Origin of the sequence: Dactylosporangium sp. NPDC049742 (genome assembly GCF_040674675.1) — a bacterium.
Lineage (GTDB): Bacteria > Actinomycetota > Actinomycetes > Mycobacteriales > Micromonosporaceae > Dactylosporangium > Dactylosporangium maewongense.
This window is the reverse complement of record NZ_JBFANF010000007.1, coordinates 222,024-270,145: the sequence shown is the minus strand read 5'-3', so window position 1 is coordinate 270,145 and position 48,122 is coordinate 222,024. Positions and strand designations below refer to the sequence as shown.

Below are 48,122 nucleotides of genomic sequence, written 5' to 3'. Positions count from 1 at the left end.
ATCCGTCGTCGCCGCCCGCGTCTATGCGCTGCAGCAATCTGCAAAGGCCGTGGTCTTTGGTTCGCAGCCTGGCCGGGTGGGCCGCACCGGCCAACGACTGGGCGGGACGCGGTCGGCGGCGCCGGCGGCGAGCCGGGCCCGCGCGGCGGCGAGCAGCAGCGCCGAGCGGTGCTTCGGGTCGGTGGTCAGCTCGGCGGCGCGCTCCAGGAACGCGGCCGCCGCGGCCCGCCCGCCGCGGGCGAGGGCCCGGTCGGCGGACCGCTCCAGCTCCAGGGCGACGTCCTCGTCGGGGCCGGTCGCGGCGTGCGCGCGGTGCCAGGCGTGCCGGTCGGGGTCGAGGCCGGGGTCGGTGCCGGCGGCGAGGGCGGCGTGCACGTCGCGGAGCGTCGCCGGGCCCGCGGCGCGCCAGGCGGCGGAGCGCACGAGCGGGTGGCGGAACCGTACCAGCGCACCGAACTCGACCAGGCCGGCCTGCTCCGCGGCGGCGGCCGCGTCCATGCCGACGCCGAGCCGTCCGGCGGCGCGCCACAGCAGGGCCGGGTCGCCGACCGGCTCGACGGCCGCGGCGGCCAGCAGGGTGCGGGTGTCGGCGGGCAGGGCGGCGACGCGCCGCTGGAAGTCCTCCTCGACCTGCCCGGCGACGGGCGCGCCGCCCGGTCCGCCGAAGCCGAAGGCGAGCTCGGCCGCGGTCCGCTCCCGGGGCAGCTCCAGCAGGGCCAGGGGGTTGCCGCGGGTCTCGGCGACGATGCGGTCCCGCACGCGGTCGTCGACGGGGCCCGGCAGTACCGAATCCAGCAACGCCCGCGCGTCGGCCTCCGGCAGCCCGTCGACGCGCAGCTCGGGCAGGTCCGCCAGGATCCGGTCGCCGCCGGGCGTGCGGGCGGCGAAGACGAGCGCCACCGACTCGGCGTCGAGCCGCCGGGCCACGAACGTGAGGATGACCTCGGACATCCGGTCGAGCCACTGCGCGTCGTCGACCACGCACACCAGGGGCCGCTCCGCGGCGGCCTCGGCGAGCAGGCCGAGGACGGCGAGCCCGACGAGCAGCGCCTCCGGCGGGTCGCCGGCGGTGAGCCCGAACGCGGTGCCGAGCGCGCGCCGCTGTGGCTCGGGCAGCGCGTCGAGGTGGCCGAGCAGCGGGGCGAGGAGCTGCTGGAGCGCCGAGTAGGCGATCTCGGTCTCCGGTTCGACCCCGGCGGCCCTGGCGACCGTCACCGCGGTGGCGTCGCCGGCGACCTGGTCGAGCAGCGCGGTCTTCCCGGCGCCGGCCTCGCCGCGCAGGACGAGGACCCGGCTGTGGCCGGCGCGCACGTCACGGATCAGCCGGTCGAGCGCCTCCCGCTCGTCGCGCCGGCCCCGCAGCTCGGGCCGGGTGATCTTCGCTCGCACCTACCCATTGTGCCGTGCGCCGGCGCTGAGGCGGCCTGTGAGCTGCGCCGCGCCGGCGCCGCTGAGCTGCGGCAGGGCGGTGAGGCGGCCGCAGGCGAGCAGGAGCAGCGCGGCCATCGGGGCGCGGACCTCGGGGCCTTCGCCGTGCGTCCAGGCGGTGTCGGTGGCGACGAGCCGGAAGCCGGTGAGCCGCTTCGCCGACGGCGGTGGCGGTGGCAGCTTCATGGTCAGCGTGCGGGTGGTCGCGACGGCCGCGGCCTCCGCCGGGGTGTGCAGGTCGCGGCCGAGCGGGACGGCGATGTCCTGGCCGTGCACGAGGATGTCGGTGAGCGTCTCCACGTGGGTGACGCCGAAGTTGTGTCTGCGGGCGTCCGGTGTACCGCGGACCCCGGCGACGATCTGCCCGGTGCTGAGCGCGGCGGCGCGCCGGTGCGCGGCGTGCTGGATCGTCCGGTCCAGGCTGCCGCGCCAGCGCAGCAGCATGCCGAGCGCGCCGCCGAACCCGACGTCCTGCAGGGTCAGGTGCGCGGCGACGTCACGCACGGTCCAGCCCTCGCACAGCGACGGCCGGCGCCACTCCTCGTCGGACAGGGTCTCCAGCAGCGCCGCGACGGCGCCGCGCTGGGCGTGGATGACGGGCCAGATCTGGTCGCGGTTCATGGTGCCGGTACCTCCGCTGTGCGGGGACGGATGACGGTGGTGACGAGCGCGGTGATCTGCTCGACCGGGTCGAACGCCGGGTCCGGCATGGCGAGCTGGTGCAGGATGAGCCCCGTCCAGTGGTTCATGATCAGCGGCGCGTCGTGCGGCGGGTCGGTGGAGCCGGCGGTCCGCAGCCAGTTCATGAACCAGGCGTTGACGCGGGCGCCGCCGGCGGCGAGGGTGGCGCGCAGCTCCGGCTGGTTGGCGGCCTCGACGAGGATCGCGTAGCGGGCGAGGGTGAGGGTGCGCTGCGGGCCGGTCGCCAGCTGCGCGAACGCGCTGAGGGCCCGGGCGAGCTCGTGCGGCGTGGTCGGCGCCAGCCGGGTCGCGAGGTCCTCCCAGTTGGCGCGCTCGCGGTCGACGAAGCGCTCCACGACCGCGTCCAGCAGCGCGCCGCGGGTGCGGAAGTGGTTGGAGGTCGAGCCGGGCGGCAGCCCCGCGGTGGCGTCGACGGTGCGGTGGGTCAGTGCGTGGATGCCGCGCTCACCCAGCACGGTGATCGCGGCGTCGAGCAGGTCGTCCCGCCGGTTCGCCATGCACCGATACTACGATGGTAGTGACAACAACTGCAATCGTAGTGTCAGCCGATCCGGTACTGCTGCGCGCGGTCCTGGTCGAGGGTCAGGCCGTGCCCGGGGGCGGACAGGTTCGGCGCCAGGGTGCCGCCGGGGTCCGGCGCGGCGGCACCGTCGAAGAGCATCGACTCGATGCGCACGTGGTCGTGGAACCATTCCAGGTGGCGCAGGTTGGGGGTGGCGGCGGCGACGTCGCGGTGCAGGTGCGGCGCGCAGTGCCCGGAGACCTGCAGGCCGTGGGCGGCGGCGACGGCGGCGACGTTGCGCCACTCGGTGATCCCGCCGCAGCGGGTGAGGTCGGCCTGGACGCAGTCGACCGCCCCGGCGCCGATCATGCGGGCGAAGTAGGGCAGGTCGTAGCCGTACTCGCCGGCCGCCACGTCGGGGACCACCGCGTCGCGGACCTGCCGCAGCCCGTCGAGGTCGTCGGAGGAGACCGGCTCCTCGAACCAGGCGATGTCGTGCTCGGCGGCGGCCCGGGCGACGCGGATCGCCTGCTTGCGCTGGTAGCCGCCGTTGGCGTCGACGTAGAGCTCCGCCTGCGGGCCGATGACCTGGCGGGCGAGCCGGATCCGGGCGAGGTCCCGCTCGACGTGGCCGCCCCACGACTCGCCGATCTTCATCTTGACCCGCGGGATGCCCTGATCGTGGACCCAGCCGCCGAACTGGTCCGTGAGCCGCCGGTCGTCGTACGTGGTGAACCCGCCGCTGCCGTAGATCGGCACCGCGGTCCGCACGACGCCGAGCAGGCGGGCCAGGGGCAGGTCCAGCAGCCGGGCCTTGAGGTCCCACAGGGCGATGTCGACGGCGGAGATGGCGGTGGCGGCGACCCCGGGCCGGCCGATGTTGCGCACGGCCCGGTGCATCGCCTCGTAGGCGGCGGCCACGTCGAGGGCGCAGCGCCCGGTGACCACCGGGGCGAGGGTCTGCTCGACGAGCTGCCGGGCGGCCGGCGCGGTGTAGCTGGCGCCGAGCCCGGTCTGCCCGCCCGCGGTCACGGTGACGGTGACCATCGTGGTGCTGTCCCAGGCGATGGTGCCGTCGGCCTCCGGGGCGTCGGTGGGGATCCGGTACACCGCCGCGGCGACCCGCTCGACGGGCGCCTCGGCGGTCACGACCGCACCGCTCTCGCCTCCGGCCGCACCGACAGCGCGCGTTCGGGCCGCTCGCCCGCCGGCACGCCGCGCAGCGCGGCGTTGACGACCTCGGCGAGGTGCAGCGCGTGCCGGCCCGTGCCCGCCTCCTCGATCTGGGTGCGGCAGGAGAAGCCGTCCGCGAGGATGATCGTGCCGGGCGCGGCCGCCCGGACCGCCGGCAGGAGGACCTGCTCGCCGACGGCGAGGGAGACGTCCCGATGGTCCGGGGTCATGCCGAAATCCCCGGCCAGCCCGCAGCAGCCGGACGCCAGCTGCTCGACGTCCAGGCCGACCCGGCGCTGCAGTTCCGCGTCGGCGTCGTGGCCGAGCACGGCGTGGTGGTGGCAGTGCGTCTGGCTGATCGCGTGCGGCCGGCCGCCGTGGTCGCCGCGCAGCTCGGGCAGCGCGATGTCGTGGTCGGTGACGAGCAGCTCGGCGAGCGTCCGCGTCTGCTTGCGCAACCGCAGCGCGTCCTGGTCGTGGCCGAGCAGCTCCAGCGCGTCGCCGCGGAACACCGCCGTGCAGGAGGGTTCCAGCCCGACGACCGGGACACCCGCCCGCAGCCACGGCGCCAGCGCGTCGATGGTGCGCCGCAGCACCCGGCGGGCGACCCCGAGCTGCCCGGTGGAGATCCAGGTGAGCCCGCAGCAGACCGGCCCGCGGGGCAGCGCGACCCGGAAGCCGGCCGCCTCCAGCGCGCCGACCGCCGACGCGGCGATGCCCGGCGACAGGTACGTGGTGAAGGTGTCCGGCCACAGCAGCACGGTGCCGCGCTCGCCGGTGCCGCCCGGCGTCCGGTTGCGCATCCACCGCTGGAAGCCGGCCCCGGCGAAGCGGGGCAGGTCGCGGCGCGGGTCGATGCCGCCGAGCCGTTTGACCGCGGCACCGACCCCGGGCGCGTGCGTGACGGCGTTGACCAGGTCGGGGGCCAGGGCCGCCAGCCGGGCCGCCACCGGCAGCCAGCCCAGCGAGTAGTGGGACCGGGGGCGGATCCGCCCGGCGTGGTGATGGGCGAGGAACTCGGCCTTGTAGGTGGCCATGTCGACGTGCATGGGGCAGTCGCGCTTGCAGCCCTTGCAGGCCAGGCACAGGTCGAGGGCGTCGGCCACGGACCGCTCCCGCCAGCCGCCGGTGATCGTCTCGCCGCGCACCATCTCGAACAGCAGCCGCGCCCGGCCCCGGGTGGAGTGCTCCTCGTCGCCGGTGACCTGGTAGCTGGGGCACATCACGCCCTGGTCCGGCTCCGGCCGGCGGCACGCGCCGACCCCGGCGCAGCGCAGCGCGGCGCGGGCGAAGCTGCCGCTGTCCTCCGTGTACCGGAAGTAGGTCGCCGGCTCGGCGGGGGCGTAACCGGCGCCGAGGCGCAGCTGGCCGTCGAGGGGGTTGGCGTGCACGACCTTGCCGGGGTTCATCCGGTTGTCCGGGTCGAAGATCGCCTTGAACTCCTCGAAGGCCTGGACGACGTCCGGTCCGTACATCTTGGTCAGCAGCTCGCCGCGGGCCTGCCCGTCGCCGTGCTCGCCGGAGTAGGACCCGCCGTGGTGTGAGACGAGGTCGGCGGCCTGCTCCACGAAGGTGCGGAAGTCGGCCACACCGCCCGCGGTGACCAGGTCGAACGGGATCGACGTGTGCAGGCAGCCGTCGCCGAAGTGGCCGTAGAGGCTGGCCGCGTCGTAGCCGTGGCGGTGCAGCAGCCGCTGGAAGTCGCGCAGGTAGTCGCCGAGGCGCTCCGGCGGCACGGCGGAGTCCTCCCAGCCGGGCCAGGTGTCGGGCCCGCCGGGGGTGCGGGCGGTGGCGCCGAGGCCGCCTTCGCGGACGGCCCACAGCTGCGCCTGGTGCTCCGGGTCGTCGAAGACCTTGCCCTCGTCGTGGCCCAGTTCGTCGAGCATCCGGTGGACGCGGTCCTTCGCCTCCCCGACGGTGTCGGCGCCGATGTCGACCATCAGCCAGGCGGCCCCGCGGCCGGTGTGGTTGGTCGGCTCGGGCAGGAGCTTCAGCGCCTCGGGGCGCATGTGCTCCTCGCCCTCGTAGCGGATCAGCTTGTCGTCGAGCCCTTCCAGGGCCGTCGGGGCGTACCGGTTGATGGTGGGCACCGCGTCGGCGGCGGCGGCGATGTCGGGGAAGGCCATCAGCACCAGGACGTGCTTCGGCGGCTCGGGCAGCAGCCGCAGCTGCGCGCGCAGCACCGTCACGCAGGTCGACTCGGTGCCGACCAGCGCCTGGGCGAGGTTCATGCCGTGCTCGGGCAGCAGCGCCGGCAGGTTGTAGCCGGAGATGCGCCGCGGCAGCGCCGGGAACGCGCGGATCTGCCCGGCGTACCGGTCGCGCAGGTCACGCACCGCACGGTAGATCTCGGCGCGGCGGCCGCCGGCGGCGAGGATCCGCCGGTACTCCTCGTCGGAGGTCTCGCCGACCCACATCCGCTCGCCGTCGTAGGTGAGGATCTCCAGCCGCTCGACGTTGGCGGCGGTAGTGCCGCTCCACTGGGCGGTGGAGCCGCACGAGTTGTTGCCGATCATCCCGCCGATCGTGCAGTGGTCGTGCGTGGCGGGCTTCGGCCCGAAGACCAGCCCGCCGTGCTGCCGGGTGGCGGCGTTGAGCTGGTCGAGGACGAGGCCCGGCTGCACCACGGCCCGCCGGTGCTGCCCGTCGATGGACTCGATCGCGTCGAGGTGCTTGGAGAAGTCCATGACCACGGCGACGTTGCAGCACTCGCCGGCCAGGCTGGTGCCGCCGCCGCGGGACAGCAGCGGCGCGCCGAACTCGCGGCAGGTGGCCACGGTGGCGACCACGTCGTCGAGGGTGCGCGGCACCACCACACCGATCGGGACCTGCCGGTAGTTGGAGGCGTCGGTGGCGTAGAGGGCGCGGGTGCCGTCGTCGAAGCGCACGCCGCCGTGGATGCGCTGCCGCAGCGCGGCGGCCAGGCCCTGGGCGTCGACGTCGGCGCCGCCGGCGGGCCGGGCGGTGCGGACCCGGGGCGCCGGCAGCAGTGTGGTCACCGGTCCGCCTTCAGCTGCTGGATCTTGTCCTTGAACAGGGTGGTGGCGATCGACGCCTTGTGCGGCTGGCCGTGCAGGAAGGCCTGGGCGAACTTCTTCGCCTGCTCGTAGCTGACCTTGCCGGGCATCGGCGGCTCGTTCGGGTCGACGGTCACGTCGACCAGGGCCGGGCCGCGGTGGGTGAACGCCTCGACCAGCGCGGCGCGCAGGTCGCCGGCCTTCTCGACGCGGGCGCCGAAGCCGCCGCAGGCGTGCGCCCAGGCGGAGAAGTCCGGCTTCGGGTCGCCGAAGCGGACCCCGTGCTCGGGGTAGCCGAGCACCATCTGCTCCCACAGGATCTGGCCCAGCGCGTTGTTGTTGTTGATCACCACCTTGATCGGCAGGTCGTAGCGGCAGGCGGTGTTGAACTCGGCCATGAGCATCGCGAAGCCGCCGTCGCCCTGGTAGGCGATCACCTGCCGGCCGGGGAAGGCGTGCTGGATGGCGATCGAGTAGGGCAGGCCGGGTGCCATCGTGGCGAGGTTGCCCGACAGGTAGAACTCCCGCCCGCCGCGGATGCGCCAGTGCCGCGCCGCCCAGGTGGCGATCGTGCCGGAGTCGCAGCACAGTACCGCGTCCTCGTTCGCCAGCTCGTCCAGGCAGGACGCGAGGTACTGCGGGGCGATCGGGTCCCGTTCGCCGCTCTCCAGGGCGTGCATCTTCTCGTTCCAGTCGCGCATCTGCGCCTGGTACCGCTGCAGGTGCGACCGGTCGGTGCGGCGGGTCAGCCGGGGGATGAGGGCGTGCAGGGTCGCTTCGACGTCGCCGATGAGCGGCACGTCGGTCGGCAGGCGCATGCCGGCCCGGGTCTCCTCGATCTCGACCTGGACGACCTTGACCTTGCCCGCCTCCGGCAGGTGCTTGGTGTACGGGAAGTTGGTGCCCAGCATGACGAGGGTGTCGATGTCGTCGATCAGCTCCTCGCTGGGGGCGGTGCCCAGCAGCCCGATGCCGCCGGTGGTGTAGGGCGAGTCGTCGGGGATCACCATCTTGCCGGACAGGGTCTTGATCACCGGGGCGGCGATCGTGTCGGCCAGCCGCTCCACCAGCGCGCCCGCGCCGCGCGCGCCGACACCGACCAGGATCGCCGCCTTCGCCGAGCCGTTGATCACCTCGGCGGCGCGGGCGACGTCCTCGTCGCGCGGCCGCACCGAGCCGGTCAGGTACACCGGCGCCGTGGCCGGCGGCTTGGCGGGTGCCACGTGCTGGTACGGGTCGGCGTCGGCCGGCGCCACCTGGATGTCGTTGGGGACGCACAGGTGCGCGACCCCGCGCCGGGCGTACGCGTGCCGGATCGCCACGTCCACCAGCGCGGGCAGCTGCTGCGGGTTGACGACCAGCTGGTTGTAGACGCTGACGTCCTCGTACAGCCGGGTCAGGTCGACCTCCTGCTGGTATCCGGTGCCGAGCACCGAGGTCTCCTGCATCCCGGTGATCGCCAGCACCGGCGCGTGGTCGAGCTTCGCGTCGTACAGCCCGTTGGCCAGATGGATGCCGCCGGGCCCGGACGTGGCCAGGCACACCCCGATGCGTCCGGTGGCCTTCGCGTGGGCGGTGGCCATGAACGCGGCCGCCTCCTCGTGGTGCGTCAGGACGAAGCGCACCCGGTCGGCGTTGCGCCGCAGCCCTTCCATGATCCCGTTGATGCCGTCGCCAGGGATGCCGAACACCGTGTCGACGCCCCAGTCGGCCAGCCGGGAGATCAGTACCTCGGAGGTGATGGTTTCCATGTGCCGTTTGGTCCTTTCCGGTGATGGGCCGATCCGCCCCACCGCAGAGCCGGACCGTCGCGTGGCATGACCCAGCGACCGGCGCGGTGCAGTGTCACCCACCCGGCCGGGCGTCACCTCGCCGAGCGGGTCACCGGCGCCCACCGGCGCGAGGCCGACCGGGTCCTGGGCGCCATGCCCGCCCACAGCCGACCGAAACTTCTGCCCACCCAGCTCGGCCAGGCCCCCGGACGGCGGGCCGGTGCCGCCACCGGGCACGGGCCCGGTGGACGGCCACGACGCCGGCGCGGGTGCTCAGAAGTCGTCGTCGAAGGAGACGCTGCCGGTGACGCCGACCTGGTACGCCGAGACCCGCCGTTCGAAGAAGTTCGACAGCTCCTGGACGTCCTGGAGCTCCATGAACGCGAACGGGTTGCGGCTGCCGTAGAGCGGCTCGACGCCCAGCAGCGCCAGCCTGCGGTCGGCGACGTGCTGCAGGTACTCGCGCATGTCGGTCAGGGACAGGCCGGAGATGCCCTGCTCGAGCAGGTCGGCGGCGAACTGGACCTCGCACTCGACGGCCTCGGCGACCATGGCCCGGATCTGCCCGGCCATCTCGTCGTCGAACAGGTCCGGTTCCTCGGACCGGACGGTGTCGACGACGTCGAACGCGAAGGCCATGTGCATCGACTCGTCGCGGAAGACCCAGTTGGTGCCCGAGGCGAGGCCGTGCAGCAGCCCGCGGGAGCGCAGGTGGTACACGTAGGCGAAGGCGCCGTAGAAGAACAACCCTTCGATGCAGGCGGCGAAGCAGATGAGGTTGAGCAGGAACGCCCGCCGGTCGTCGCGGGTCTTCAGCTCGTGCAGGTCGCCGAGGGAGTCGATCCAGCGGAAGCAGAACTCGGCCTTCCGCGCGATCGACGGGATGTTCTCCACGGCGGCGAACGCCGCGGTCCGTTCGGCGTCGTCGGTGACGTAGGTGTCCAGGAGGTTCAGGTAGAACTGGACGTGGACGGCCTCCTCGAACAGCTGCCGGGACAGGTAGAGGCGCCCTTCCGGGCTGTTGATGTGCTGGTACAGGTTGAGGACCAGGTTGTTGGCGACGATCGTGTCGCCGGTGGCGAAGAACGCGACCAGCCGGGACACGAGGTGCCGCTCGGCGGGGGAGAGCTTGGACAGGTCGGCGAGGTCGCTGTGCAGGTCGACCTCCTCGACGGTCCAGGTGTTCTTGATGGCGTCCTTGAACCGGTCGAAGAACTGCGGGTACCGCATCGGCCGCAGTGTGAGGTCCATGCCGGGGTCGAGCAGCATCGGCCGGATGTCGGCGCCGAGACGGGGTTCGGGGATGGTGGTCACTGGCAGGCCTCGCACGACTCGGGGTTTTCCAGGGAGCAGGCGACGGCCTCGGCGGGCGGCGCGACGAGGGAGACAGTGGCCTGCTGGATCCGGGTCGCCGGCCGGGACCGCAGGTAGTAGGTGGTCTTCAGCCCGCTCTTCCAGGCGTGCAGGTACATCGAGGACAGCTTGCCGATCGTCGGTGCGGCCAGGAACAGGTTCAGCGACTGGGACTGGTCGATGTACGGCGCGCGGGCCGCGGCGAGGTCGATGAGGGCCCGCTGGGGCAGCTCCCACGCGGTGCGGAACAGCGAGCGCACGTCCTCGGGCAGGCCGTCGACCGCCTGCACGGACCCTTCGGCCCGCTTGATCTGCTCGCGGACCGCGGCCGTCCACAACCCGCGGGCCTTGAGCTCCCGGACCAGGTAGGTGTTGACCTGCAGGAACTCGCCGGACATGGTTTCGCGTTTGAACAGGTTGGACACCTGCGGCTCGATGCACTCGTAGCAGCCGGCGATCGAGGCGATCGTCGCCGTCGGCGCGATCGCGACGAGCAGCGAGTTGCGCAGTCCGTGCGCCGCGATCCGGGCCCGCAGCGCCGCCCACCGCCCGGGCTGTGCGGGGGTGGCGCCCCACAGGTCCGGGTGCAGCTCGCCGCGCGCCGCGCGGGTCTCGGCGAACGCCGGGTGCGGGCCGGACCGCTCCGCCAGCTCGGCGGACGTCTCGGCGGCGGTCAGGAGGATCTCCTCCTGGACCCGGGTGGACAGGTCCCGCGCCGCCTCCGAGTCGAACGGCAGCCGGAGCGTGAAGAACGCGTCCTGCAGGCCCATCAGGCCGAGGCCGACCGGCCGCCAGCGCGGGTTCGACGCGGCGGCCTGCGCCGCCGGGTAGTAGTTGATGTCGATGACCCGGTCGAGGAACACGACGGCGGTTCGGACGGTGTCGCGCAGCCGCTGCCAGTCGACGCCGTCGGCGGTGACGTGCGCGCCGAGGTTGATCGAGCCGAGGTTGCACACGGCGGTCTCGTCGTCGCTGTTGACCTCGAGGATCTCGGTGCACAGGTTCGACAGGTGGATGGTGTTGCCGGGCGAACCGGTCTGGTTCGACAGCGCGTTGGAGCGGTCCTTGAACGTCATCCACCCGTTGCCGGTCTGGGCGAGGGTGCGCATCATCCGGGCGTACAGGTCACGGGCCTTGACCGTCCTGACCGCCCGCTGCTCGGCGGCGCGGTAGGCGTCGTCGAACGCCGCGCCGTGCAGGTCGGGCAGCTCCGGCGCGTCGGACGGGTCGATGAGCGACCAGTCGGCGTCGGCCTCGACCCGGCGCATGAACTCGTCCGGGATCCAGTTGGCCAGGTTCAGGTTGTGCGTGCGCCGGGACTCCTCGCCGGTGTTGTCCCGCAGCTCCAGGAACTCCTCGATGTCCGGGTGCCACGGCTCCAGGTACACGCACGCGGCGCCCTTGCGCCGGCCGCCCTGGTTCACCGCCGCGACCCCGGCGTCGAGGGTCTTCAGGAAGGGCACGATCCCGTTGGACCTGCCGTTGGTGCCGCGGATGAGCGCGCCCCGGCCGCGGACCCGCGTCCAGGAGATGCCGATGCCGCCGGAGAACTTCGACAGCTTCGCGACCTGGTGGTAGCGCTCGTAGATCGAGTCGAGCTCGTCGCGGGGCGAGTCGACCAGGAAGCAGGAGGACATCTGGGTGTGCCGGGTGCCGGAGTTGAACAGCGTCGGCGAGCTCGGCAGGTACGCCAGGGACGACATGAGCCGGTAGAAGCCGACGGCCTCGGACGGCGTCCGCGACAGCCCGCAGGCCACGCGCAGCAGCCAGTACTGCGGCGTCTCCACGACGAGGCGGCTGGTCGGGTGGCGCAGCAGGTACCGGTCGGCGACCGTCCGCAGCCCGAAGTACTCGAACCGCAGGTCACCGTCCGGGTCGACGGCGTCGTCGAGCTCGCGGGCGTGGCGGGCCACGAACGCCGCCGTCTCGTCGCCGATCAGCCCCAGGCCGTGGGCGTGGCGGATCGACTGGCTGAAGCCGGCCACGCCCTGCCCGCGGACCTCCTTGCCGACGTACGCGGCGAGCAGCCGCGCCGCGAGCCTCGAATACTGCGGTTCCTCGCCGATGAGCTCGGCGGCGGTCTGGATCGACAGCTTGTCCAGCTCCGCGGTGGTGGCGCCGTCGTACAGGCCGCTGATCGTCCTGGTCGCCACCCGCAGCGGGTCGACCTCGTCGAGGCCGCCGACCCACCGTTCGACCGCCTTGACGATCTTGCCGACGTCGACCGGCTCCAGGTCGCCGTCGCGGTTGCGGACCCGCATCGCATGCCGGCGTGGCTCCGCCGTCGTGACCGTCACTGGCTCTCTCCTCGCGAGCTCGTTCCAGTGGATCCGAGGTCGCGGGGACGCCGAACGGCGCGCACGGCGGGTCGCCCGGCCGTGAACCGTTCATGGTGGCGTCGGCCGTCCCGCGCGGCCTCGAAGCCGCCACGCACAGGGTGTGCGTGGCGCGCTGGCAGGTCTTCGGACTCGCGGGCGTGACCACGGATGGTCGCCTACTGGCCGTCACTTCCCAGGCCGGATGGCCCAGTGTGCTCGACGGCGGTCGTTCCCACTCACCGCTGCGGGGCAGTCCCGGACTCGCACCGGGTTCCCTCTTGCCTCGACCCGGCCCCGCTGGGGGACCGGCTCGAACCAGCTGCGTCGAGCACCATATCTAGGGTCGCCGGGAATTGCACACACCACATGTCGGTGCGGCGTGTTGTGATCTTCACATTCCGCGGGCGGCCGTCCCGTGACAGCCGTGCCGACGTGTCGCGGGACCGGCCCGAGCCCTTGAAGGTTGCCGATTCCTCTGGCAGTCTCGTCATGCCGCCGCGATGTTAGCGCTCACTTCACTCGTCACCCCCGTAGTGCGGGCGCGTCGCGCAGGCATGTTAACGCTCACAGAGCCACCGCCGCCGTCACGGTTCGAAAGGATCACACCCCATGCCCCACCCCAGCGTCAGCCGCCGCCGGCTGCTGCAGACCACCGGCGCCGTCGCCGCCGCCTCGGCGGCCGCGCCCCTGCTCGGCGCCCCGACCGCCGCGGGCGCCGCCCTCGCCCCGGCACGCGCCGACATCGGCGTCTCGGCCTACGCGTTCGACCTCGGGCAGGTGCGGCTGAGCACCGGCCGCTTCCTGGACAACCAGAACCGGACCCTGGCCTACCTGCGCTTCGTCGACGTCAACCGGCTCGTCTACAACTTCCGGGCCAACCACCGGCTGTCCACCGCCGGCGCCGCCGCGACCGGCGGCTGGGACGCGCCGAACTTCCCGTTCCGCACCCACATGCAGGGCCACCTGCTGACCGCCTGGGCCCAGGCCTACGCCGTGCTCGGCGACACCACCTGCCGCGACAAGGCCAACGCCATGGTCGCCGCGATGGCCGCCTGCCAGGCCAACAACGCCGCCGCCGGCTTCAACACCGGCTACCTGTCCGGCTTCCCGGAGTCCGACTTCACCGCCCTGGAAGCCGGCAACCTGAGCAACGGCAACGTTCCCTGGTACTGCATCCACAAGACCCTCGCCGGCCTGCTCGACGTGTGGCGCCTGATCGGCTCGACCCAGGCCCGGGACGTGCTGCTCGCCCTCGCCGGCTGGGTCGACTGGCGCACGGGCCGGTTGTCCGCCTCGCAGATGCAGACCACGCTGGGCGTCGAGTTCGGCGGCATGAACGCGGTCCTCGCCGACCTGTACCAGCAGACCGGCGACGCGCGCTGGCTCACCGCCGCGCAACGCTTCGACCACAACGCCGTCTTCAACCCCCTGGCCTCGAACACCGACGCGCTCAACGGGCTGCACGCCAACACCCAGGTGCCGAAGTGGATCGGCGCCGCCCGCGAGTACAAGGCGACCGGCACCACCCGCTACCGGGACATCGCCGTCAACGCCTGGAACATCGCGGTCAACGCCCACACGTACGTCATCGGCGGCAACAGCCAGGCCGAACACTTCCGCGGCCCGAACGCGATCGCGGGCTTCCTCACCAACGACACGGCCGAGCAGTGCAACACGTACAACATGCTGAAACTGACGAAGGAGCTCTGGCTGCTGGACCCGAACAACGCCGGCTACTTCGACTTCTACGAGCGGGCGCTGCTCAACCACCTCATCGGCGCCCAGAACCCCGCCGACAGCCACGGCCACGTCACCTACTTCACCCCGCTGCGGGCCGGCGGCCGGCGCGGCGTCGGCCCGGCGTGGGGCGGCGGCACGTGGAGCACCGACTACGACAGCTTCTGGTGCTGCCAGGGCACCGGCGTCGAGACGAACACGAAGCTGATGGAGTCCATCTACTTCTACAACGGCACCACGCTGACGGTGAACCTGTTCGCGCCGTCGGTGCTCACCTGGAGCCAGCGCGGGATCACGGTCACGCAGACGACCAGCTACCCGGTCAGCGACACAACCACGCTGCAGGTCACCGGCAGCGTCGGCGGGTCGTGGACGATGCGGATCCGCATCCCCTCGTGGACGTCCGGCGCCACCGTCAGCGTCAACGGCACCGTGCAGAACATCGCCACGGCCCCCGGCACCTACGCGGCGCTGACCCGGTCATGGACCTCCGGCGACACCGTCACCGTCCGCCTGCCGATGGCCGTGGCGGTCCGCCCCGCCAACGACAACGCCAACGTCGTCGCCGTCACCTACGGCCCGGTCGTGCTCGCCGGCAACTACGGCAACACCACGCTGTCCGCGCTGCCGGCGCTGAACACCTCGTCGATCACGCGGACCAGCACGAGCTCGCTCGCGTTCACCGCGACCGCGAACGGCACCAACGTCGGCCTCGGCGCCTTCCAGGACGCCCACGGCTTCAACTACACCGTCTACTGGAGCGCCAACGGCGCCTCCACCAGCTCGCCGGACCACCGTCTGGTGAACGCCGCCAGCGGGCTGGTCCTCGGCATCCAGAACATGTCCACCGCCGACGGCGGCCTGGCGCTGCAGTGGACCGACAACGGCACCGCCGACCACAACTGGGAGGTCGTCGTCGACGGCAGCGCCGTTCGGCTGCGCAACATCAACAGCGGCAAAGTCCTCGGCATCCAGAACATGTCGACCACCGCCGGCGCCGTCGCGCTGCAGTGGACCGACAACGGCACCGCCGACCACCGCTGGACCGTCGTGGACAACGGCGACGGCGGCCACAAGCTCCGCAACGTCAACAGTGGCCTGGTGCTGGGCATCTCCGGCAACTCGACGGCCAACGGCGGGCAGGCGGTGCAGTCCGCCGACGACGGCTCGGCGGACAACCTGTGGCGCTTCCTGCCCAACGGCGCCCGCCGCATCCAGAACCTCGGCAGCGGCCTCGTCCTCGGCGTCACCAACATGTCCACGGCCAGCGGCGCCCTCGTCCTGCAGTGGGGCGACACCGGCACCGCCGACCACCTGTGGACCGCCGTCGTCGACACCGGCGGCTACATCCGTCTCCGCAACGCCAACAGCGGCCTCGTCCTCGGCGTCGAGAACGCGGGCACCGCCAACGGCGCCAGAGCCGTCCAACTCGCCGACACCTCGTCCTCCGATCGGCGTTGGCGGCTGCGGTACGGCGCGAACGGCTACTTCCGCATCCAGGCCGCGAACGGCGGACGGGTCCTCGGCGTCAACGGCGCCTCCACCGCCCAGGGCGCCCAGGTCCTCATCTGGGACGACAACGGCACCAACGACCACCTCTGGCGCTTCGTGTAGTGGGGTTCGCCTCACCGCGTCCGATGTCGCGGGCGACCGGGGCGGCGGGATGGCACATGTCACCCGGCGCCCCGTTGCCCGATGCCGCGGCGGTTCGTACCGTGGCGGCCATGACCGCCTGGACCCTTGCCGTCGCCCGTGACGACCTCGCCCGGACCGTGCTCGCCGAAGGGCCGGTGCCGGGCCTGGCCGGCGGTGAGGCGCTGCTGCGGGTCGACCGGGTCGGCATGACGGCCAACAACGTCACCTACGCCGTGCTCGGCGAGTCGATGCGCTACTGGGAGTTCTTCCCGCACCGCGACCCCGACAGCGGCCTGGGTCTGGGACTGGTGCCGCTGTGGGGTTTCGCGGAGGTGGCGGCGTCGACGGCACCGGGTGTCGAGGCCGGACAGCGCGTGTACGGCTACCTGCCACCCGCCAGCCACCTCGTCGTGCGGCCGGTGCGGATCGACGGGACCGGGTTCCGCGACGGTGCCGGGCACCGGGCCGGGCTGCCGTCGCCGTACAACGCATACCGGCTGACCACGGGCGACCCCGTGTACCGCGCGGACCAGGAGGACCTGCTGGTGCTGTTCCGGCCGCTGTTCTTCACCTCGTTCATGCTCGCCGACCAGCTGCTGGACAACGACTGCCACGGCGCCGCCACCGTCCTGCTGTCCTCGGCGTCGAGCAAGACCGCCTACGCCGCCGCGTTCGAGCTGCGGGGCCGCGGCCCGCGCGTGATCGGGCTGACCTCGCCGGGCAACGTCGCCTTCACCGAGTCGCTCGGCTGTTACGACCAGGTCGTGCCCTACGACGACGTCGCCACGCTCGACGCGGTGCCCGCCGTCTACCTGGACCTGTCCGGCTCGCCCGCCACCCGGGCGGCGGTCCGCGCCCACTTCGGCGACCGGCTCGTCCGCGACGTGGCGGTCGGTCTCACCGCCCAGATCCCGAACGCCGACGCCGCCGGCCAGGTGTTCTTCGCCCCAGACCAGATGCGCAAGCGGACCGCCGACTGGGGCCGCGAGGGCCTCGACCGCCGCTTCGCCGAGGCGTGGCGCCGCTTCGCCGCGGCCGCCGCCGGCTGGGTCGACGTGGAGACCGGCGAGGGCCCGGAGGCGCTGCGCGCCGCCTGGCTCGACGTGCTCGCCGGCCGCGCCGCACCCCGCTCCGGCCGGATCGTCCGCCTCTGACCGGCGGCTAGGGTCGAGCCCATGGAGCGCGAGGACTGGACCGTGGAAGACCACCTGCGTGGCAAGCCGGCCGGCAGCGTGGCGCTGTACCACCGATTCGTCGAGCTGGTCGAGGCGTGCGGCCCGTTCACCTACGCGGTCGCCAAGACCACGATCACGTTCAAGGGCAGCAGGCGCGGGTTCGCCGGCGCCCGGCCCACCACACACGGGCTGGCCGGATACCTGGACCTGGAGCGGATGGTCGAGGATCCCCGGATCCTGCGCGCGTCGCCGTACACGAAGCGCCTGTTCGTGCACCAGTTCCGCGTCGGCGACCGCGGGCAGCTCGACGACGCGTTCGCCGGATGGGTCGCCGAGGCGTACGAGGTCGGCCAGGGCGGCCACCTCACTCGGTGAGTGCCCCGCGGTGGCAACTGAATCGGCTAAGTTCCATCCTTGACCGACGTTCGGTGGAGTCGTAACCTGACTTCGCTTAACCGGTTAGGTCGATCACGTTCAATGCTCGCGGCTCGGCGCCGGCCGCGGGACACCCCGCCCGATCGGCATCGAAGGAAACCCGCATGAGCAAATCCGCCCGCCGTCGATGGCCCGCCGCGCTGACCGCCGTCCTCCTGGTCCTGGTCGGCGCCGTCGTCACGCTGACCGGCGTCAACCAGGCCACCGCCGCCACCGCATTCGTCCAGCGGTGCGGCATCCGCTTCTGCCTCGGCGGCAAGAGCTTCTACTTCGCCGGGACCAACACCTACGACCTGTTCACCTACGGCTCCGGCTCCGGTGACACCGAGACCCAGTACATGGACAAGGCCAAGATCGACGCGCACCTGGCGAACCTGGCCGCCGACAAGGTGACCGTCCTGCGCCTGTGGATGTTCAGCATGGAGAGCTGGCACGGCTTCGAGACCGCCAAGGGCGTCTACAACGAGCAGCAGTTCGCCCTGTTCGACTACATCATCGAGTCGGCCCGGACCCACAACATCCGCCTCATCCCGGTCTTCGACAACTACTGGGAGGCGTACGGCGGGATCGACCGGCGCCTCCAGTGGGAAGGCCTGTCCGGCGGCCAGCCCGGCCGGGGGCAGTTCTTCAGCAAGTCGAAGTGCCCCGGCTGCTTCACCAGCTACAAGAACTACGTGTCCCACGCGCTGAACCGCACCAACCACTACAGCGGCGTCAAGTACAAGGACGACCCCACGATCATGGCGTGGGAGCTCATGAACGAGCCGCGGTATGAGAACCAGACCCCCAACGAGAACACCAGCGGCGCGACGCTGCGCGCCTGGGTCGACGAGATGGGCGCGTTCATCAAGGGCATCGACCCCAACCACCTGCTCGGCACCGGCCTGGAGGGTCACGAGACGAGGTACGGCTTCGGCGGCGACGAGGGCAACCCCTTCGTCTACATCCACCAGTCGCCGTACATCGACTTCACCTCCGCGCACCCGTACCCGACGGAGTCCTGGGCGAACCTCGGCATCGAGCAGACGAAGACCCTGGTCCGCGCCTGGATCAACGACTCGCACAACCTGGTCGGCAAGCCCTTCTTCATGGGCGAGTTCAACGTGCACAACGTCGACCGGACCGCCTGGTTCACCGCCCTGTACAGCGACTTCGAGGCCGCCGGCGGTGACGGCAGCGCGTTCTGGTGGTACTCGGCCACCAGCGTCGACGGCAAGTTCGGCGTGATGAAGGGCGCCCCGGAGCTCGCCCCCTTCCGCACCCACTCCACCAACATGATCACGAAGAGCGGCGGCGTCGTGCCCAGCGTGTCGCTCTCCGCCAGTCCCTCGCGTCCGCCTTCCGCGTCGCCTTCGGTCTCCGTCTCGCCCTCAGCCTCGCTGCCGTCCGGCCCCTGTAGCGTCCACTATGGACTGTCCGACTGGGGCAGCACGTTCAACGGCGACGTGACGATCCGCAACACCGGCACCGCCCCGATCACCGGCTGGGCCCTGCGGTGGACGTTCCCGGGCAACCAGGTCGTGACGAACATGTGGAACGCCGTGCCCACCCAGGCCGGCAACCAGGTGACCGCCAGAAACCCGGCCGACTACAACGTCACCATCCCCGCCGGCGGCAGCCTGAACTTCGGCTTCAGCGCCACCTCGGTCCCCGGCACCAACGGCATCCCGTCCACCTTCACCCTCAACGGCGCCACCTGCACCAAGGTCTGACGAGGTGGGGGCCGGTCCGCCGGCCCCCACTCCCGCTCACCGTTTCCGGATCAGCGTCACCCCGTCCCGTACGGGCAGCATCACGGACTCGACCCGCTCGTCGCGCAGCACCGTCTCGTTGAGCTCGCGCATCGCGACGTGCGCCGGCCGCCGGGTCGCCGGGTCGCCGGGGTCGACCACCCGCCCGCCGAGCAGGACGTTGTCCAGGACCAGCAGCCCACCGGCCCGCAGCCGCGGCACGAGCGCCTCGTAGTACTGCGGGTACCCCGTCTTGTCCGCGTCGATGAACCCGAAGTCGATCACCGGCTCGTCGGGCAGCGCCGCGAGGGTCTCGGCGGCCGGCGCGATCCGCAGGTCGATGCGGTCCTCGACGCCCGCCCGTTCCCAGTACTTGCGAGCGAGCGCGGTCCACTCCTCGGACACGTCGCACGCCAGCAGCCGCCCGCCCGGCCGAAGCCCCCGGGCGATGCAGATGGCCGAGTACCCGGTGATCAAATAGGTCACCACCTAAGCGTCGAATATCCTCGACACTTCCGCAAGCCCTGCGGCTTGAAAAAGTGACGAGAACCTTAGACAGTTAACGGGTGCGAGAGGACCTGGTGCTGAGCGACCCCGAGCAGTTCAAGGCGCTCGGCCACCCCCTGCGGCACCGGCTCCTGCTCGCCCTCCGGCAACGCCCGGCCACCTTCGCCCAGCTCGCCACCGCCCTCGACGCGACCAAGGGCACCGTCGGCTACCACATCAAGATCCTCGAACAGGCCGGCCTGGTCCGCGCGACCGCGACCCGCCGCGTCCGGGGCGGCACCGAGCAGTACTACGAACCCACCAGCCAGCGCCTCCGCATTGCCCCGGACGCCCCCGTCGGCGGCGACTTCCTCGTCAAGGCCGCCCTGTCCGAGATGCTCCCCGCCGACGAGACCGCCGCCGACATCACGATCCTGCGCCACGTCCGCCTCACCCCCGCCCAGGCCCGCAGCGTCGCCGAGAGCTTGGAGCGGTTCGCCAGCAGCGACCACCTCCCCACCGACACCCCCACCGGCCAGCCCTACGGCATGCTGCTCAGCCTCTACCGCGCCGACATCCCCTCCCTCCCCGTCGAGCCCTCCGCGCCGGCGCACACAGAGCAGTAGCGACGGCCGTCGCCGCCTGTACCGCCCACCGCCGCCGCTCGGCGCGATGCGCCCATGCCGCGAAACCAGCGGCGACAGCTGCGGGTCGCTGCCGACGACCAGCGCGATGCGCACTGGTCGTACACCAATGACGGCGGGCGCGGCGTCTGCGGTCGGTGCCATGCGGACTGGTTGTGAAAGCCGGCGACGGTGCGGAAGCACCGAATGATGCCCTCGACGACGCTGGACCATGCGCGGCCGGCGGCAGGGGACCATCACCGCAACCATGGCGCGGAGTGCAACCACGAGTGCCGAGCGGCTGCGGGCGCTGACCTGGATGGGCTTCACCGTGCTCAACCTGAAGCCGTCCGGACCCGGCCGGGACGAACAGGTCGAGCGCCTCGCCCGCGAGGTCCTACCGGCCGTCTGGCCAGCACCGCTCCGGCCGTCGTGGTCGTCACGGCGCCGCCTCGCGATATCTTCAGTGACTGCCTCGTCGACGCTCTGGCCGTGCAGCCGGCGCGACCGGTCGCTTACCAGCGCCGCGGGACGTCCCGCGGCGCTGTTGTGCTGCGGTTCGTCGCGGATTTTGACGGTTCTGTTACGTCCGTGCGTCCGTGGTGTTCTTGACACGCTGGGCGCCCGTGGCCAAGATGTAAAAACCAAGCGCTTGTTAGGTTTATGGACATGAGGCCAAACGGCCGGCGGTGTTCGCCGCGATCACTCCTCCTGAGGCTGACGATTCGTATAATTCCGTGACAGGGGTACAAATGGGCGTTTCATTGACGAGCCGCATCGTCAGCTGTCTCGCGCTGGCGGCGCTCACCGTCGCCGGCTGCGGTAACAAGGCGGGGAACGAAAAGCCGAGCAACGGCACCGCGTCCGGCGCTCCGATCATCATCGGTCTGGACGAGGACAGCACCGGCTCCGGCGCCTCCTACAGCACCATCGCCGGCAAGACGATCCGGCTGGCGATCCAGGACGTCAACGACAAGGGCGGCGTGCTGGGCCGCCCGCTGCAGCTGGTCGTCGAGAACGACGAGTCCGACCCGACCAAGGTGCCGGCCGTGCTGCAGAAGCTCGCCGGCCAGGGCGCCAAGGCACTGTTCCTGCAGAGCGGCAGCGCCGCCATCCTCCAGGCGAAGTCGACGCTCACGGCGCTCGGCCTGCCCGCCATCGCACCCACCGGTGTCACCGCCACACTGGTCGCACCGCCGGACAACGAGCTGATCTACATGCTCGCCAACACCACCACGGACTGGGCACAGGTGTACTGCGGCGCCTTCAAGGCCGCGAACATCACGAAGATCGGCGTCCTCACCGACGATACGACCACGATCGCCGCGCTCGACAAGGCGCTGCTGCCGGCGCTGTCCTGCGTGCAGATCGTGGCCACCGAGAAGGGCGCGGCCAACGCCTCCGACCTGTCAGCGCAGGTGGCCCGGCTCAAGAACGCCAACCCTGACGCGGTCCTGGTGACCAGCGTCGGCGGCGCGTTCGAGGTGCTCGCCCAGAACACCCTGGGCAGCCAGATGAAAGGCACGAAGCGCTTCTCGCTCGCGTCCATCGGCAACCAGCCCGCCTCCTGGAAGCTGGCCGCCCCGGGCGCCCTGGAGGGCCTCATCTTCATGGGCTCCATCAACACGGCGAACCCGCGCACCCAGGCGCTCGTGACCCTGCTGAAGGACAAGTACGGCAAGGACTACGACATCACCGCATACGACGCCCAGGCATGGGACTCGGTACACGTGCTCAAGCTGGCGATCGAGAAGGCCGGCGGGGTCGACGACTCGAAGAAGCTCAACGAGGCGATCCAGAGCGTCAAGGGCTACCCGGCCACCTTCGGCCAGGCGAACTTCACGCTGTCATTCGGCGCCGACAAGCACCTGGGCGCGGACGGGCCGTGCGGGCTGTCGCTCATCGAGTTCGGCGCGGACAACAAGCCCAAGGGCCCGTGGGCCACTTTCCAGCCGCCGTGCGTCAAGTAGTGAGGTAACAGGTATGGGCCAGCTGCAGCTGTGGTTGTCCGCCCTCGAGATGGGGTGTTTCTTCGGCCTGCTCGCGCTGGCCTACTACCTGGTCCTGGTCGGCGCCGGGTTCTTCAACTTCGCGATCGGGCCGTACGCGATGGTCGGCGGGCTGTGCACGTCGTACCTGGTGCTCTACGAGGACATGAACGTGTGGGCCGCGGCGGCGGTGGCGATCACCGCCGCCGCGGCGCTCGCCGTCGTCACCGAACTGGTCGTGGTCAGGCCGGTGCAGCGCCGCTCCGGCGGCGGCGAACTGCCCGCCCTGGTCGCCGTCGCGGCGGTGCTGTTCGCGATCCAGCAGCTCGGCGGGTACCTGTTCGGCTACACCACGTTGCCGGGGCAGAACCTCCTCACGTTCGACCCGGTGACGGTCGGCGACACGGTCGTGCAGCCGAGCGCCCTGGTGCTGCTCGCCTTCACCGTCGTCGCGTTCGCGGGTCTCGCGGTGTGGATCCGTAGCACCCGCACCGGCCGGCTGCTACGCGCGGTCGGTGACAGCACCCACGCCGCCGGACTCCTCGGCCTCCCCGTCAACCGGGTGCGGCTCATCGCGTTCCTGCTGTCGGGTCTGCTCGCCGGGATCACCGGGCTGCTGTTCGCACCGAAGGCGGGCGTCAGCTCACTGTCGGGGCTCAGCTGGGCGCTGTCGGGCTTCCTCGCGATGGTGGTCGGCGGCACCGGCTCGGTCTGGGCGCCGCTCGTCGGCGGGCTGCTGCTCGGCGCCGTCGAGGTCTTCGTCCCCTACTACTTCGGCGGCCAGTCCCACGTGTACGGGCTGCTGATCGTCGCCCTGTTGTTCTTCGCCCTCAAACCGAGCGGCCTGTTCGTGCGGAGGGTACGAGCATGAAGCGCTTCCCCGGCTCCTTCGGCCTGCTGGGCGGCGTCGTGGGCGCGGTGCTGATCCTGCTCTGGGTCGGCGCGGACGGCTACAAGCAGACGCTGGTCACCACGACCGCCACCTACGCGCTGATCGCACTCGGCATGTACGTGCCGTACCTGATGGCGGGATCACTGTCGATGGCCTACGGCGCGTACGCCGGCATCGGCGGCTACGCGGTCGGCCTGATCTCGACGAAGAGCGGCCTGCCGCTCATCCTCGCCTGGGTCGCCGGGCCGATCGTCGCGGCGGCCGTCGCCGTGCTGCTCGGGCTCGCCACCCGGCGGCTGTCCGGCTTCTTCCTCGCCGCGGTGACGCTGCTGTTCGGGATGGCGTTCACCGCCTGGCTGGTGGACGCCGAAGGTATCTCCGGCGGCTCGGGGGGCCTCGGCAGCCTCCGCAAGCTCGACATCCTCGGCTGGCAGCCCAGCCACTACCAGGTCGTCGTCGGCTGCACCGTCGTCGTGTGCGTCATCGCGTTCCTGCTCGACCGGCTGCGGATGTCGCCGTGGGGTGTGATCGTGCGGACCATGCGCGACGCGCCCCGCGCGGTGGAGGCGGCCGGGGTGCGGGTGCCGGTGATGAACCTCGTGTCCCTGGCCATCGGCGCCGCGATCGCGGCCGTCGGCGGCGGCCTGTTCACCTACTCGGCCGGCAGCGTCACCCCGGACACGTTCACCCTCAACCTGGTGTTCCTGGCCATCTTCATGCCGCTCATCGGCGGCGCGGCCACCCCCTGGGGCGCCGTCCTCGGCGCCGTCATCGCCGTCGAGCTCACCCTGAACTTCCCCGCCGTGGAGACCAGCGGCACGCTGATCCTCGCGCTCGGGGTCCTCGTCATCCTGCTCGTCGCGCCGCAGGGCGTCATCGGATACGCGAGCAGGCTCACCAAGCTTGTGGGGGGACGCCGTGGCTGAGACGCTCCTCGTCGGATCCGGCCTGACCAAACGCTACGGCGGGGTCACCGCCCTGCAGGACGTGTCGTTCTCCCTCACCGCCGGTGAGGTCCTCGGCCTCGTCGGGCCCAACGGGGCCGGCAAGACGACCCTGGTCGACCTCATCTCCGGCGCGCAGCCGGCCACCGAGGGATTGTTGACGCTGCGCGGGCAGCGCCTGGCCGGTCCCGCGTCCCGGCGCGCCAAGGCCGGGCTGGCCCGCACCTTCCAGTATCCGCAGCTCGCCCTCGAGCTCACCGTCGCGGAGAACCTGCTGCTCGGCCGGGCCGCCCGGCGGCACGGCACCGTCTGGCAGATGATCGCCGGGTCGTTCAGCGGGGCGTTCCGCCCGTACCCGCCGGCCGACCTCGCCGCCGTCGCCGCGCTCGCCGAGGAGCTCGGCATCGACCGGCTCGACCGGCCCGCCGGCGACCTGTCCCTCGGCGAGCAGCGCCTCGTCGAGGTCGGCCGCGCGCTCGGCCAGGACCCCCTGGTGCTGCTGCTCGACGAGCCGTTCGCCGGCTCGGACGCGGCCGGCGTCACCGGCATCTCCGAGGTGGTGCGCACCGTGCAGCGGCGCGGCCACGCGGTGATCCTCGTCGACCACAACGTCGACCTCGTCGCGGGCCTCGTCGACCGGATCATGCTGCTGGACCGCGGCCAGTCGGTGTTCGACGGCTCGCCCCGGGAATGCCTCGACAGCCCGCAGATGCAGCAGGTGTACTTCGGGGTCACCGACCCCGCCCCGGCCGCTGCCCCAGATGACGCCGAGGAGGTTCCGCATGTCGTCTCATGAGCTGCGTCTCGAAGGGCTGACCGTCCGTTACGGGCATGCCAGCGCGGTCGCCGGTGTGGACATCGTCGCGCCCGGCGGCGTGATCACCGCCCTGGTCGGGCCGAACGGCGCCGGCAAGAGCAGCGCCCTGCTCGCCGCGTACGGCTCGGTCGCGGCGACCGGCCGGGTGTTCCTGGACGGTGAGGACGTCAGCCGGCTCAAACCGGCTGCCCGGGCCCGCGCCGGGATCGCCGTGGTGCCGCAGGGCCGCCAGCTGTTTCCGAAGCTCAACGTCGCGGACAACCTGCAGGTCATGGCGGAGCTGCTGCGCCTGCCGCGTAGTGCGGTGCAGACCGCGATCGACCGCTTCCCCATCCTGCGGACCCGGATGAAGAGCCTCGTCGGCGTGCTGTCCGGCGGTGAGCAGCAGATGCTCGTCGTGTCCCGGGCGCTGATGGGCTCGCCGCGGGTGCTGCTGCTCGACGAGATGATGACCGGGCTCGCCCCGCTCGTCGTGCAGGAGCTGCTGCGCACCGTCACCCAGCTCGCCGGCGAAGGCGTCGCGGTGCTCATGGCGGAGCCCGCCCTCGGCGCGGTCCGCGGCGCCGTCGACCGCGGCTACGTGCTGGTCCGTGGTGAGGTGGTCGCGACCCGCGAGGACGGCGGCGCGGCCCTCGACAGCGAGTACCGCACCCGGATGGGTGTGCTGAAGACCGCCGCGCACTGACCCAGCCGCATCGGGCCCGTACGACGTCCTTCGTCGTGCGGGCCCGAACGGTGTGGTCAGGCGGCGTAGCCGCCGTCGACGTCGAGCTTCTGGCCGGTGATGAACCGGGCCCGGTCGCTGGCGAGGAAACACACCGCCTCGGCGACGTCGGCGGCGGTGCCGAACATCCGCAGCGGGATGTTGCCGCGGGTCACCTCCAGGGCGCGCTCGTCCAGATCGCCGTCGGCGATGAGGCGGGCCGCCATGCCGTCGGTGAGCATGCCCGGCCCGACGCAGTTCGCCCGGACGCCGAAGCGGCCCTCCTCTGCGGCGATCCCGCGCACGAGCGCCTCGACCGCCGCCTTGGGGCCGGCCGAGAGCCCGTCGCGGACCGGGAACCGGCGGGTGGCGGCGGTGGTGACCGCGACCAGGCTGCCGCGGGATTCTCGCAGCCGCGGCAGGGTCGCGGCGAGGATGTTGAAGAACCCGGCCACGTCCTCGGTGAGCTGCGTGGCGAACCGGTCCGGCGCGACCCGGCTCAGGTGCAGCATCGGCACGTGTGGCCCGGCGGCGTGCACCAGGGTGTGCACGACCGGTGCCGCGTCGATCAGCGCCGCGCACGACGCCGGGTCGCTCAGCTCGACCCGGTGCGCGCTCGCACCCGGCAGGTCGGCGGCGAGGGCCTCGGCCGCTGCGGCGTTGCCGCGGTAGGCGAGCAGCACGCGGCTGCCACGGGCGGCGAGGAGGCGGGCGACGGCGCTGCCGATGCCGCCGGTGGCACCGGTGACGACGGCGACGCCCTTGCGGAACCTGAAATCCATCCGCTTACGCTACCAAGCAAGCGTTTGGTAGAGTACCCGTCGTGGAGCTGAAACTCGGGGTCATGCCCATCCTTGGCGGCACCGGCGCCGCCGATCCCGCCACCACCGCCCGCTTTGTCCGGCTGCTCGAGGACCTCGGCTGCGAGTCCGTCTGGGCCGTCGAGCACGTCGTGGTCCCCGACGACTACACCTCTGCGTATCCGTACGACCCGGGCGGCCGGATGAGCCTCGGCGCCGGCGACGACATCCCCGACCCGCTGCACTGGCTCACCTTCGCCGCCGCGCACACCACCACGCTGCGCCTCGGCACCGCCATGCTCATCCTGCCCGAACACCACCCCGTCGACCTCGCGAAACGCCTCGCCACCGTCGACGTGCTCAGCGGCGGGCGGCTCCTGGCCGGCATCGGCGTCGGCTGGCTGCGCGAGGAATACGACGCCCTCGGCGTGCCGTTCGAGGAACGCGGCGCCCGCGCCGACGAGTACCTCGCCGCCATGCACGCGCTCTGGACGCAGGCCCCGGCGAGCCACACCGGCCGGTTCGTGTCGTTCCACGACGTGCACAGCCGCCCCCGGCCCACCCGCCCCGGCGGCGTGCCGATCGTCGTCGGCGGGCACTCGCTCGCCGCGGTGCGCCGGGCCGCCCGCTTCGGCAGCGGCTGGTATCCGCTCGGCGTCAGCGCAGACCGCTTCGCCGAACTACGGACCGCGCTCGCCGCCGAGTGCGCGGCAGCCGGCCGCACCATCGACGACGTCGAGATCACCATGAGGGCCCCGGGCAACGTGGGGGAGCTGGAGACGCTGCGCTCCCTCGGCGTCTCCCGGGTCGTCATCCGGGCCGACCCCGCCGACCTCGTCGGCGTCCGGGACAAGGTCCGCCGGTATCAGCGAGAGGTGCTCCGCGCATGAGATCCGTCATCGTCACCGGCGCCGCCCAGGGACTCGGCAAGGCGCACGCACTCGCCTTCGCCGCGGCCGGCGCCCGCCTCGTGCTCAACGACCTGGACGCCGGCGCGCTCGCCGAGGTCGCCGCACACACCGGCGCGGTCGCGTTCCCCGGCGACATCGCCGACTGGGACTTCGCCGCCGCCCTCGTCGGCAAGGCGGTCGCCGAGCACGGCCGCCTCGACGCCCTCGTCAACAACGCCGGCCTGGCCCGCGACCGGATGGTCGTCAACCTCGCCGAGGACGAGTGGGACGCCGTCATGAGGGTAAACCTCAAGGGCACCGCCGCTCCGCTACGGCACGCCGCCGCGCACTGGCGGGCCCGGGCCAAGGCCGGTGAGGACGTCGCCGCCCGGGTCGTCAACACCACCTCCGGCGCCGGGCTCATGGGCAGCGTCGGGCAGGCGAGCTACAGCGCCGCCAAGGCCGGGATCGCCGCACTGACCCAGGTCGCCGCCGCCGAACTGGCCCGCTACGGCGTCACCGTCAACGCCATCGCCCCCAGCGCCCGCACCGCGATGACCGAGGAGGTCTTCGCCGACGCCATGCGCGCCCCCGACGCCGGCTTCGACGAGATGGACCCCGGCAACGTGTCCCCGCTCGTCGTCTGGCTCGCCGGCGCCGACAGCGGCGACGTGACCGGCCGGGTCTTCGAGGTCTCCGGCGGCCGGGTCAGCGTCGCCGGCGGCTGGCAGCACGGCGAGGTCCGCGACGCCGGCCGGCGCTGGCACCCCGACGAGCTCGGCCCCGTCGTGCGCGACCTGCTGTCGCGCGCACCAGCCCCGGCGGCCGTCTATGGCGCCTGAGGTGAGCCTCCGGGCGGCCGACGTCCGTGCCTGGCTGCGGGAGCACCTGACCGGCGAGTTCGCCCCGCTGGTCGGCGCGGGCGGACCGGGCCGGGAGCACGAGCAACTGGAGCTTCGGGCGAAGTGGGAGCGGGAGCTCGGCGCCGCCGGCTGGATCGGCCTCGGCTGGCCGGCGCCGTACGGCCGTGGCGCGAGCATCGCTGAGCAGGTGGTGTTCTTCGAGGAGTACGCCCGCGCCGGCGGCCCAGGCCGGCTCAGCCACATCGGCGAATACCTGCTCGCACCGACCCTCATCGCGCACGGCACCGAAGCGCAGCGCCGCCGCTTCCTGCCGCCGATCGCCCGGGCCGAGGAACTGTGGTGCCAGGGCTACTCCGAGCCCGGCGCCGGTTCCGACCTCGCCGGGGTCCGCACCCGCGCGGAACTGTCCGGCGACCGCTGGCGGATCACCGGGCAGAAGGTGTGGACGTCCCTGGCGCACGCCGCCGACTGGTGCTTCGTGCTCGCGCGTACCGACCCCGCCGCGACCCGCAGGTCCGGCCTGTCCTACCTGCTGGTGCCGATGCGTCAGCCCGGCGTCGAGGTGCGGCCCATCATGCAGCTCACCGGGACGTCGGAGTTCAACGAGGTCTTCTTCGACGGCGCCAGCACCGACGCGGACCTGGTCGTCGGGGCGCCCGGTGACGGCTGGCGGGTCGCCACCAGCACCCTGTCCTACGAGCGCGGTGTCGCCACCCTCGGCCAGCAGCTCGGCTTCGCTCGCGAACTCGACGCCGTGGTCGCCGCCGCGCGGGCCAACGGGTCCTTCGACGACCCCGTCGTCGCGGACCGCATCGCGGAGGCCTGGGCCGGGCTGCAGGGCCTGCGCCACCACGCGCTGCGGGCGCTGTCGGCCACCGAACCGGACCCGGTCGGGGCGTCGGTGGCGAAGCTGCTGTGGGCCGGCTGGCATCAGCGCCTCGGGGAACTGGCCATGGACGTGGGCGGGGCCGCGTCGACCGTCGCCGAGGCCGCGCCGTATGAGCTGACCGACGCCCAGCGGCTGTTCCTGTTCACCCGCGCCGACACCATTTACGGCGGCTCCGACGAGATCCAGCGCAACATCGTCGCCGACCGGATCCTCGGCCGCACCCCGCGAGGCACCCGATGACCCTGGAGCAGGAACAGAAGCAGGAACAAGAGCAGGAGCACGCCGCGCTGCGCGAGAGTGTCGCCGCGTTCTTCAGCACCGGCGCGGACTGGGGCCGGCTCACCGGCGAACTCGGCCTGACCGCCCTGGCCATCGGGGAGGACCACGGCGGCTTCGGCGCCTCCCTGGTCGAGGTCGGCATCGTCCTGGAGGAGGCCGGCGCCGCGCTGCTGCACTCGCCGCTGCTGTCCACCACGGTCGCCGCCCTCGCCCTCGACCCGGACCTGCCCGCCGCCGCGTCGCTGCTGCCGGCACTCGCCGCCGGCGACCTGATCGGCGCGGTCGCCCTCGACGGCAGCTGCACCGCCCGGCCCGACGGCGACGGGTTCGTCCTGGACGGCTCGTTCGCGCACGTCCTGGACGCCGAATCGGCCGGGGTCGTGATCGTGTCGGACGGCACTGCGCTGTACGCCGTCACCGACCCGGAGATACGGCCGCAGCCGACCCTGGACCAGACCCGCGGGCAGGGGACCCTCGTGCTGTGGGAGGCACCCGGCCGCCTCGTCGCCCGCGATGCCGCCCGCGCGCAGGACCTGCTGCACGCCGCGCTCGCCGCGGAGTCCGTCGGCGTGGCCCGCGCCTCGCTGCGGGTCACCGTCGAGCACCTGCGCACCCGCGAGCAGTTCGGGGTGCCCCTCGCGACGTTCCAGGCGCTGCGGCACCGCGTCGCCGACCTGCACGTCCACCTCGAACAGGCGGTGTCATCCGTGTGGTACGCCCTGCGCGCCGCAGGCACCTCCGAGTTCGCCACTGCGGCGCCCCTCGCCAAGCTGATCGCGACGGAGGCCGCGTGGACCGTGACCCGGGCGTCGATCCAGCTGCTCGGCGGGATCGGCTTCACCTGGGAGCATGACGCGCACCGCTACCTGAAACGCGCCACCGCCAACCGGCTCCTCGCCGGCGACCCGGTCGCCCTGCGCCGCCTCCTGCTGTCCCGCGCCGGCCTGTAGCGCCGCTACGCCAGGCGTGGCAGTGGCTTCGGTGCCGACCGCCACGCGGTGTACGCGGATTCGAGGCGGTCGAGTTCGTCCTGGGTGCCGATCGCGACCCGGTGCTCGGGACGCTCGGCGTAGTGCCGGATGACGGTGGCGGTGAAGATGGCGTCGACGTGCAGCCGGAACATAGGCACGGTGCACCGCTCCAGGTTTCCGGCCGTGTCCTTGTACAGCAGCCGCATCGTCCAGCGCCGAGCCGGATGCGGGCCGCCGGGCAGGAGGTCCTCCCAGCGGACGTCGCGGCTGCGGAAGGACCGCCGAACGGTGATGCCGTCGGCGGTCAGCCCGTCGCGAGGACCCGCCGGATGGTCAGGGCGTGACGGGGCGGGCGGTCTCGGTGTAGCGGGGGAGCTGGCCGCCGCCGTCGACGAGGAGACTCGCCCCGGTCAGGTACGCCGCGAGGGGCGACGTCAGCAGCAGCACCGCGTCGGCAATGTCGGCGGGGGTCGCCATGCGGCCCATGGGGACGGTCGCGGCGACCGCGGCCAGGGCGTCCTCGTCGCCGTAGTGCGCGGCGTTGTCGTCGGTGCGGACCACGCCGGCGGTGACGGTGTTGACCCGGACCTTCGGCGCCCACTCCAGTGTCAGGGCGCGGGTGAGGACCTCGAGGCCGGCCTTGGCGGCGGCGTACGCGGCGGTGCCGGGTGCCGGTCGCAGCGCGGACACGCTGCCGATGTTGACGATCAGCCCACCGCCCGGCTGGGTCTGCATGACCGCGTTCGCGGCCTGGGCGACGAAGAACGGCGCGAGGAGGTTGAGCCGGACGACGGCGGTCACCAGGTTCGGCGAGGCGGTCGCGGCCGGGACCGCGGGGGAGCCGCCGGCGTTGTTCACCAGGAGGTCGAGCCGGCCGAACCGGTCGACGGCCGTCGTCACCAGCGCGGCGGCCTCGTCCGGCTCGCGCACGTCGGCGGCGGTGAAGACCACCCCGGCCGGCAGGTCGGCAGGTTCGCGCCGGCCGCAGACCAGGACCTGGAAGCCGGCACCGGCGAGACGCGCCGCGATCTCCCTGCCGATCCCGCGGGTGCCGCCGGTGACCAGTGCGGCGGGTTCAGAGCCGTTCGATGATGGTGACATTCGCCGTCCCCCCGCCCTCGCACATGGTCTGCAGCCCGTAGCGGCCGCCGGTGTCCTCCAGGGTGTGCAGCAGCGTCGTCATCAGCCGGGCCCCGGTCGCGCCGAGGGGGTGGCCGAGCGCGACTGCGCCGCCGTTGACGTTGATCCGGTCCGGGTCGGCGCCGGTCTCCCGCTGCCAGGCGAGGACCACCGGCACGAACGCCTCGTTGATCTCGACCAGGTCGATGTCGTCGATGGTGAGGCCGCTGCGCCGCAGGGCGTGCGCGGTCGCCGGGATCGGGCCGGTGAGCATGTAGACGGGGTCGTCGGCGCGGACGCTCAGGTGGTGCACGCGGGCGCGGGGGCGCAGGCCGTGGGTGCGCACCGCCGCTTCGGAGGCGACCAGCAGGGCTGCGGCGCCGTCGGAGATCTGGCTGGCGAGTGCGGCGGTGACGACCCCGCCCGGGGTGAGCGTGGGCAGGCCGGCCATCTTCTCCAGCGAGGTGTCCGGGCGCGGTCCCTCGTCGGCGGACACGTCACCGTAGGGCACCGTCTCGCGCCTGAAGCGGCCCGCGGACCGGGCGGCGGCCGCCTTTTGATGGCTGCTCAGCGCGTACACCTCCATCTCAGACCGGCTGAGGGACCATTTCGTGGCGATGAGCTCCGCGGCCCTGAACTGGCTGATCTCCTGGTCACCGTAGCGGGTCTGCCAGCCGGTGGAGCCGCGGAACGGATCGTCGAAGCCATACGTCCGGCCGGCCAGCATCGCGGCGGAGATCGGGATGGCGCTCATGTTCTGCACGCCACCGGCCACGACGAGGTCGGCGGTGCCGGACATGACGGCCTGGGCGGCGAAGTGCAGCGCCTGCTGGGAGGAGCCGCACTGCCGGTCGACGGTGACGCCGGGGACGGCGTCGGGCAGGCCGGCGGCGAGCCAGGAGGTGCGGGCGATGTTGCCGGCCTGCGGGCCGATGGCGTCGACGCAGCCGAAGATGACGTCGTCGACGGCGGCCGGGTCGACGCCGCTGCGGTCCATGAGCGCGGTCAGCACGTGCGCGCCGAGGTCGGCCGGGTGCACGCCGGCGAGGCCGCCACCCCGCCGGCCGACTGGGGTGCGCACCGCTTCGACCAGGTAAGCATCTGTCATGCTCGACACTTTACCAAGCGAGCGCTTGGTTGGTAAGGTGCGTGGCATGGAACCGTTGAGTGCCCGGACGCTGCCGGACCTGGTGCGCTCCGGCGCCGAGCACCACCGCGACCGCGAGGCGATCGTCGACGGCCCGGTCCGGCTCACCTACGCCGGGCTGGCCGAAGAGGTCGCCCGGTTCGCCGGAGCCCTTGCCGCCAGGGGTGTCGGCAAGGGCGACCGGGTCGCACTGTGGGCGCCGAACTCGTGGCGGTGGGTCGTCGCCGCGCTCGGCGTCGTCACCGCCGGTGGTGTCCTCGTCCCGCTGAACACCCGCTTCAAGGGGCCGGAGGCCGGCTACATCCTGGCTCGCAGCGGCGCGCGGCTGCTGCTGGTCGACGACGGCTTCCTCGGCAACCGCTACGTCGACTCGCTGGCGGCGGAGAACTTACCCGACTTGTCGGACATCGTAACCCTGGCCGAGTGGGACACCTTCGTCAGCCGCACCGCGGCGGTGACCGCGGAGGTCGGCCCGGACGACCTGTCCGACCTGTTCTTCACCTCCGGCACCACCGGACGGCCGAAGGGCGCGATGCTCACGCATCGGCAGAGCACCCAGGTCTACGTCGCCTGGAGCGAGCTCGCCGACCTGCGCGCGGGGGACCGGTATCTGCTCGTCAACCCGTGTTTCAACACCTTCGGCTACAAGGCGGGCGTCATCGCCTGCCTCCTGCGCGGCGCGACGATCGTCCCGCAGCCGGTCTTCGACGTCGCCGCGTCGCTGCGGCTCATCGAGCAGGAGCGGATCACGGTCCTGCCCGGCCCGCCGACGCTGTACACCACCCTGCTCGACCATCCGGACCGGCTGTCACACGACCTGTCCAGCCTGCGGGTCGCGGTCACCGGCGCCACCACGGTGCCGGTGGTCATGATCGAGCGGCTCCGCGAGGAGCTGAAGCTGGCGAGGGTGCTCACCGCCTACGGGCTCACCGAGTCCTGCGGCACGGCCACCATGTGCCGCCCCGACGACGACCCAACCACCGTGTCGACCACCTGCGGCGCCGCGATCGACGGCGTCGAGGTCGCCGTCGATCCGGTCACCTCGGAGGTGCTCATCCGCGGGTACAACGTGATGCGCGGCTACTGGCAGGACCCGGCGGCGACCGCCGACGCGCTCGACGCCGCCGGCTGGCTGCACACCGGCGACATCGGCGTCCTCGACGAGCGCGGCTACCTGCGGATCACCGACCGGCTCAAGGACATGTTCATCGTCGGCGGGTTCAACGCCTACCCGGCCGAGATCGAGCAGGTCCTCGCCCGGCACGAGAGCGTCGCCGAGGTCGCGGTCATCGGCGTCCCCGACGAGCGCCTCGGCGAGGTCGCCCGCGCCTACATCGTCCCGCGAACGGACCACACAGTGACGCAGGAGGAGCTTGCCGTGTACTGCATGGAACGCCTCGCGAACTACAAGTTGCCGCGCTCCTACCTGTTCCTGGACGCGTTGCCGCGCAACGCCAGCGGCAAGGTGCTCAAGACAACCCTGCGCGCGGCGGCGTAGATGGACACCGTCATCGTCACCGGTGGTGCCAGCGGCATCGGCGCCGCGATCGTCCGCCTCGCGCTGGAACAAGGCCTCCGCCCGGTCGTCTGGGACCTGGCCCCGACCGACGGCGGTCTCGTCGTCGACGTCCGCGACCCGGCCGCGGTCGCGGCGGCGCTGGAGGCGAGCGGGCCGACCCGGTTCCTCGTCAACAACGCCGGCCCGGCCAGCGGCGGCGCCCCGCTCGGCTTCGCCGAGGGCCTCACCGCGACCGCCGGCAGCGTCGAGACCGTCACCACGGCCTGGCTGCGCACCGGCCCGCCCGAGGGCGCGGCGGTGGTCAACGTCGCCTCCGTCGCCGGGAATCTCGTCGGCACCGACTCGGCCTGGTACTCGGCCGGCAAGGCCGCCATCGCCGGCTACACCCGCCACCTCGCCACCCGGATCGCGCCGGCGGTGCGCGCCAACGCCGTCGCCCCCGGCTTCATCGACACGCCGAGGATGGCCGGGTTCGGCGACACGCCGCTCGGCCGGGACCTCATCGCCCGCAACCCGATGCGCCGCGCCGGGCGCCCAGAGGACGTCGCCGCCGCGGTGCTGTTCCTGCTCTCGCCGTCCGCCGCGTACATCAACGGCGTCCTGCTGCCCGTCGACGGCGGCTGGACGGTCTCCCAGTAACCGTCAAGGAAAGGGGCTGCGCAGATGCCTGACGCCGTCATCGTCTCGGCCGTGCGTTCGCCGATCGGTCGCGCCTACAAGGGTTCCCTCGCCGGCGTGCGCGCCGACGACCTCGCCGCGCAGGTCGTGCGCCTCGCCCTGGAGCGGGTCCCGTCGCTGGACCCGCGGACGCTGGACGACCTCATGCTCGGCTGCGCCCAGCCGGCCGGCGAACAGGGGTACAACCTCGGCCGGCAGGTCGCGATGCACCTCGGCCTGGACATGGTGCCCGGCACGACCGTCAACCGGTACTGCGCGTCGTCGCTGCAGGCGATCCGGATGGCGTTCCACGCGATCAAGGCCGGAGAGGGGCACGCGTTCGTCGCCGCCGGCGCCGAGGTTGTCTCGCACTACCCATTGGGGAAGGCCGATGGCATGCCCGGCACCCGCAACCCGCGCTTCGACGGCATCACCGGCTCCCGGCCCTGGTCGGACCCGCGGGACCGCGGGGAGCTGCCCGACGTGTACATCGCGATGGGGGAGACCGCCGAGAACGTCGCCGAGCTGTGCGGGATCACCCGGCTCGAACAGGACGAGTTCGCGGTCCGCAGCCAGAACAACGCCGAGAAGGCCCTCGCCGACGGCTTCTGGGACCGCGACATCACCCCGGTCACCCTGCCCGACGGCACCGTGCTGCGCCACGACGACGGGCCGCGGGCCGGCGTCACCCTGGAGAAGATCGCGGCGCTGCAACCCGCGTTCCGACCCGACGGCACCGTCACCGCCGGCAACTGCTGCCCGCTCAACGACGGCGCCGCCGCCCTGGTCGTGCTCAGCGACGTGCGGGCCCGCGAGCTCGGCCTGACCCCCCTCGCGCGGATCGTCAGCACCGGCGTGTCCGCGCTCAGCCCGGAGATCATGGGCCTCGGCCCGGTCGAGGCGACCCGCCGCGCCCTCGCCAACGCGGGCCTGGGCATCGGCGACATCGACCTGGTCGAGATCAACGAGGCGTTCGCCGCGCAGGCGATCCCGGCGTACCGGCAGATGGGCGCCGACCCGGAGCGCGTCAACGTGCACGGCGGTGCCATCGCGGTCGGCCACCCGTTCGGGATGACCGGCGCCCGGATCGCCACCACGCTGCTCAACGGCCTCGTGCACCGCGACGCACAGTTCGGCCTGGAGACCATGTGCACCGCCGGCGGGCAGGGCATGGCCATGGTGATCGAGCGGCTCGCCTGATGGGTGCCCTGGACGGCAAGGCGGTCGTCGTCACGGGCGCCGGGCGGGGCCTCGGCGCCGCCTACGCCCGTCTCGCCGCGGCCGAGGGGGCGGCGGTGCTCGTCAACGACGTCGACGCCGACCTCGCTCTGACCGTCGCTGCGCAGATCACCGCGTCCGGCGGCCAGGCCGACGTGGCGGTCGGCACGATCAGCACCTGGGACGGCGCCGGCGCGGTGGTCGAGCGGTGCGTCGAGGTGTTCGGCGCGATCGACGGCCTGGTCAACAACGCCGGGATCTTCCGCCTCGCGCACCCGGCGCAGCAGGACCCCGACGAGTTCCGCGCCGTCATCGAGGTGAACCTGCTCGGCACGGCGTACTGCGGCCTGCACGCGATCCGGGCGATGCTCGCGCAGGGCGGCGGCTCGGTGGTGAACGTGACGTCCGGCGCGCACGCCGGGTCGGCGGCAATGGGCGCCTACGGGGCCAGCAAGGGCGGCGTCGCCTCGCTCACCTACTGCTGGGCGGCCGACCTGACCGGCACGGGGGTGAGGGTCAACGCCGTCTCACCGAACGCGCACACCCGGATGGCCGACACGTTCGAGGCGTACCTCGGCGCGGCCGCGAAGGGACAGAACGTGCACAAGCCGCCGGAGCAGAACGCCCCGGCGGTCATCTACCTGCTCTCCGACGCCGCCGCGGCCGTGCACGGGCAGGTGGTCCGCATCGACGGCGACGAGCTGTCGATGATCGCGCACCCCGTCGTGCAGGGCACCGGAGCCCAGGACGCCGAGTGGACGGTGGAGAAGGTCGAGGCGGCCTTCGCGGCCGGTGCCGTCGGCCCGATCAGCCCGGTCGGCCTGCACCGCGCCTAACCCGCACCACCACGGCCACCGTCAGGCGCACTGATCCTCCGCAGCCCTTGATCGGATCTTCTTCCCCAGGCAAGAGGAATGATCGATCAAGGGCTGCACCCATGATCAGCCAGGGGTCGATGCCAACCCGCCCGCCCGAGGTTGAAGATCAAGTTAGCGGGACTTGGCCAGGCCGTCCAGGAACAGTGAGGTGCAGTCCTCGGCGAGGCGGGTGATCGGGTACGCCGCGGTGGGCTTGAACCAGCGCACCGACAGCCAGACGGCGTCACGCATCAACCGGTAGAGGATCTTGGGATCCAGGTCGTCGCGGATGACGCCCTCGGCGATGCCTGCCTCGATGACGGACAGCCAGGTGCTCTGCACCTCTTTGCCGGCGGTGCGCAGATATCCGAACCGTTCGATCTGGGTCAGATAGTTGACATCGTTCTGGTAGATCTCGGTGGCGTGCGGGTGTGCCTCGACGACCTCGAGCGAGGCCACGATGAGGTCGTGCAGGCGGGTCCGCGGGTGGCTTTCGCCGTCCAGCACGCGCTTGTAGCGGGTGCGCAGGTCGTCCAGGTAGGAGGTCACGATCTCGTCGACCATGGCTTCCTTGGACTCGAAGTGGTGATACAGGCTGCCGGACAGGATGCCGGCCTCGTCGGCGATCTCACGCACGGTCGTGGCCGAGACGCCCTTGCGGGCGAACAGTGCCGCAGCGCTGGTGAGAATCCGCTCGCGTCGATCCCCAGGCTCTCGCGCCATCCCGCTCTTCCTCACCGATGTCGTTGTGCAGCCTCGTCAATCCCGTTCGCACCAGGAGTCTACGTGGACCGCGGGCCGTGAGATACGGCTCGGCAGCGAGTGTAGCGCAATCAAGCAAGCGCTTGGTACGTTCATCGGGCAAGGTCCGGCCTGCGCGGTGAAGAAGGCGGCGATGGCGAACAAGCGGATGACCGAAGACGAGGTCGTGGCACAGCTGCGCTCGGGCATGACGATCGGGATCGGCGGCTGGGGATCCAGACGCAAACCGATGTCCCTGGTGCGCGCGATCCTGCGCTCCGACCTCACCGACCTGACCATCGTCAGCTACGGCGGCCCTGACGTCGGCCTGCTCCTGGCCGCCAAGAAGGTCCGCCGCCTGGTGTACGGGTTCGTCTCCCTGGACACGATCCCGCTCGAGCCGCACTTCCGGGCGGCCCGCCAGGCGGGCGCGGTGGAGGTGACCGAATACGACGAGGGCATGCTGCGCTGGGCGTTGTACGCCGCAGCGTGCCGGCTGCCCTTCATGCCCAGCCGGGCCGGGCTCGGCTCCGACGTGCTGAAGGTCAACCCCGCGCTGCGGACCGTCGCCTCGCCCTACGGCGACGAGGAACTCGTCGCGATCCCGGCGGTGCGCCTCGACGCGGCCCTGGTGCACCTCAACCGGGCCGACATGCACGGCAACGCCCAGTACCTGGGGCCCGACCCGTACTTCGACGACCTGTTCTGCAGCGCCGCCGACAGGGCCTACGTGTCGTGCGAGCAGATCGTCGACACCGCCGAGCTCACCCGGACCGCACCCGTGCAGTCGCTGCTGTTGCAGCGGTGGATGGTGCACGGGGTCGTCGAGGCGCCCCGCGGCGCGCACTTCACCTCCTGCGCCCCTGACTACGGCCGGGACGAGGCGTTCCAGCGCGAATACGTCGCCGCCGCCGCCGACCCGCAGGCGTGGGCGGCGTTCTACGACCGGTACCTGGAGGTCCTGACGTGAGCAACAGCATGAGCACTGTCACTCGCGCTGAGGTGTGCGTCGTGGCCTGCGCCGAGGTGTGGCGCGGCGACGGGGAGATCCTCGCCAGCCCGATCGGCCTGGTGCCGAGCATCGCCGCCCGGCTGGCCCGTGCCACCTTCGCGCCGGACCTGCTGCTGTCCGACGGCGAGGCGTACCTGACCCAGGGCACCTGGGCGATCGGCGCCACCCCGCCGGTCGTCGAAGGCTGGATCCCGTTCCGGGCCGTGTTCGACCTGCTGTACACCGGCCGCCGGCACGTCATGATGGGCCCCAGCCAGATCGACCGCTACGGCAACGCCAACATCTCCGCCATCGGCGACTTCGCCCGCCCGACCCGGGCGCTGCTCGGCGTCCGTGGCGCGCCCGGCAACACCGTCAATCACCCCACCAGCTACTGGGTGCCCCGGCACGGGCAGCGCTCGTTCGTCGCCGCGGTCGACATGGTCAGCGGCGTCGGCTACGACCGGGCCGCCGCGAACCCGGCCGCCGGCCGCTACCACGAGATCCGGCGGGTGGTCAGCAACCTCGGCGTCTTCGATTTCGGCACCGACGATCACCGGATGCGTCTGGTCTCGGTGCATCCCGGCGTCACCGTCGACGAGATCGTCTCCGCGACCGGCTTCGAGCTGACCGTGCCCGCGGACGTACCGCAGACCCGGCTGCCGACCGACGCCGAACTCGCCCTGATCCGCGAGGTCATCGACCCGGCCTCGGTCCGTTCGCGGGAAGTCGACACGTGAGCGCGCTGCGGCCGCCGATCTGCGAGCTGTTCGGCATCCGGTACCCGATCGTGCAGACCGGCATGGGCTGGGTCTCCGACGCCGGGCTCACCGCCGCCACCTCCAACGCCGGCGGCCTCGGCATCCTCGCCAGCGCGACCCTGTCCTACGAGGAACTGGTGACCGCGGTCGCCGAGGTGCGGCGGCTGACCGACGCACCGTTCGGGGTCAACCTGCGCGCCGACGCCCCCGATGCGGCACAGCGCGCCGATCTGCTCATCCGGGAAGGTGTACGGGTGGCCTCGTTCGCCCTCGCGCCGAAGCCCGAACTGATCGAGCGGCTCAAGGCCGCCGGCGTGGTGGTGGTGCCGTCCGTCGGGGCGCGCCGGCACGCGGAGAAGGTCGCCGCGTGGGGCGTGGACGCCGTCGTCGTGCAGGGTGGCGAGGGCGGCGGGCACACCGGCCCGGTCCCCACCACCCTGCTGCTGCCCCAGGTCGTCGACGCCGTCGACATTCCGGTCATCGCCGCCGGCGGCTTCTTCGACGGACGTGGCCTGGTCGCCGCCCTCGCCTACGGCGCCGCCGGGATCGCGATGGGGACCCGGTTCCTGCTCACCAGCGACAGCCCGGTCGGTGCGGCGGTGAAGCAGCGGTACCTCGACGCCACCGTCACCGACACGGTCGTCACCGCGGCGCTGGACGGCGTGCCGCAGCGGGTCCTGCGCACCCCCTTCGTCGATGGCCTCGCCGACACCGGCGCGCTGCGGCGGCTGCCCCGCGCGGTCCGCAACGCGCAGGTGCTGCGGAAGCTGACGGGCCGGTCGTGGCTGAGCATGCTGCGCGAGGGCCGGGCCATGCGCGGCAGCCACGACCTGCGCCTCAGCCAGCTCGTCCTCGCCGCGAACACCCCGATGCTGATCCGCGCCGCCATGGTCGACGGCCGCGCCGACGCCGGCGTCATGGCCACCGGCCAGGTTGCCGGGCTCATCGACGACCTGCCCAGCTGCGCGGAGCTCATCGAGCGCATCATGGCCGAGGCCGCGGACACGCTGAAGCGGCTCGCCTGATGCCCGCCTACGCCATCGAGGACGTCGTGCCGGTCGTCCACCCGACCGCGTACGTCCATCCGACCGCGGTGCTCATCGGCGACGTCCACGTCGGCGCCGGCTGCTACGTCGGCCCCCTCGCCAGCCTGCGCGGCGACTTCGGGCGCATCGTCATGGCGGCCGGCTCGAACGTCCAGGACTCCTGCGTCCTGCACACCTTCCCCGGCACGGTCCTGACCCTCGGCCCGGACGGACACGTCGGGCACGGCGCGGTCCTGCACGGCTGCCGCGTCGGCGCCGGCGCGCTCATCGGCATCAACGCGGTCGTGCTGGACGGCGTCGACGTCGGCGAATACGCGTTCGTCGGCGCGCACTCCCTCGTCAGGGCCGAGTTCGTGGTGCCGCCGAGGACCCTGGTGGCCGGCGCGCCGGCGAAGGTCGTGCGGGACCTGACGGACGTGGAACTGGCCTGGAAGGCGCACGGGACGGCGGTGTATCAGGCCCTGGCCGTGCGCAGCCGCGACTCGTTGCGACCTGCTACGCCGTTGACGGAGGAGGAGCCGGACCGGCCGCGGCTGTCGACGACCGCGGCGGTCGCGGTGCCGCTCGATCAGGCCCGGCGCGCCTCTGGTCAGCCAAGCAAGCGCTTGGTAGAGTCGTGACCATGCCGAACAGGACATCGGGCCACGGGCTGCTCGCCGGTCGCACCGTGCTGGTCACCGCCGCCGCGGGCACCGGCATCGGCTTCGCCACCGCCGAGCGGTGCGTCGAGGAGGGCGCCACGGTCGTCGTCTCCGACCGGCACGAGCGCCGCCTCGCCGAAGCCGCCGAACGCCTCGGCGTCCTCGGCGTGCCGTGCGACGTCACCGACCAGGCCCAGGTGGAGCACCTCTTCGCCACCGCCGTCTCGCATTTCGGTGGCGGGCTCGACGTGCTGGTCAACAACGCCGGGCTCGGTGGCACCGCCGCCGTCGTGGACATGACCGACGAGCAGTGGAGCACGGTCCTGGACGTCACGCTCACCGGCACCTTCCGCTGTACCAGGGCGGCACTGCGGCACATGATCCCGCGCGGCACCGGGGTGGTGGTCAACAACGCCTCCGTCATCGGCTGGCGGGCCCAGGAGGGCCAGGCGCACTACGCCGCGGCGAAGGCCGGGGTCATGGCGCTCACCCGCTGCTCCGCCCTCGAGGCGGCCCGCTCCGGGGTGCGGGTCAACGCCGTCGCGCCCAGCCTGGCGATGCACCCGCACCTGGCGAAGGTCACCACGGACGAACTGCTCGCCGAGCTGTCCACCCGGGAGGCATTCGGCCGCCCCGCGGAGCCGTGGGAGATCGCCAACGTGATCGTTTTCCTGGCCAGCGAATACAGCTCGTACATGACCGGCGAGGTCGTCTCGGTCAGCAGTCAACACCCGTAGAGAGGCCGGCATGGTCGACGACAGTGCAGTCGGGGTGACCGGCGAGCCGTTCACCCTCGACATCGAACGCGGCAAGATCCGCGAGTTCGCCCGCGCGACCGGCTCGGCGAACCCCGACTATCTGACGGCGGAGGACCCGGTGATCCCGCCGACGTTTCTGACCACCGCGTTCTTCTGGCAGACCGGGGAGTCCGACCCCTGGCCGGCGGTCGCGATGGACCAGCGCAAGGGGCTGCACGCGGAGCAGGAGTTCGTGTTCCACGGCCCGCCACCCCGCGCCGGCGACCGGCTCACCGGGCGATCCCGGATCGAGTCGGTCACCCGCAAGGAGGGCCGCAGCGGCACCCTGACCTTCGCGGTGATGGTCACCGAGTTCCGCGACGAGACCGGCCGCCACGTCGCCACCGCCCGCCTCACCGGCGTGGAGACGGCAGTGACCGGCACGCAGCGCAGCGGAGGGGCCGGTCATCAGGCAGCGCAGTCCCAAGGTCAGGGCGGCGCCGAAGCGAAGGTGACGGCATGACCGCCTCCGTCCACGGCCCGCTGACTCGGACTGACCTGGTGCGTTACCAGGGGGCGTCCGGGGACTTCAACCCGATCCACCACGACGAGCTGTTCGCCCTGTCGGCCGGGATGCCGGCGCCGCTGTCACTGGGCATGCTGCAGGCCGGGTTCCTGGCGACCTGGGCGACCGACCGGTTCGGCGCCGCGGCGGTCCGCTCCTTCCGGGTCCGCTTCGCCGCCCAGGTCTTCCCTGGCGACACCGTCACCTGCGACGGCACCGTCGTGCGGCAGGACGAGGACAGCTTCGACGTCGAGATGACGTGCACCACCCAGGACGGCACCGTCGCCGTGTACGGCTGGGCGACCTTCACCACGGAGGCATCGTGATCGAGTCCACAGTGGACGAACTCGGGGTGGCCGAGATCGTCATGGCCAACCCGCCGGTGAACGCGCTGCCGGTGGCCGGCTGGTTCGCCCTCGCCGCCGCCCTCGACGCGGCCGGCGCCGACGCGGGCGTCCGCGCGGTCGTGCTGCGCGCCGAGGGACGCGGTTTCAACGCCGGCGTCGACATCAAGGAAATCCAGGCGAGCACCGGCTACGGCGCCCTCGTCGGGGCCAACCGTGGCTGCGCGGCCGCGTTCAGCGCCGTCTACGACTGCCCGGTCCCCGTCATCGCCGCCGTGCACGGGTTCTGCCTCGGCGGCGGCATCGGCCTGGTCGGCAACGCCGACGTCATCGTCGCCTCCGACGACGCCACGTTCGGGCTGCCGGAGGTCGACCGGGGCGCCCTCGGCGCGGCCACGCACCTGTCGCGGCTGGTGCCGCAGCACAAGATGCGGGCCATGATGTACACGTCGGCGACCGCGACCGCCGCCGAGCTGCACGCGTTCGGCTCGGTCCTCACCGTCGTGCCCCGCGACGAGCTGCGGGCCGCCGCGTTCGCCGTCGCCCACGACATCGCGGCCAAGGACCCGGCGGTCATCCGGGCCGCGAAGGAGTCGCTCAACGGCATCGACCCGTGGGACCCGAAACGCAGCTACCGCTACGAGCAGGGTTTCACCTTCGAGCTCAACCTCACCGGCGTGGCCGACAAAGTCCGGGACGAGTTCGGCCAGTGACCGGAATCCGCCTGGAAGACACGCCGGACGAGGCCGCCTTCCGCGCCGAGGCACGGGCCTGGCTGCGAGCCAACGTGCCCGGCCCGCTGCCGTCCGGCGACACCCGCGAGGGCTTCGCCGAGCACCTGCACTGGGAACGCTCCCTGTTCGACGCCGGCTGGGCCGTCGTGTCGTGGCCGCGCCGGTACGGCGGCCGCGACGCCTCACTGTGGCAGTGGCTCGTCTTCGAAGAGGAGTACTACGCCGCCGGCGCACCGCAGCGCGTCACCCAGAACGGCATCTTCCTGCTCGCCCCGACACTGTTCGAGTTCGGCACCCCTGTGCAGCAGGACACCCTCCTGCCTCGGATGGCCGCCGCCCGGGACCTGTGGTGCCAGGGCTGGTCCGAGCCCGGCGCCGGCAGCGACCTCGCCGCCATCAGCAGCCGCGCCGAACCCGTCGACGGCGGCTGGCGGCTCAACGGGCAGAAGACCTGGACCACCCGAGGCGCCTTCAGCACCCACCTCTTCGGTCTGTTCCGCACCGACCCGGCCGCCGCCCGGCACCGCGGCCTCACCTACTTCCTCGTCCCCCTGGACGCCGACGGGGTGACGGTCCGCGGCTTCGGCCGCCTCGACGGCGACGAGGGCTTCGCCGAGGTCTTCTTCGACGACGTGTTCGTCCCCGCCGGCGCCGTCCTCGGCGAACCCGGCAAGGGCTGGCAGGTCGCCATGTCCACGACCGGCTCCGAACGCGGCCTCACGCTGCGCTCCCCGGGCCGGTTCCTGCACACCGCGCAGCGGCTCGTCGCGCTCGCCGCCGCGCAGGGCGACCGGCTGCGGCCCGTCGTGCGGGAGCGGGTCACCCGGGCCTGGCTCAACGCCCGCGCCTACCAGCTGTTCACCCTCAACCAGGTCACCGACCTCGTCGAAGGGCGACCACCCGGCGCCCGATCGAGCCTCAACAAGCTGTTCTGGTCGCGGCTGGACATCGAGCTGCACGAGATCGCCCTGGAGCTGCTCGGCGCGGAAGCGGTCCTCGACTCGCCGTGGACCCGCGGCTTCCAGTTCTCGCTCGCCGGCCCGATCTACGCCGGCACCAACGAGATCCAGCGCAACATCGTCGCCGAGCGGGTGCTCGGCCTGCCACGAGCGTGAAGGGAAGCCACTGTGCGGTTCGCGTTGACTGAGGACCAGACCGCGCTGCGCGACGCGGTGCGGGCGCCGCTCGCCGCGGGCGGCTGGTCCACGCTCGCCGATCTCGGCGTGTTCGCCGCCATGGCCGACCTCGGCCTGGACGAGACCGACCTCGTCCCGGTCCTTGAGGAGGTCGGCTACGCCGCCGTCGCGCTGCCGGTCACCGCGACCGCGTTCGTCGCCGTGCCGCTGCTCGCCGCGCTCGACGACGACCGGGCCGCCGCGGCCGCCACCGGGTCGCTGCGGATCGCGGTCGCCGGGCCGGGCGGCCTCACCCCGTTCGGCGGGCAGGCCGACCTCGTGCTGCACCTCGACGGCGGTGTCGCCCGGATCGGTGGCCCGAGCACTGCCGCATCCACTGTGGACACCAGTCTCGACGCCGTCGTCTCCATGGCTGCCGGCGTCCTCACCGACGAGCCGGCACTCGTCGAGGCCGCCGCCGGGCGGGCCGCCCTCGGCCACGCCGCCGAACTGGTCGGGCTCGGCCGGCGGATGCTCGACCTGACCGTCGGCTACGTCCAGCAGCGCTACCAGTTCGGGGCGCCCGTCGGCAGCTTCCAGGCCGTCAAGCACCAACTCGCCGACGCGTACCTCGGCCTGGAGTTCGCCCGGCCCGCCGTCCTTGCCGCCGCCTGGGCCCTGCAGGAAGGCGCGGACGCGGGACCCGCCGTCGACGGCGCCGTCGTGCTCGCCGCCGACGCCGCGCACGCGGCGAGCCGCGCCGCGATCCAGTGCCACGGCGCCATCGGCTACACCGTCGAATACGAGCTGCACCGCTTCGCCAAACGGGCCTGGGCCCTCGCCGCCCTCGCCGGCCCCGGCGGCCGCCTCGCCGCCCTCGCCACCACCATCGGCCTGAAGGAGCAAGGGACATGACCGACGAAGCAGACGTCGTCCGGTATCGCACCGAAGGCCCGGTCGCGGTCGTGACGATGCACCGGCCGCAGTACCGCAACGCCCAGAACTCCGCGATGACCTACGCGCTCGACGACGCGCTGTACCGCGCCGCCGCCGACGACGAGGTCAAGGTCATCGTGCTCACGGGGGAGGGCAAGCACTTCTCCGCCGGGCACGACATCGGCACGCCCGGCCGGGACATCGACACCACGTTCCCGCGCCGCGCCGGCCTGTGGTGGGACCACGTCGGCAAACCCGGCGCGGAGAGCCGATTCGCCCGCGAGTCCGAGGTGTACCTCGGCATGTGCCGGCGCTGGCGGGAACTGCCGAAGCCGACCATCGCCGCGGTCCAGGGCGCCTGCATCGCCGGCGGGCTGATGCTGGCCTGGTGCTGCGACCTCATCGTCGCCGCCGACGACGCGTTCTTCGCCGACCCGGTGGTGCGCATGGGCATCCCGGGCGTCGAGTATTTCGCCCACCCGTGGGTGATGGGTCCCCGGCACGCCAAGGAGTTCCTGTTCCTCGGTGAGCGGGTGTACGCCGACCGCGCCCTGCAACTCGGCATGATCAACCGGGTCGTGCCACGCGCCGACCTGGAATCGTCCACGATGGACATCGCCCGGCGGATCGCGGAGATGCCCCGCCTCGGCCTCGCCCTGACGAAGAAGGCGGTCAACCAGGCCGAGGACCTGATGGGCCTGCGCGCCGGGATGGACTCGGTGTTCGGCCTGCACCACGTCGCCCACGCGCACAACGCCGAGGTCGGCCACGACTCCCTCGCCGGGCACGACGCCCGGTCGATGCGCGACGGCGGTCGCTGATGCCACGACGGTACGACGGCCGCGTCACCCTCGTCACCGGTGCCGCCTCCGGCATCGGGCGGGCCGTCGCGACCCGCCTGCGGGACGAGGGCGCCCGCGTCGCCGGCCTCGACACGGCCGCCGTGGACATCGACGGGGTGCACGGCATCCGCTGCGACCTGCGCGACGAAGATCAGGTCGCCGCCGCCGTCGCCGACGCGGCCGGCTGGGGCGGCCGGATCGACCTGCTCGCCAACGTCGCCGGGGTCGCCTCCTACGCGCACACCACCGACGTCACCCTCGCCGAGTGGGACCGGATCCTCGCGGTGAACCTCACCGGCACGTTCCTCGCCTGCCGGACCGCGCTGCCGCACCTGATCGCCGCGCGGGGTGCCATCGTCAACGTGGCGTCCCTGGCAGGGGTCCGCGGCTGGCGGTACAGCGCCGCGTATTCCGCCGCGAAGGGCGGGGTCGTCGCGCTCACCCGGGCCCTCGCCGTGGAGTACGCGCCGGATGGGGTGCGGGTCGCCTGCGTGTGTCCGGGGTCCGTGGACACGCCGCTGAAACGTAACCTGGTGCCCGTGCCGGACCAGGACCCGCGGCTGGCCGGGCACGCCCGGGCGCTGCTCGACCCGCCGGTCGCCGAGCCGGACGAGGTCGCCGCCGCGATCGCCTACCTCGGCTCCGCCGAAGCGCGCTTCGCCACCGGTGCCGTGCTGCGCCTCGACGGCGGCGCCGGTGTCTGAGTACCCTCCGGACGTCGTCGCCCACCACGCCTCCGGCACCTGGACCGCCGAGACGATCGCCGCGATGGTCGCCCGCAACGACCCCGACCGGGTCGCGTTCATCGCCCCCGAGGGCACCTTCACCTGGGGCGAATACGACGTCCTGTCATCACGCCTGGCACAGTCCTATGTGGATGCCGGGTTCGCGCCCGGGGACCGGCTCGCCGTCCTGCTCACCGGCGGCGCGCTGACCCACGTCGCCTACCTCGCCGCGCAGAAGGCCGGCCTGGTCACCGTCGGGATCGGCCCCCGGGCCGGCGACGCCGAGATCATCCACCTGCTGGCCAAGACCGGTGCGGTGGGACTCGCCACCCGCTGGTCGCACCGCGGCCGGCCGGGCGCGGAGATCGCCGCGCGCTGCGGCGCGCCCCGGCACGTACCACTCGACCTGGCGTCCCTGCCCGCCGCTGGCCACCCGGGCCCTGGGCTCGGCGCGGACGACCTGTTCTTCGTCAACTCCACGTCCGGCACGACGGGGCTGCCGAAGTGCGTACGGCAGACGATGAACAACCGCAAGTACTTCGGACCCCTCGCCCACGCCGCCGGCCGGTTCGGCCCCGATGAGGTCTTCGCCAGCGTGCTGCCCGCCCCGTACGGCTTCGGGCTGTGGAGCGCCCACGTCGTGCCAGCCATGTACGGCTACCCGACCGTGCTCACCGCCGAGTTCGACGCCGCCGAGACACTGCGGCTCATCGAGGAACACCGGGTCACCGTGCTGTGCGCGGTCACCGCCCAGTTCATCATGCTGCTGAACTCACCGGCGTTCGCAACCACGGACCTTTCCTCGCTACGGGTCATGTTCACCGGCGGGGAACGAGTGCCGGTCGAGCGGGCCCGCGAGTTCGAGGAACGGACCGGCTGCGCGGTGCTGCAGTTCTACGGCTCCAACGAGGCCGGCCCGCTGTCGGTGACCACCGTGGACGACCCGCGCACGGCCAGGCTGACCACCGCCGGCCGGCCGATCCCCGGGGCGCGGCTGCGGCTGCTCGCCGACGGCGCCGACGTCACCGCCGCCGGGGGACCGGGCCAGGTGGCCGCCAGCGGCCCCGGCTGCACCCCCGGCTACCTCGACGACGACGCCGCGAACGCCGCCCTGTTCCGTCCCGACGGCTGGCTGCTGACCGGCGACGTGGCCACCGTCGACGGCGACGGCTACCTGTCCATCACCGGCCGGATCGCGGACTTCATCATCCGCGGCGGCCACAACGTGAGCGCGCTCGTCGTGGAGGAGGCGGTCGGCGGCCACCCGTCGGTCGCGCAGACCGCCGTCGTCGCCGTCCCCGACCC

45 protein-coding genes and 1 riboswitch (1 of these 46 only partly in view) are annotated in these 48,122 nt (G+C 72.5%); of the genes, 31 read left to right on the top strand and 14 right to left on the bottom strand.

Annotation, left to right across the window (positions count from 1 at the left end):
* Window positions 1-21: 21 nt before the first annotated feature.
* The 8 genes from AB0J72_RS12805 to AB0J72_RS12770 all read right to left on the bottom strand — a co-directional run bounded on the left by AB0J72_RS12805 (window position 22) and on the right by AB0J72_RS12770 (window position 12,208).
* Window positions 22-1,389: an AAA family ATPase gene (locus tag AB0J72_RS12805; RefSeq protein WP_363398064.1), complete on the bottom strand. Its 1,368-nt coding sequence runs from the start codon at window positions 1,387-1,389 to the stop codon at window positions 22-24.
* A complete protein-coding gene (locus AB0J72_RS12800) occupies window positions 1,390-2,049 on the bottom strand; it encodes a maleylpyruvate isomerase family mycothiol-dependent enzyme (RefSeq protein ID WP_363398062.1) in 660 nt (219 codons plus the stop codon). It abuts the gene before it with no gap.
* A complete protein-coding gene (locus AB0J72_RS12795) occupies window positions 2,046-2,627 on the bottom strand; it encodes a TetR family transcriptional regulator (protein ID WP_363398060.1) in 582 nt (193 codons plus the stop codon). The genes AB0J72_RS12800 and AB0J72_RS12795 overlap by 4 nt, the downstream gene beginning before the upstream one ends.
* Before the next feature lie 44 nt (window positions 2,628-2,671).
* Window positions 2,672-3,781, bottom strand: coding sequence for an enolase C-terminal domain-like protein (locus AB0J72_RS12790; RefSeq protein WP_363398058.1), 1,110 nt, complete (start codon window positions 3,779-3,781; stop codon window positions 2,672-2,674).
* Window positions 3,778-6,795 carry an FAD-binding and (Fe-S)-binding domain-containing protein gene (locus tag AB0J72_RS12785; RefSeq protein WP_363398090.1) on the bottom strand — a complete coding sequence of 1,006 codons (3,018 nt, stop codon included), beginning with the start codon at window positions 6,793-6,795 and terminating at the stop codon, window positions 3,778-3,780. Before AB0J72_RS12785 ends, AB0J72_RS12790 begins: the two co-directional genes overlap by 4 nt.
* A 5-nt stretch (window positions 6,796-6,800) precedes the next feature.
* The gene (locus AB0J72_RS12780) at window positions 6,801-8,573 is read right to left on the bottom strand and encodes a thiamine pyrophosphate-dependent enzyme (protein ID WP_363398056.1); all 1,773 of its coding nucleotides are present in this window, start codon (window positions 8,571-8,573) and stop codon (window positions 6,801-6,803) included.
* A gap of 294 nt (window positions 8,574-8,867) precedes the next feature.
* Entirely contained in the window at window positions 8,868-9,863 is a 996-nt protein-coding gene (locus AB0J72_RS12775; RefSeq protein WP_363398088.1) for a ribonucleotide-diphosphate reductase subunit beta, read from the bottom strand.
* Between the two features lie 41 nt (window positions 9,864-9,904).
* Window positions 9,905-12,208: a ribonucleoside-diphosphate reductase subunit alpha gene (locus tag AB0J72_RS12770; protein WP_363398086.1), complete on the bottom strand. Its 2,304-nt coding sequence runs from the start codon at window positions 12,206-12,208 to the stop codon at window positions 9,905-9,907.
* Window positions 12,209-12,382: 174 nt separating this feature from the next.
* Window positions 12,383-12,600: riboswitch (cobalamin riboswitch) on the bottom strand.
* 274 nt (window positions 12,601-12,874) lie between these two features.
* Here AB0J72_RS12770 and AB0J72_RS12765 point away from each other — a divergent pair.
* The 4 genes from AB0J72_RS12765 (at window position 12,875) to AB0J72_RS12750 (ending at window position 18,959) form a co-directional block, all read left to right on the top strand.
* A complete protein-coding gene (locus AB0J72_RS12765; protein WP_363398054.1) occupies window positions 12,875-15,616 on the top strand; it encodes a beta-L-arabinofuranosidase domain-containing protein in 2,742 nt (913 codons plus the stop codon).
* A 110-nt stretch (window positions 15,617-15,726) separates the two neighbouring features.
* A complete protein-coding gene (locus AB0J72_RS12760) occupies window positions 15,727-16,791 on the top strand; it encodes a DUF2855 family protein (protein WP_363398053.1) in 1,065 nt (354 codons plus the stop codon).
* Between the two features lie 21 nt (window positions 16,792-16,812).
* Entirely contained in the window at window positions 16,813-17,187 is a 375-nt protein-coding gene (locus AB0J72_RS12755) for a DUF5655 domain-containing protein (RefSeq protein WP_363398051.1), read from the top strand.
* Window positions 17,188-17,351: 164 nt separating this feature from the next.
* Window positions 17,352-18,959 carry a cellulose binding domain-containing protein gene (locus AB0J72_RS12750; RefSeq protein WP_363398049.1) on the top strand — a complete coding sequence of 536 codons (1,608 nt, stop codon included), beginning with the start codon at window positions 17,352-17,354 and terminating at the stop codon, window positions 18,957-18,959.
* A 36-nt stretch (window positions 18,960-18,995) separates the two neighbouring features.
* Here AB0J72_RS12750 and AB0J72_RS12745 read toward each other — a convergent pair whose 3' ends face one another.
* Window positions 18,996-19,463 carry a class I SAM-dependent methyltransferase gene (locus tag AB0J72_RS12745; RefSeq protein WP_363398047.1) on the bottom strand — a complete coding sequence of 156 codons (468 nt, stop codon included), beginning with the start codon at window positions 19,461-19,463 and terminating at the stop codon, window positions 18,996-18,998.
* Between the two features lie 80 nt (window positions 19,464-19,543).
* Between AB0J72_RS12745 and AB0J72_RS12740 the strand changes: the two genes are divergently transcribed.
* From AB0J72_RS12740 to AB0J72_RS12715, 6 genes are all read left to right on the top strand, one after another.
* The gene (locus AB0J72_RS12740) at window positions 19,544-20,089 is read left to right on the top strand and encodes a helix-turn-helix domain-containing protein (protein ID WP_363398045.1); all 546 of its coding nucleotides are present in this window, start codon (window positions 19,544-19,546) and stop codon (window positions 20,087-20,089) included.
* A gap of 749 nt (window positions 20,090-20,838) precedes the next feature.
* Complete coding sequence (locus tag AB0J72_RS12735; RefSeq protein ID WP_363398043.1) at window positions 20,839-22,056, top strand: ABC transporter substrate-binding protein; 1,218 nt, start codon at window positions 20,839-20,841, stop codon at window positions 22,054-22,056.
* A 13-nt stretch (window positions 22,057-22,069) separates the two neighbouring features.
* Window positions 22,070-22,945 carry a branched-chain amino acid ABC transporter permease gene (locus tag AB0J72_RS12730; RefSeq protein ID WP_344499667.1) on the top strand — a complete coding sequence of 292 codons (876 nt, stop codon included), beginning with the start codon at window positions 22,070-22,072 and terminating at the stop codon, window positions 22,943-22,945.
* The gene (locus AB0J72_RS12725) at window positions 22,942-23,892 is read left to right on the top strand and encodes a branched-chain amino acid ABC transporter permease (protein WP_360558836.1); all 951 of its coding nucleotides are present in this window, start codon (window positions 22,942-22,944) and stop codon (window positions 23,890-23,892) included. The genes AB0J72_RS12730 and AB0J72_RS12725 overlap by 4 nt, the downstream gene beginning before the upstream one ends.
* Window positions 23,885-24,706, top strand: coding sequence for an ATP-binding cassette domain-containing protein (locus tag AB0J72_RS12720; RefSeq protein ID WP_363398040.1), 822 nt, complete (start codon window positions 23,885-23,887; stop codon window positions 24,704-24,706). The genes AB0J72_RS12725 and AB0J72_RS12720 overlap by 8 nt, the downstream gene beginning before the upstream one ends.
* On the top strand, window positions 24,693-25,412 hold the full coding sequence (locus tag AB0J72_RS12715) for an ATP-binding cassette domain-containing protein (RefSeq protein WP_363398038.1): 720 nt from the start codon (window positions 24,693-24,695) through the stop codon (window positions 25,410-25,412). Before AB0J72_RS12720 ends, AB0J72_RS12715 begins: the two co-directional genes overlap by 14 nt.
* 56 nt (window positions 25,413-25,468) lie before the next feature.
* Here AB0J72_RS12715 and AB0J72_RS12710 read toward each other — a convergent pair whose 3' ends face one another.
* Window positions 25,469-26,212 (bottom strand): SDR family oxidoreductase, encoded by a 744-nt coding sequence (locus tag AB0J72_RS12710; RefSeq protein ID WP_344499675.1) that lies wholly within the window; start codon window positions 26,210-26,212, stop codon window positions 25,469-25,471.
* 41 nt (window positions 26,213-26,253) lie between these two features.
* Here AB0J72_RS12710 and AB0J72_RS12705 point away from each other — a divergent pair, with 41 nt between their 5' ends.
* The 4 genes from AB0J72_RS12705 to AB0J72_RS12690 are packed head-to-tail and all read left to right on the top strand — an operon-like array spanning window position 26,254 to window position 30,101.
* Window positions 26,254-27,120, top strand: coding sequence for an LLM class F420-dependent oxidoreductase (locus AB0J72_RS12705; RefSeq protein ID WP_363398036.1), 867 nt, complete (start codon window positions 26,254-26,256; stop codon window positions 27,118-27,120).
* Entirely contained in the window at window positions 27,117-27,962 is an 846-nt protein-coding gene (locus tag AB0J72_RS12700) for an SDR family oxidoreductase (RefSeq protein ID WP_344499679.1), read from the top strand. The genes AB0J72_RS12705 and AB0J72_RS12700 overlap by 4 nt, the downstream gene beginning before the upstream one ends.
* Window positions 27,952-29,112: an acyl-CoA dehydrogenase family protein gene (locus AB0J72_RS12695; protein WP_363398034.1), complete on the top strand. Its 1,161-nt coding sequence runs from the start codon at window positions 27,952-27,954 to the stop codon at window positions 29,110-29,112. Before AB0J72_RS12700 ends, AB0J72_RS12695 begins: the two co-directional genes overlap by 11 nt.
* Window positions 29,109-30,101, top strand: coding sequence for an acyl-CoA dehydrogenase family protein (locus tag AB0J72_RS12690; protein ID WP_363398032.1), 993 nt, complete (start codon window positions 29,109-29,111; stop codon window positions 30,099-30,101). Before AB0J72_RS12695 ends, AB0J72_RS12690 begins: the two co-directional genes overlap by 4 nt.
* 5 nt (window positions 30,102-30,106) lie before the next feature.
* On the opposite strand, the gene AB0J72_RS12685 is transcribed toward AB0J72_RS12690, so the two are convergent.
* From AB0J72_RS12685 to AB0J72_RS12675, 3 genes are all read right to left on the bottom strand, one after another.
* Window positions 30,107-30,328, bottom strand: a complete 222-nt coding sequence (locus tag AB0J72_RS12685) for a hypothetical protein (protein WP_363398030.1) — start codon at window positions 30,326-30,328, stop codon at window positions 30,107-30,109.
* Between the two features lie 127 nt (window positions 30,329-30,455).
* Window positions 30,456-31,223 (bottom strand): SDR family oxidoreductase, encoded by a 768-nt coding sequence (locus AB0J72_RS12680; RefSeq protein WP_363398028.1) that lies wholly within the window; start codon window positions 31,221-31,223, stop codon window positions 30,456-30,458.
* The gene (locus tag AB0J72_RS12675; RefSeq protein WP_363398026.1) at window positions 31,198-32,349 is read right to left on the bottom strand and encodes an acetyl-CoA C-acetyltransferase; all 1,152 of its coding nucleotides are present in this window, start codon (window positions 32,347-32,349) and stop codon (window positions 31,198-31,200) included. Before AB0J72_RS12675 ends, AB0J72_RS12680 begins: the two co-directional genes overlap by 26 nt.
* A gap of 46 nt (window positions 32,350-32,395) precedes the next feature.
* Between AB0J72_RS12675 and AB0J72_RS12670 the strand changes: the two genes are divergently transcribed.
* From AB0J72_RS12670 to AB0J72_RS12655, 4 genes are read left to right on the top strand one after another with little or no spacing between them, the layout of a single operon-like run.
* Complete coding sequence (locus tag AB0J72_RS12670; protein ID WP_363398024.1) at window positions 32,396-33,886, top strand: FadD3 family acyl-CoA ligase; 1,491 nt, start codon at window positions 32,396-32,398, stop codon at window positions 33,884-33,886.
* Window positions 33,887-34,546: an SDR family oxidoreductase gene (locus AB0J72_RS12665; RefSeq protein WP_363398022.1), complete on the top strand. Its 660-nt coding sequence runs from the start codon at window positions 33,887-33,889 to the stop codon at window positions 34,544-34,546. It abuts the gene before it with no gap.
* A 24-nt stretch (window positions 34,547-34,570) separates the two neighbouring features.
* Window positions 34,571-35,764, top strand: coding sequence for an acetyl-CoA C-acetyltransferase (locus AB0J72_RS12660; protein WP_363398020.1), 1,194 nt, complete (start codon window positions 34,571-34,573; stop codon window positions 35,762-35,764).
* The gene (locus tag AB0J72_RS12655) at window positions 35,764-36,618 is read left to right on the top strand and encodes an SDR family oxidoreductase (RefSeq protein ID WP_363398018.1); all 855 of its coding nucleotides are present in this window, start codon (window positions 35,764-35,766) and stop codon (window positions 36,616-36,618) included. The genes AB0J72_RS12660 and AB0J72_RS12655 overlap by 1 nt, the downstream gene beginning before the upstream one ends.
* 153 nt (window positions 36,619-36,771) lie before the next feature.
* Here the strand turns inward: AB0J72_RS12655 and AB0J72_RS12650 are convergent, their stop codons facing one another.
* Complete coding sequence (locus AB0J72_RS12650) at window positions 36,772-37,362, bottom strand: TetR/AcrR family transcriptional regulator (protein WP_363398016.1); 591 nt, start codon at window positions 37,360-37,362, stop codon at window positions 36,772-36,774.
* A gap of 172 nt (window positions 37,363-37,534) precedes the next feature.
* Here AB0J72_RS12650 and AB0J72_RS12645 point away from each other — a divergent pair, with 172 nt between their 5' ends.
* The 13 genes in view from AB0J72_RS12645 to AB0J72_RS12585 are tightly spaced (at most 12 nt apart) and all read left to right on the top strand, a layout consistent with a single transcriptional unit that may run on beyond the window.
* Window positions 37,535-38,350 carry a CoA-transferase gene (locus AB0J72_RS12645; protein ID WP_363398014.1) on the top strand — a complete coding sequence of 272 codons (816 nt, stop codon included), beginning with the start codon at window positions 37,535-37,537 and terminating at the stop codon, window positions 38,348-38,350.
* A gap of 8 nt (window positions 38,351-38,358) precedes the next feature.
* Window positions 38,359-39,111: a CoA-transferase gene (locus tag AB0J72_RS12640; RefSeq protein WP_363398012.1), complete on the top strand. Its 753-nt coding sequence runs from the start codon at window positions 38,359-38,361 to the stop codon at window positions 39,109-39,111.
* The gene (locus AB0J72_RS12635; RefSeq protein ID WP_363398010.1) at window positions 39,108-40,157 is read left to right on the top strand and encodes a nitronate monooxygenase family protein; all 1,050 of its coding nucleotides are present in this window, start codon (window positions 39,108-39,110) and stop codon (window positions 40,155-40,157) included. The genes AB0J72_RS12640 and AB0J72_RS12635 overlap by 4 nt, the downstream gene beginning before the upstream one ends.
* A complete protein-coding gene (locus AB0J72_RS12630) occupies window positions 40,157-40,798 on the top strand; it encodes a gamma carbonic anhydrase family protein (RefSeq protein WP_363398008.1) in 642 nt (213 codons plus the stop codon). The genes AB0J72_RS12635 and AB0J72_RS12630 overlap by 1 nt, the downstream gene beginning before the upstream one ends.
* A 2-nt stretch (window positions 40,799-40,800) precedes the next feature.
* Window positions 40,801-41,556, top strand: coding sequence for an SDR family oxidoreductase (locus tag AB0J72_RS12625; RefSeq protein WP_363398006.1), 756 nt, complete (start codon window positions 40,801-40,803; stop codon window positions 41,554-41,556).
* Window positions 41,557-41,566: 10 nt separating this feature from the next.
* Window positions 41,567-42,079 (top strand): MaoC family dehydratase N-terminal domain-containing protein, encoded by a 513-nt coding sequence (locus AB0J72_RS12620; protein ID WP_363398004.1) that lies wholly within the window; start codon window positions 41,567-41,569, stop codon window positions 42,077-42,079.
* Window positions 42,076-42,447: a MaoC/PaaZ C-terminal domain-containing protein gene (locus AB0J72_RS12615; RefSeq protein ID WP_363398002.1), complete on the top strand. Its 372-nt coding sequence runs from the start codon at window positions 42,076-42,078 to the stop codon at window positions 42,445-42,447. The genes AB0J72_RS12620 and AB0J72_RS12615 overlap by 4 nt, the downstream gene beginning before the upstream one ends.
* Window positions 42,444-43,178: an enoyl-CoA hydratase family protein gene (locus AB0J72_RS12610; RefSeq protein ID WP_360558807.1), complete on the top strand. Its 735-nt coding sequence runs from the start codon at window positions 42,444-42,446 to the stop codon at window positions 43,176-43,178. The genes AB0J72_RS12615 and AB0J72_RS12610 overlap by 4 nt, the downstream gene beginning before the upstream one ends.
* Window positions 43,175-44,314: an acyl-CoA dehydrogenase family protein gene (locus AB0J72_RS12605; RefSeq protein ID WP_363398000.1), complete on the top strand. Its 1,140-nt coding sequence runs from the start codon at window positions 43,175-43,177 to the stop codon at window positions 44,312-44,314. Before AB0J72_RS12610 ends, AB0J72_RS12605 begins: the two co-directional genes overlap by 4 nt.
* A gap of 12 nt (window positions 44,315-44,326) precedes the next feature.
* Window positions 44,327-45,229, top strand: coding sequence for an acyl-CoA dehydrogenase family protein (locus tag AB0J72_RS12600; RefSeq protein ID WP_363397998.1), 903 nt, complete (start codon window positions 44,327-44,329; stop codon window positions 45,227-45,229).
* On the top strand, window positions 45,226-46,071 hold the full coding sequence (locus AB0J72_RS12595) for an enoyl-CoA hydratase (protein WP_363397996.1): 846 nt from the start codon (window positions 45,226-45,228) through the stop codon (window positions 46,069-46,071). The genes AB0J72_RS12600 and AB0J72_RS12595 overlap by 4 nt, the downstream gene beginning before the upstream one ends.
* Entirely contained in the window at window positions 46,071-46,796 is a 726-nt protein-coding gene (locus tag AB0J72_RS12590) for an SDR family NAD(P)-dependent oxidoreductase (RefSeq protein ID WP_363397994.1), read from the top strand. Before AB0J72_RS12595 ends, AB0J72_RS12590 begins: the two co-directional genes overlap by 1 nt.
* Window positions 46,789-48,122, top strand: partial view of a class I adenylate-forming enzyme family protein gene (locus tag AB0J72_RS12585; RefSeq protein WP_363397992.1) — the 5' portion only. Its footprint extends 208 nt past the window's final position; the window shows 1,334 of its 1,542 coding nt (coding positions 1-1,334); the start codon lies at window positions 46,789-46,791; the stop codon falls past the right edge of the window. The genes AB0J72_RS12590 and AB0J72_RS12585 overlap by 8 nt, the downstream gene beginning before the upstream one ends.

Excerpts from the sequence above, each read along its gene's own strand:
- AB0J72_RS12800 (WP_363398062.1), bottom strand. The coding sequence starts at position 2,049 with ATGAACCGCGACCAGATCTGGCCCGTCATCCACGCCCAGCGCGGCGCC.
- AB0J72_RS12725 (WP_360558836.1), top strand. The coding sequence starts at position 22,942 with ATGAAGCGCTTCCCCGGCTCCTTCGGCCTGCTGGGCGGCGTCGTGGGC.
- AB0J72_RS12695 (WP_363398034.1), top strand. The coding sequence starts at position 27,952 with ATGGCGCCTGAGGTGAGCCTCCGGGCGGCCGACGTCCGTGCCTGGCTG.
- AB0J72_RS12595 (WP_363397996.1), top strand. The coding sequence starts at position 45,226 with ATGACCGACGAAGCAGACGTCGTCCGGTATCGCACCGAAGGCCCGGTC.
- AB0J72_RS12590 (WP_363397994.1), top strand. The coding sequence starts at position 46,071 with ATGCCACGACGGTACGACGGCCGCGTCACCCTCGTCACCGGTGCCGCC.
- AB0J72_RS12735 (WP_363398043.1), top strand. The coding sequence starts at position 20,839 with ATGGGCGTTTCATTGACGAGCCGCATCGTCAGCTGTCTCGCGCTGGCG.
- AB0J72_RS12775 (WP_363398088.1), bottom strand. The coding sequence starts at position 9,863 with ATGCTGCTCGACCCCGGCATGGACCTCACACTGCGGCCGATGCGGTAC.
- AB0J72_RS12640 (WP_363398012.1), top strand. The coding sequence starts at position 38,359 with ATGAGCACTGTCACTCGCGCTGAGGTGTGCGTCGTGGCCTGCGCCGAG.
- AB0J72_RS12685 (WP_363398030.1), bottom strand. The coding sequence starts at position 30,328 with ATGCGGCTGCTGTACAAGGACACGGCCGGAAACCTGGAGCGGTGCACC.
- AB0J72_RS12760 (WP_363398053.1), top strand. The coding sequence starts at position 15,727 with ATGACCGCCTGGACCCTTGCCGTCGCCCGTGACGACCTCGCCCGGACC.
- AB0J72_RS12765 (WP_363398054.1), top strand. The coding sequence starts at position 12,875 with ATGCCCCACCCCAGCGTCAGCCGCCGCCGGCTGCTGCAGACCACCGGC.
- AB0J72_RS12620 (WP_363398004.1), top strand. The coding sequence starts at position 41,567 with ATGGTCGACGACAGTGCAGTCGGGGTGACCGGCGAGCCGTTCACCCTC.
- AB0J72_RS12670 (WP_363398024.1), top strand. The coding sequence starts at position 32,396 with ATGGAACCGTTGAGTGCCCGGACGCTGCCGGACCTGGTGCGCTCCGGC.
- AB0J72_RS12755 (WP_363398051.1), top strand. The coding sequence starts at position 16,813 with ATGGAGCGCGAGGACTGGACCGTGGAAGACCACCTGCGTGGCAAGCCG.
- AB0J72_RS12700 (WP_344499679.1), top strand. The coding sequence starts at position 27,117 with ATGAGATCCGTCATCGTCACCGGCGCCGCCCAGGGACTCGGCAAGGCG.
- AB0J72_RS12660 (WP_363398020.1), top strand. The coding sequence starts at position 34,571 with ATGCCTGACGCCGTCATCGTCTCGGCCGTGCGTTCGCCGATCGGTCGC.
- AB0J72_RS12750 (WP_363398049.1), top strand. The coding sequence starts at position 17,352 with ATGAGCAAATCCGCCCGCCGTCGATGGCCCGCCGCGCTGACCGCCGTC.
- AB0J72_RS12780 (WP_363398056.1), bottom strand. The coding sequence starts at position 8,573 with ATGGAAACCATCACCTCCGAGGTACTGATCTCCCGGCTGGCCGACTGG.
- AB0J72_RS12630 (WP_363398008.1), top strand. The coding sequence starts at position 40,157 with ATGCCCGCCTACGCCATCGAGGACGTCGTGCCGGTCGTCCACCCGACC.
- AB0J72_RS12655 (WP_363398018.1), top strand. The coding sequence starts at position 35,764 with ATGGGTGCCCTGGACGGCAAGGCGGTCGTCGTCACGGGCGCCGGGCGG.
- AB0J72_RS12770 (WP_363398086.1), bottom strand. The coding sequence starts at position 12,208 with ATGCGGGTCCGCAACCGCGACGGCGACCTGGAGCCGGTCGACGTCGGC.
- AB0J72_RS12625 (WP_363398006.1), top strand. The coding sequence starts at position 40,801 with ATGCCGAACAGGACATCGGGCCACGGGCTGCTCGCCGGTCGCACCGTG.
- AB0J72_RS12675 (WP_363398026.1), bottom strand. The coding sequence starts at position 32,349 with ATGACAGATGCTTACCTGGTCGAAGCGGTGCGCACCCCAGTCGGCCGG.
- AB0J72_RS12615 (WP_363398002.1), top strand. The coding sequence starts at position 42,076 with ATGACCGCCTCCGTCCACGGCCCGCTGACTCGGACTGACCTGGTGCGT.
- AB0J72_RS12680 (WP_363398028.1), bottom strand. The coding sequence starts at position 31,223 with ATGTCACCATCATCGAACGGCTCTGAACCCGCCGCACTGGTCACCGGC.
- AB0J72_RS12665 (WP_363398022.1), top strand. The coding sequence starts at position 33,887 with ATGGACACCGTCATCGTCACCGGTGGTGCCAGCGGCATCGGCGCCGCG.
- AB0J72_RS12710 (WP_344499675.1), bottom strand. The coding sequence starts at position 26,212 with ATGGATTTCAGGTTCCGCAAGGGCGTCGCCGTCGTCACCGGTGCCACC.
- AB0J72_RS12650 (WP_363398016.1), bottom strand. The coding sequence starts at position 37,362 with ATGGCGCGAGAGCCTGGGGATCGACGCGAGCGGATTCTCACCAGCGCT.
- AB0J72_RS12715 (WP_363398038.1), top strand. The coding sequence starts at position 24,693 with ATGTCGTCTCATGAGCTGCGTCTCGAAGGGCTGACCGTCCGTTACGGG.
- AB0J72_RS12690 (WP_363398032.1), top strand. The coding sequence starts at position 29,109 with ATGACCCTGGAGCAGGAACAGAAGCAGGAACAAGAGCAGGAGCACGCC.
- AB0J72_RS12730 (WP_344499667.1), top strand. The coding sequence starts at position 22,070 with ATGGGCCAGCTGCAGCTGTGGTTGTCCGCCCTCGAGATGGGGTGTTTC.
- AB0J72_RS12645 (WP_363398014.1), top strand. The coding sequence starts at position 37,535 with ATGGCGAACAAGCGGATGACCGAAGACGAGGTCGTGGCACAGCTGCGC.
- AB0J72_RS12795 (WP_363398060.1), bottom strand. The coding sequence starts at position 2,627 with ATGGCGAACCGGCGGGACGACCTGCTCGACGCCGCGATCACCGTGCTG.